This window comes from Virgibacillus indicus (assembly GCF_002266285.1).
GTDB lineage: Bacteria > Bacillota > Bacilli > Bacillales > Amphibacillaceae > Virgibacillus_K > Virgibacillus_K indicus.
In genome coordinates, this window is record NZ_NPMS01000009.1 from 1 (window position 1) to 56,334 (window position 56,334).

The window sequence follows — 56,334 nt, forward strand, 5'->3', positions numbered from 1 at the left end:
TTCATATTTTTGATTCAGCAGCATCAGCTTCACCTCTTACTTCCAGTATAGAACAAACGTTTGTGTTCGTCAAGCGTTTTGCTGCCGCAAATCGAAATTCATCTCCCCCTTACCACTGGGTTACACCCTTCACGTGCTTGAAGAGGAAGACTTCTTTCCAAAAGCTGTTAAACAGATCGATCATGGAATCATTGCCCTCTTGAATTTTATTGATTGCATCACTGTACTTTTTATAATCCTGTTCATTTGCTTTCACAGTTATCACCCATTAGTAGGATAACCAAAAATTTCTAATTCATTTCTTTTTGTTGCTGACACCTATTTCTCAACTATCAATCACCTTCTTTTTTACAACAGCCATCCGTTCCAGTTAATTCTAATAGGAAGGCTGAATCTCATTTCCAGTAAAGAATCCTTTCTTTATAGCCTAAGCGTTTCCCCTTTCCACCCAACTTTCCCTCGTTAATATCATATTGATTGAGTCGATCCACTCGCCTTCAAATTCTAAGTCCTTTTCATCAATACTATCTATAACGAAACCAACTTTTTCATAAACATGTCTGGCCCTTGGGTTGAAATCAAAAACACTTAAAGTCAGTTGGTGAATCATGGTGCTTTTAAATACAAAGTCTATGATCAGCCGGGTTGCTTCCGAGCCCAGTCCGCGATCCCTTCCCCTTGGTCCAATCAGTATCCTGAAATTCATGCTGTTATTTTTTTCATCGTATAAATTGATCACTGCTTCCCCTACTAAAATATCCTGGAACCTGTCCACAATAGCTAGATCCAGACGATCAGGTTGTTCATTTCTTGTCTTGTACCATTGGATTACCAAATCCCTGTCGAATTCCGAATCACTTCCAGTCAGTTTTATTACCTCAGGATCTGTCAAGCACTCTTCAATGGATGGAAAATCTTCAACTTTAAATGGCCTCAAGACAACTTTCTGTCCCTCTAATCGGGGTTTATTGCTTAAATCTGGCATCTCCGCTCACACTCCCGTATTTTTCCCCCGCCCAAAATTACCACTTTCATTTATTCTATTGCCTATTCAGAAAAACTTAGCAGCTTAAATTTCCCATCTTCTTCCATAGTTCATGAACAAGTAATACTTCGGCAAAGAATGATATTTTCCTGCATCTCACACAAAAAAAGAAGCTGCCTGCATGACAACGCCATATTCTTGTATTTTCTGGCCCGCACACATTTATTCCGGGATTTCTTCACTGCGGTATTCTAAAATATCCCCAGGCTGGCAATCCAAAGCTTTGCAAATCGCCTCTAATGTTGAGAATCGAACCGCTTTTGCCTTTCCATTTTTTAATATAGAGAGATTAGCCATCGTTATTCCGACCCTCTCCGAAAGTTCTGTTACGCTCATTTTCCTTTTCGCCAGCATTACATCAATATTGATTATAATCGCCATCTTACTCACCTCAGACCGTTAAATCATTTTCTGATTTTATATCGATTGCTTCTTGTAATAGTTTTTGAAGAACAGCAGCAAAGACTGCGATAACCACTGAAGCACCAGCAATGACCATTCCAATCAGGATTAGGCCCGGTGCGTCGTCCCACTCCGCTACGAGATAGACAAATGGCAGGGCAATCACATACAAGCCACTGATTGTGATTGCGCAGTTTCTTATAGTTCTAAGCGCACTTACAGAAATTAATGAGAAAGCCTGATTCTTATCAATATAACTTAAAAGCCTTAATGCCTGGTACAATGCATAGTAAAACGGGATTGTCGATACATACATTACAATTAAAATACCAATTACCACATAAGCCAGCTCGGAACCCCTGCCCACTTGCTCAATCGCCTCATTCGCTATCTGAGGCAGCAAAAATATGCACAAAGCAAGAATCGGAATTCCAATTAGAATAACCGCTATCTTTAAAAAAAGTGTTGTTCCACGTTTCATTAAAAGCACCTCACTTCCTTATTTTCATTTTGATTATAATACATTATTTATTGAATATCAATAAATTATTATCGAAATTAGTGTTATTGTTATTGTTTAATTTAATTTTATACATATTCAAAAACAGGACTTAACTTGAAATAATAGGGTGCCAATAAAGCTGACAATTTGAATAATCGTGAGAGAAAGTAGAATACTAAAAACAGCTTGAGACACTAATATTTTAAAAAAAGAATTGATTCAACAAACCGTGATGAGCGGTCTCGGCTTTGCTGTATTGCCTTATATAACGGTGAAAGAGGAAGTGGAAAGCGGCAAGCTGAAAATCCTCAATCACTCTGAAAAATTCGATCCAATTTATTCCCATATGCTGATAAAGAAGAAAAAATGGCTATCACCAGCTGTCGAGGCATTTGCGGAAATTGTATTAGATTCGGTTACTGAATCTGAAAGGAGTGTCCTGATTGAATAAAATAATGGTGATTTATGGAAGTTCCAGAAGAAATGGCAATACAGATTTTTTAGCGGATAAGATGACCGAGGGAATTGAAGTGACAAAAGTCTATCTGCAGGATTTGAATATCCAGCCGATTGCTGACCAGCGACACGATCCGAATGGATTTGACGAAGTAAATGATGATTATGAATCGCTGTTAGATCAATTTCTGGATCATGACATATACATTTTTGCAACACCGCTGTATTGGTTTGGCATGTCTGCTCAAATGAAGGCATTTTTTGACAGATGGTCGCAGTATAAGGATGAAAAGAATTGGAATTTCAAGGAAAGAATCCGTGGCAAAAAGCTTATTTCATAACTGCCGCTAACGATGAGCCGCTGGAAGAAGTAACGGCTCCGCTTATAAAGCAATTTGAATAGATATGTGCTTACATTGGGCTGGAATACGTTCGATCCCTAGTTGGCAAGGGAAGCAGGCCGGATGATGTAAAAAAAGACAGGCAAGCATTGAAGACGGCTGATGCTATACGAGATGAAATTCAATTTCTAAAAAATAATCTTTAATAATACAGCAAAATTTCAAGTTCAATCATTAAAAAATGACCAACAATTCTAGATGCAAATTGTTGGTCATTATCTAAGATTTAACATACACAATTGAATAAAATCTTCTGTTTTATTTAATGAATTAAGGTCCTTTTACTGAAGCAGCCAATTCTTCCAATTCCTCTCTTAACGGAATGACCTCTTCCTCAACTAAAATCTCTAATTCTTTTTCCCGCCCATTTTCAAGATACAATTGTCCTTGATGCAGACTGTTAAATAAGAATTCTGCAGTCATTAATAGTTGACTGTATTGGTTTTCTGTTCTCTCATCTTCTGGAACTAATGTATGCCGTAAAATATTAACTCTTCCATTCACTTTATCATATAACGATTTAGCAGAATGGCTATATTCCGGTCCTGACACACCACTCGCATATAGATTGATTAGTTCAGACGAATAATCAAGAATGCCCCCTGTCAGTGTGTTCACCTCACGTAAGAATGAATCTTTATCCGTTTTCGCATTTTTTTGTGGCTGCTCTTCTGATTCTCCAGTTCCGGTATCTTTCTTGATTTTCACTTCAGGAACGGCAAACGCTTTAAATTCAAAGGAATGTTCCGTATATATTTCACATACGCCAGCTTCACAGGAAGTGACCAGAACTTCGTTGCTGATGATTCGGTCCAAATCTACCCTGTTTTCGAGACCTTTTGCTATATTATTTAGTGTTGCTTCTTCTATATTTTCTTGATCGTTTTCTTCATAATATTGCTGCCATTCTTCTGCATCCTTTTTCGATAAGAATATCTCTGTAGTTATGTCATCCAAATAATAATAGTGCCCTTCGATTACCTCTGATTCTTCATTTTCCTGATTGGAATTCTCCAAATCTTCTTTAGATAATGTTCCGCTGACAATTGGAAGCAGGCGATACTCCCAGTTTGTTCTGCACTCATGTAATTTGTAATAGCCTTCCGCAGTATCTTTTGATATATTCGCACACTGCTGAGGTGCATTATTAAAAACGTCCTGCACTTCATCTTCCGCTGTATGATAGTAGCTTAAGTCTGGACTAACCCTGACCCAGCCTACACCCGCGTTCTCATCATATCTTGATTTTAAATCGTAAATAATAGCACCATGTTCTTCATACTTAACAACTCTGATTTGGCTTTCATTATTGTCACCAGCAGTTTTCACAAATTCATCAAGTCTTTCTTTATTACGCATTTTATTATTCTTAAAAATTACATCTTCTTCATTCGGTATATACGTTTCCTCTTGAATTTTTTCACCTTCTGAATCACCTGATCTATCTTTTGCTTGTTCCTGTCCGGAATATGTATTTTTTGGCGAATCAGTTCCTGAAGTATTGCAGCCATACAGCAATGATGTTAGCAAAACTAAACTTGACAAATAAAGCATCGTCTTCAAAAACTTCATTTTTCCTCCTCCCCGCTTATATATTTGCTCCTGCGTCAATTGAACCCCCATTTCTCCTGTGATGAAAAATTAATAATTAACTTTGGAATATTATTCCGCATCACTTGTATATTTTTCTGGCAGCAACTCCATCACATTACATTTTACCAGCCCATCATCATAGGAAATGATGACATCCGTACCTTTTCCATAATCACTGATCAGCTCTCGGCACATACCACACGGCGCAACAACCCAGCATTTCTCGATATCTTCATGTGGATGTGGATGAGCCACTGCCACAATTGTTTCAAATTCATGGTCTCCCTCAGAGATAGATTTGCCGATAGCCATTGCCTCCCCGCACACCGTAATTCTTCCTACATTCGCCTCTACATGCACTGCTGAATAAACATTGCCTGATGCTGTTCTGACTGCAGAACCAATGTGATGTCTTCCATACCTATAATTCTTTTCAATAACTTTTTCTGCTTCTTTAATCAGTTCGTAGTCTCTAATTTCTAAAGGTCTTACGTTTAACATGATTTCTCCTCCCTCTGTTCTCAAATAAATCTTTCCAATTATTAGCTGTAATGATTATCCTAAACCCAGACCACTAATAAAAAGATTAAAATTATAAATAAAGCTGATCCAAAACATAAGACTGCTGCCAGTTTTGACTGTTTGAGAATACGCCCATCGCCAATATGTAAATTTTCGATAAAAGTAAGCGTAAAATAAAAGCAAAAAATAAGGAGTACCATTGTAACAATTCCTGCCCAAATAACTATTTTCATTTGCAATATTGCCCTCCAAAAATCTAGGTTAAATCATTAATCTATTTCATTTAAATATATTCGATACTTTGGATGAAACACCCACGACTAAAGTCCTTGATTCTAATAACGTCTTCCAAGAATTCACAGCTTTTTTTCAAGCATAATTCTTGGCTCACCCTTGCTGTCGGTGAATGTACCAATTACATCAAACCCATTCTTTATATTTAAAACCAGCATGCTTCGCCATTTATTTTTGGTCTGGGTCTGAACCGTTCTGTATCCGCAATCCTTCGCATGCTTATGCTGATTCCCCATTAACGCAAATGCAATACCCCGGCTGCGATATCCGTCATGCACGCCACCTAGCCAGCTGTAGAACTGCTCCCGATTCAGGGCATATCCAATCTTATATCCGACCACCGCTGTATCATCCAGCGCAATATCGATTCGCAGCTTCGGTTTCCCCTTCATTCTGCCTTTGAGATCATCCGATTCTCCGAAGACATGAAAATGAAGCTTGATTATTTCATCCAGCACCTCAGGGCTGGGCATTTCATCAAAACTGGAATAAGTTATATCCATTTTCCAAATCCTTTCATTGTTGTAATTAAAAATACTGCATCCTTATTACTCCGCCGTTTGCCCATCCTCTTTTCCCTTATGTTCTTGACCATCCAAAACAAACCAAGACAAAATAACAAACCACTAGTGATCCAATACAACGCAGACATGCTGAAGAAGTCGCTTATCATATAGCCAAAGGATGGTCCAATTGCTGCACCAACGTCTACAACTATCGTGTAAGTGGTCATCAAAACCACTTTTCCCGATTTAGTGGAAACATCCGCAGCAAGTGAATCTGTTAAAGTCACAGTCATTGTCCAGGTTAGCTGGAGAAATAGCACAACAACAATCCAAAAGAGTGGACTGAGATCCAGGGGAAGTATGGCAAACCATCCCGCTCCCAGGAAGAGTGCTGTGATCAGGAATGGTGTTCTTCCTAATTTTCCATCTGAAAGTCTCCCGAATCGTGGTGCAATAAACGGTTCCCAGCCCCAGCGTATCGACTGGATGACACCTGCAAGCGTGGCAGCACCGATTGTCATTCCGAATAAAGTGAGAGAAGGATAATTTACCTCTGTTATTCTGCTTAACGTCGACATAAAGATGCCAAAAAACACCATGGCCATGATTAATCCGGTAATCATGACTGGGATTACATTTTTTCCTTTCCAAACTTGTTTCATAGATTCCCGGCCGGATTCTTCCTCATCATCACTGCTGACATTTGCGGGAACGAAGAAGAAAACAAAAGGTATACTAATGAGAGCCAACGTTGCAAAAATAACTGTCACAGCTTCTATCCCGATACTATCGGTCAGAAGTCCGCCTGCAAGCATTCCTGCAAGTCCTCCAAGTGCCCATAATCCGTTATATTTTCCAATGAGAAATCCACGATTCGACTGATCCGCAACATCCAGTACCGTGAGAAAGCCACCAAGACGCAGGAATGCCCATGCAACGCCCCATAAGCAGCGTGCAATAAACAATAGCCAAAACCCTTGGACGAATCCGTAAGCAAATGTTGAAATCACAGTTAAACTGACAGCTATCATTACGCCCATCCTTTTGCTAATGCGGTAATATAGCCAGCCGACCAATGGACTGAGCGGCAATCTTACAAAACGATTAACTGACAGCAGCACACCAACCTGCCAAAGGGACGTTAGCCCGAATTCGTGCCAGTAAACTGGAAGAACGATGTACAGCATCGTATCCCCAAGCAAACAAACTGCGGTAATCAAAGCTATGATAATGACCGGCTTTTCTGTTTCCTTCCTCATTATGAATCATCCACTCCACAAGGTTTACCGCCCAATTAATTCCTTTATCCAATTTATTCCTTCATTTACAAATTCCTCTGTTGGATTTGCATGTGGGGTATGTTCGAAAACAAAAAACACACCCGAGTTAGCTGCCAACTCGCTAATTATATCACTGACACTATAATGTAAATTGTCTGATTCATGGGACGGATGAACAGGTATCCATATGTATTTATTATTATGAAACTCCACATTATGCAAATGTACTACTTTTATATATTTTTTCCACTTTTCAATATAATCCAATACGTTATTTCGAGTTCCTATCAAGTAATCTCCTATATCAATACATAGGTTTATTCCATACTTATCCCAAATCTCAATTGGAAAATTATTTAATGCTTTTATTCCAAAAGGAGACAGATTTAGTCCCAGTTTAGGTTCACAAACAATTGAAATAGAATATTTTTCTTGTAATAAATGTAATTTTCTTAGCCCATTTTCAATGATTTCTATCGTATCTGCTTCTACTTCTTCTTTAAAGTAAGGGAAGTGCACTAAAACATACTCGGCCCCAATTCGAGCCATATATTCTACCTCTGATTCGAACTGTCTCCATGCTTGTTCTGGTGTATATTGCACTTTTTCCAGTAAATCATATTTACTTTGATTTCTATACAATGGGGAATGCAAACCAAACGATCTTTTACTTTCATTTAAAAGCTCTAAGAAATTATTGAAAGATTCCCTGCTGGAAAACTCGCCGATCTCAATATGTTCCACATCCTTATTAAATAATAAGGGAAATTTATCAGGATCAGTCATAATTGTACTTCCGGAAAGACCAATATAATGAACCATAGAAATACTCTTTCCTCCTTTTATAATTTCTTTTCTCATTATTTCAACAAAAAAAGGCAATTTCCTTCTTGAAAAGTGGCCCACAATTGCTACAAACATAAAAGTGCTACTTTTCACTTCAATAGTAAAACCAATCAATTACTGCTTACATTCCGCAAACCATATAAGCGCCCGCTTTTCCATCTCCTTAACAAACGCACTTTTTGCTGGACTGTATTCACTTGTACGATCGAAACGCTGCGCGAGCTTTTCTTTAAATCGACTGTATTTCTTAGCCTCTTCTTGATGGGAACGCAGATAATCCCGGAATATCAGGTGCCTCTCAATTTGTGGGTTATCCATTTGATAAAAATGAATATGATGTGTCCTGTTTTCTCCACCTTTTCGAAATAATCTTCTGCCTGCAATACCCCATTCCCCCGCAGCGTCATATCCGAGAGATTCCATTTTATGATTGAATTGGTCAATCTTCTCTATATCTCTAACGATGCACATCATATCGATTACAGGTTTTGCCTTCATCCCCTGAACTGCCGTACTTCCAAAATGTTCGAACCTAACGATCTTATCACCGAATATAGTCTTTAGAAATTGAGTTTCATTTAGAAACATACTAGTCCATTCTTCACTGAATACTGAAAGGCGTACTTTCATTTCAAAGCCTCCATAAGCATTTTTAACCTATTTTTCTTATCTTCTCCCATCCATAAATACCTGAAATTTCTAGATCTGCTTTCTATATTTTCCCTATAATCTTTGATCAGCTTGAGGCAAATGCCACACGGTACTACAATCAATTCAAAGTCTTATTTTCCAGGGATCTAGTATTTAGCATGATTTCCTCCAAATAATTCCATTTTAGCCTTTTTAACTTTGTCATCCCACAGCATTCAACTAAAAAATGTAAAAATCAAGCTAATCCGCTATCATGGTAGATTTCTTCTGCAACATCTAATTTAATACTGTTATTTTCGCTTGGATATCCGGGTTCTGCATTTATAATGAATAATGTGTCCTCATCCATCCATTCCATAGCAAAATTACTTTTCGCATCACTGTAATAGATCGTCTTCTTTTGACCAGTCTCATTATTGTACGTTATCTCAACCCATAAATTAACTCCACCTGCTGCTCCACCATAGGTTTGGTAGTAGGCATTTGCTATATAAGTTTCTGTTGGCGAAATTAAAGGTCCTTTATAAAATTCGCTATCATCCATATCGAATGTGAAAAAGTATTTATTATATCCAGCCTTTAAACAAACTGCAATGGTTCCCGCTAGAACCGCAATTAATAATTTTTTAGGAAAAGGCTTCTTTTTAATAAAGAAAATAAATAGTCTGACACAAAAAAATAAAAATAAAAGGACAGTGGTGAATAGAATTAGCAAAGCAAATAAATTTAAATAAGCAATGACTGCCCCCTCCAATAACTTTATTAAATTCCAATATTCTGAAATAATTATACAGAAAAGCAGTACTTTTATCCATCGTCCTCTGTTATACAAAGCATATCATAAACTGGAATTGTCATTAGTACTTATAAATTATCCACTCCATTTTCACCTGAATTATATGCTAATTCCAATTATAATGCTTTGGTATATCTACTGCAGAATTTATATTTCTATAAGATTGCTATAACATGATATAATTATTATAACAATTTAGTAAAAAGGGGTGGTATGTTGTTCGCATGATAAACTTTTTTATCTTTTCCATAATAACTGTAATTCTACTACTGGGAATAAGCCTATTCTTCAGCAAAAAGAAATCTCCACTGCGATATATTATTCCATTAACTGTGACTCTCATAAGCATCCTGTTCATTACCATTTCCTTTTTTGTTGGTGACTGGACTGGCATGGGTATGGGGCTTTATGGGTTTGCGGTTTTCATCGGATCTGCCTTAGCTTTAATTCTTACAGCATTTGTAACTAGCGCTGGAGACTTAAAAAATAGAATATACAACTCAAAAAGGGGAAAATAATAATTCCCCTTTTTTTGTTAACTGATTTCTTCGCCTGCACAGGCTCTCCCTCCCTTTAATATACTGCAATAAGTATGAAGGGAGGATGTTAATGGAGAAGTATGGAATTCATGTACTCATGGGAATAGTCATTATTGCCCTGCTGATTCCATTCTTATTTTATATATTTTCAAACGGAGAAGAACCTGCCCCATCTGATCCACCACCTGAGGAAGAGAATGAGAATGGAAACGGTTCCGAGAACGGAAATGGATCTGAAAACGGGAATGAAAATGGATCTGATTCTGAACTTCACTGGGGTGTTGACTCTGCCAGTTACACAGATGAAAGTTTATATCAGTGTGTAATTGATAATTTTGGTCAACCAGAAGTGTGGGGACGTTATTTAGGCGATAGAGAAGATATTTCTGCAGGATTGGATGCTGATGAAGTAAACTATCTGCATGAAAATGATATACAAATTCTAGTAATATATAATCATGTCAATGACGCTAGAGGGTATAATCATGGGGTTGACCATGCCAATCAGGCAATTGCCTATGCTGAGGATCTTGATATTCCAGAAGGTGTCGCTATTTTCGGTGATATTGAACCAAGTTATCCAGTAGATTCAGCATTTATGGAGGGCTGGTATGACGCCTTGACGGAATCAGTTTATGAACCCGGTATCTATGGTGTTTTCGATGCAGACAGTGACTTAATGGAAGCTTACAACGCTATGGAACCGGAAATCCAGGAAAATACAATTGTATGGACAGCCTACCCTCAAATAGAAATAACCACTAAAGAAAACGCCCCTGAATTCAACCCGCAAGGACCAGAAAATGCGCTTGTTTACGGCTGGCAATATGCAATTGACGCCAACACCTGTAATATTGATACAAATCTATTCAGCGGAGAAATGATGGATTATTTATGGTAAAGCCAATTCAATAATTTACTAATGAAGGGAAGCAATTGATTTTGTTTCCCTTTATTGTATACCTGAGTATACTTATGAAATATTCCATTTCATGGTAAGGTCTTTTTAACCATGAAAGGGGTTTATAGACATGAAAAAAATTGCATCCATTTTAGGTATTGGGTTTTTCCTCAGTATACTTATTACAGGGTGCGGGGAAATAACAATACCGAGTGAAGATGGATCAGAAACTAAAATTGATTTAAAAGGACTTGAAGATGGTAACCTGGATATTTCTGTGGAAGATAGTGAAGGTGAGACAGTAAGTATGGATGTTGAATCGGATGGGGAAAACACTACCCTTGTACAATCTGACGGTGAAACAGAGGTTGAGAGCAATATCGGCGAAAATGTTACATTGCCTGAAGACTTTCCATCTGAATTTCCTTTTCCTGAAGAAATCAAACTCACTGCTGTTCAAACCGTTACAGATGCTGAAACAAAGACCTATATGATTCATTATGAGTATGATCAAGACCTTGAAAGCATTTCAGCAATATACAAAGAATATGCGGAAAGCAAAGGATATACGATTTCATTGGAACAAAAAATGGAGAATAGCTATAACCTGAATGCTGGAGATGATGAAGGAAAAGGTTTTTCTGCCTACCTTGGATATTTAGAAGAAAATACTGCAATGATATCTGTCACGAGTCCTATGGAATAAGGTACGGTTGAGTCAATAAAGCGGGTAAATTTCAGTTCCCGTTTTATTGACTTTATTAATAATTCGACGATTGATTTAATACTTCAATGGATGCCAAACCACCTCCTATTCCACAAGCTTATTTTTCTGCAGGGATGGCGGACAAGCATAATTGTATTCTTTAATCTTTTTATTCGCCTGTTTTATTATCTTGCACTTTTCTTTGCCATCAAGTGTGGTGATTTCTTCTTTTAGTTGATCGATCTCATTGGCAAGCTCAACCCATCTTGGCAATATATGATTATCCTTCAACGTTTTATAGAGTTGTTTTTCTGGAGGATTGAAATAATCCCTTCCCAGGTTAAGCGGCTTTCCTTTTCCAGGAAGATTATCGAAGTGTCCATTTTTTTCTGCTTTTTTTATAATTGCAGACATATGGTCTGTATACTGTAGCCTTTCTTCTATCTCGAATTCTTCTTTACCATTCTCATTTTCTCGCTCTGTTCTCTGTTTCGGAGTTTTTTCCATCTATGTTATCCCCTTAAATTTATTGACTTGGATAATCTATTCTATTTTAAGTCCACAATTCCTGCTCAGTCTATGAAAAAATTAAACTTCACTAATATTGAAATTTCACCTTAACAGCTGCATTGATATTTATTTGTCCAGGTTGAATAGGTGTAGAGGAACTTTCTGCTGCTGCAAATGTTTTATACGCAACAGGAGGTTCGTTTATTTGTTCAATGATTTTAACAGGTGTTGGATTGAGGTTCAGCTGCATGCTATTTGCAATCGTTTGAGCTTTAGCCAGAGCATCCTCCAAGGCCTTACTTAAAGCCTGCTGATAATATTTTTGGGAGTCTTCTATAGAAAAATGAATGTTTGATACCCGGTTAACACCATTGCTGACAGCGGTATCAATAACATTTCCAGCTTGGTCAATATTTGTCACCTTAACTGTGATCGTATTCGTAACCTGATAGCCCCTGAATTCCTGCTCGCCATCAATATAATCATACATTGGAGTAATGTTGAATCCTGTTGTTTGTATATTTTCCGTGGGGATTCCTAAATTCTGGAGAGCTTGAAAAACCTGATTCATTGTATTGGCATTTTCCTGCTGAGCCTGGCTGAGCGATTCATTTTCGGTTTGAACCTCCAGCTGAATTCTGACTGTATCTGGTTCAACGAATACACTTCCATTTCCGGTAACTGTCATCATGTTCATTTCAACTTGCCTATATTGGGGCTGCTGAGGTAAAAAAGGATAATACATCTTCATTCCACCCTTCTTTGATTTCTATAGATAATATGCTGTTATTGGTGGAATGATTATGAAATTTTAGTTATGTGGAATGGAAAATCAAGCGGAGACTGTGTGCAGTTGCGAACTTCGGCAATTACAGCGTTTCCGACCACATCATACGCCGCGGCCTCACATCAATCCCAATACTCTGGATCCTGCATCCGTAATTCCTCCACCACATCATCCAAATCAGCTGGAGTAATCGTGAAAATCGGATAATCTCCTTCAGCATTTTTTGCTGCTTCATATAAAAAACGATTGCTGCCTGGAAATTCATCATCCATTAAGAGCATAAGTCCATCGCTCTTATCAACAAACCAGAGATTCTTTGCCTTAAATTGATAGGCTCCTTTATAATCTCCTTGATAAATAGGTTTATAAAAGTCGGCCACCATCGTCAGTTCCTGGTATTTTTCCTGAAGCTGCTCTGGCCAGCGGCTTTCCTGATTTTCAAACGGAGGGAAAATGCCAAGTTTAATATCATACATTTCCTGCAAATCAAGCACAACTTCAGCTGTCCAAAACTCTACACCCATTTGGCCAGAGATTAGAACCCATTCCAGTCCCTCTTCAATAAAACCAATCAGCCGTTTTTGAATTGCAGCTTTAATAAATTTTATTCTTTCGTCATCTTCTTTAAAAATTCCTAATTCCATTGATTTATATCCTGTTACTGCTAGAATTTTCATATGTACAGATCACCTCACTAAGAAATAGCTGGCAAACAATATGCCAGCCATTTACTCAAGTTAACACCATTTATTAGGTTTTTTCCAATGATTCGGTCCACAATGATTTGGTCCATGGTGTTGATTTCCTGGCCCCATACCCGGGTAATTAGCGCCAGCCACTTGATTTCCCGGTCCTGCTCCTGCAACATTTCCTGGTCCCATGCCTGGACTCATTGCGCCAGCCACCTGATTTCCCGGTCCTGCTGGTACATTAAATGATCCTCCATAATTATCCACACTGTTTGTTGTATTTTGAACAGATGTTGAATGTGGAAAAACATGATTATTCTTAACCGTATGATGGTTCATTACAGTGGTATGGGAAGGATGCACATGGTTGACTGTACTTTCAGAATACTGGTTTACACAATTATACTTGGTAGGATGAACAATCGTTTTACATGCATGACAGCCGCAGCCTGGTCTATGACGATGTCTCATAAATAATCCCCTTTCTTGTTATAGGTTCACTATTAACCTATGGCAAATGCCGGGAATATGTATAAGCCAAGTACCTACTTCTGGAAAATTTATTTAATAATGTGCCAGCAGCCCTTTATTCATCGCTACTCTTTCGCAATAGACGAATACCCCTAATCCAATAGAGAAATAGAATACTGCACTAAATCCTAGTATCATAAAATCTCCCAAAGTAAACTGACTTAAGGTAAGTCCATCAATCATAACCTCACGTACAAGATCTATTCCCTTTACAAACGGCAAATAGGCTATCACAGGAGAGAGCGATAATGGAACAAACGTCAGCCCCATCAAAATAAATTGCAAAATCTGCAGGAATGCCTGAACCTGTTTTAAAATGATAGATATACCGGCAATGATAAACCCAACTCCAAACATGCTGATCAATGTCAAAATGAGTATTGGCGTAATTGTTACCACATCAATATTCAGCCATTGGCCTGATGTAAGCATGGATACATAGAGCAGCACAACAACAATAATTAAATTGATGATCGTTGTAGAAATCAATCTTGCCGTCATAATCCGCCAAATTCCCATCGGCGACATCGAAAGCTGCTCCAATGTCCCCCGCATTCCTTCATTTATTACTTCATAGCCAATGCTATTGATGACGGTAATTGTTAAAAACCAGAAAATATAATTGACAATGACATATTGTATATTTGCATCCTGTGTACTTGGATCCCCAATAAAATGGATGGTTCCAAAAAGTCCAAGAAAAATAATATAAAATGTCAGCAGCATGGCAATTGTATTAGGTAAGTACCGTTTTAACTCAAGATACTCTTTTCTTGTATTTGCCTTAAGAAGATTGAGCCATCGCATTCTCTACTTCCCCCTTTACAATTTTCATGAAAATCTGTTCAAAATTAATCGTACTTCTGTCAATCGATTCAACTGGGGTACTTTCCAGTTTTAATACATCAAATAAATCATAAATTTCTTCACTTTTGGCCAGATCAATTTCAAGTGTGGATTGATAGGTATCTGGTGTATATTCCAAATGTGGGAACTTTTCTTTCAGTAAATGCAGCTGCTTGTCACTCAATAAATCACCAAGTGTAATTGTATATGCACGGACATCAAAGATACGCAGCAGATTTTCGACTTTATCATCTGTGACGATTTTTCCTTTATTGATGATTACGGTCCGTTCACATAAGTCCTGTACGACATCCATGTCGTGGGAACTGATGATAATTGTGCGATTATAATCTCGAACAATCCCCTTTAACAATTCTCGAACTTCATAGCCTGTTTCGACGTCCAGTCCAAGTGTCGGCTCATCGAGTAAAATCACATCACTTTCAGCAAGCATCGCAACTGCTATTGCCAGCTTTTGCTGCATTCCACGGGAAAGGCGATTGACCAGTTCTTTTTCCTTATCCTTCAGGCGGAATTTTTCCAAAAGGTCTTCAACACGTTTGGAAACTTCTTTGCGTGATAAACCACGGTTGCCGGCAAAGTACTCCAGATTTTCCCGTACTGTTAACCGCCAGTATAGGTTTCTATTTCCTTCGAGGACGGCACTGATATGACGCAATGCATGCAACCGTTTTTCCTGATTATTTATTCCTTTTACGGTAATCGTACCGGAATCAGGAGTTAGCAGCCCGCAAATCATTTTAATCGTCGTTGTTTTTCCAGCACCATTTGGTCCAAGAAGTCCGAGAATTTCACCTTGATTCACTGTAAAAGAGATATCACTTACAGCATGCACGAATTCTTTGGATTTCCTTTTTTTATAGGACTTCTTCAGATTACTAACCTCAATAATCGCAGTCATTTTTCTCATCCTTACTGTAAAAATATTTTGAAATTATTATCTAGAACTAATTCTATCCTCTTACATGATAATCCTCTACAATCTCCAGCATGAAAAAATCTCAGTCCAGGGTCTGAGATTTATTATTTAAATCCGCTGCAAATGTGTATCCTTGAAATCATTAGGATATTTTAATCCATATCCGACAATTCGATCCATACCTATATGTGCAGTCCAAATTAAACCAACTGCTAAAAAGATGTTGCTTGATAGAATAACTCCTAACGCAATCATAGCAATGGAAGCAGTATATGTATGAAAAACATTATAAATAATTGCACCAATTCGCTTATTATAAGCATATCCCAGCATTGCCAGATCAGGAGCAAACAATAATATAAAAAATAAAATCCAGCTAAAATCATTAACAGCATAAAAATAAATGCTAATTAAGAAGACAGCAAGGCCCTCAACATGCATCATTAATTTAGGCAAAAAACTCTCCTCCAATTATTATATTTTTAATTAAGTAAGCAGTAACCTTCACTGCCTACGAGCTATCTACCAATATAATACGACCAAATTTCATGAAATGTTTCAAAGTAATGAAAAAAGCTGCACAGTCTTCTTTTCAGAAGCAGTACAACTTTTTAGTCTAATTTTTATTATTCTGTTCCTTCAGCAAATCTCTAATTTCTGTAAGAAGCTGTTCCTGTGCGTCAGGTTCTTCTACTACTTCTTCCTCTTCTTCTTCCTTTTTACGTTTGAATTTCATAAGCAATCGAATAAATAAGAAGATGGAAAAAGCGATAATCAAAAAATCAAAAATTGATTGAATAAAATTACCATATAATAGCTCTGCAGAACCGACTTTGATCTTTAATCCCGTAAAATCAATTCCACCCGCAATCATTCCAACCAGTGGGGTAATAATATTATCGACCAATGATGTAACAATCGCACTGAAAGCTGCACCAATTACAACAGCAACAGCCAGATCCATTACGTTTCCCTTAAAAGCAAATTCCTTAAAATCATTCCACATCTGTTACAACTCCTTCCTATTCAATTATATTATCAAAAGATTATTTCTGTGGGAAATTGTAGTATGAGAGAAGTTGTAGAATTCCGGTTTACTGCTTTTAAGAGACTGTTTATAAAAGAGGCTAATCGGAAAATAGTGTGAAAAAAACCAGCCCTCTAGATTTCTTCATAGATCCATTCATAGCCTGTTTGTTCCCAATTTGGAAATTGATCTGATAACATTTTCCCAAAAGTAATTTCTACCCTTTTAATGCTTGATTAACAATGTTTACAAGTTCGCTGCTATACGTATTCAAGTCAACTTTTTTTGTTATATCAGTATTAAACATATACTCTCCAATTGCTCCTTGCATCATATTGGCCATGACTTCTATGTTAAACATCCCAAACTCCCCTTTTGCTTGTCCATCATGCAAAATTAACCGAAGCTCATTCATGATCGGGTCTTCATCTTCATCGTTACCTAACTTATAATACGGAATATTATCGGGTGTTCTGGCATTAAAGATAATTTCTATCAGAGCTGTATTACGTGCAGGGTGAGTACCTTGATAAGCCAGACTTGCCATAATAAAGGCCTTTATCTTCCCTTGATTCGTACTTTCCCGATGGACCCTCTCCAAAATATATGTTGTTGAGCTTTCTAGCAGATTTGTCAGCAGATGATTCATCAAATCACTTTTATCTGCAAAATGGTAAGAAATCAGTGCTGTGCTAATCCCTGCCTTTTTTGCGATTTGTGCAAGGCTTGCTTTTTGGTAACCAATTTCATCAAGTGTTTTGATCGCCGCCTTTATAATTTGTTCACGTCTTGCTTCAGCGATAAATGACTGTTTACCTGTCTTTTTTTGATCTTCTTTCATTTATCTTCACCTCTAACTATTCTTACATACTGACGTTTATCTTCATCACGAATAACAATTCCATTATCAACCAAATCTTTTCGAAGAGTCTTAGCTTCTTCTTTTTCTTCATTCTTTAAAGCTCGTTCCCTTGTTGACAGCAAGGCATTGACATGCGGAGAAAAGTCCGGATGGTCAGCTACCCAGCGCTGATATTGATTCTCAAAAGGGTCTTTTTCTTTCCACGGATACCTATGTTGTCTAAAAGCCTCCGATATTAATTCCTTTTTCGATTCAGGCTGTCCTCGGAACAGTTCATTTCCTTCGGTGCCTAAGAAGACAAGATCTTTTCCCTCCATGTAAATAGCTGAGGTTTCTGTTTTATAAATATTATTTACTTTCTCTTTGAAATTCAGCTTCACTTCTTCATCTGTAATTGTTATTCTAAGAGTTTCGCTAAAGGCATAAAATACAAAGAATATTCCAGCAATCACACCTAAAATGACTCCTATAACCGAAATCCATTGGCTTTCCAAGGCAGCAATCCATTCAAACACTCCTTCAAAAGGAATAAAAGGTATCTTTATTGCCCATCCGGCAATAGTAGGCATAAACCAACCGAATAATGCTCCAAGAATCGGTGGCACAATGATAAGTATAGCTTTTTCACCAGTTGATAAACCCAGGACTGTTTCGTAATTCATTACTCTTCTCCTCCATTTCAAATTAAATGATTCAACCTATTATCAAAAAAACGAAATATATTTTGACTGATTAATTATTTTATTGATTGATTGATCAATCAAATATTAGCATAAGAGAAATTTGCAGTCAATACAACAATTATTATTGTTTTGTTCTGTAGAAAGCTTCTTCTGGATTTTTTTACTGTCGTCAACTGCGAGTTTAAAAAAGGGCATCCCATGTTTCAGGATACCCAGCAACGAATTAAAGACCATGATGCGGATTGTTTTTTTGACGTGAATGATTTGCAGTTTTAACTTTCTTTGAGCCACTTAAGGGTTCCCCGTAAGGCTGCGCTGGACTTTGTGGCAATTTCGGACGTTCCTGCTGCTTCGGCCCTTTTGGTTTTCCTGCCATTTTAATTTCCCCCTTTCGTTTTGCATTTAGTTTTCGACAAAGCTGTTGTTTTATTCATAAACCCTTATTTATCAAGGTTTATATGGTATACTTGTAATAGGAAGTATTACTGAAAAATTAAATATTTTCCTATAAAATCATTTAGGAGAGATCAGCATCATTGTTTAAAGATAATCGCTTTAAGGGATTATCCCCCAATGATTTAAAGAAGGATTTAATTGCTGGAATCACAGTGGGGATTGTTGCAATGCCATTAGGGATGGCATTTGCAATCGCATCAGGTGTAAAACCGGAATATGGGCTTTATACAACTATTATTGCAGGTTTATTAGTAGCATTGCTAGGGGGATCGAGATTTCAAATTGCCGGTCCAACTGGGGCGTTCATACCGATACTGCTAGCAATCGTATTGCAATATGGCTACGAGAACCTTCTGATTGCAGGGTTTTTAGCAGGGATAATGCTCATAATCATGGGCATTTTTAAATTGGGTAATTTAATAAAGTACATCCCTCGCTCTGTCACAATCGGATTTACAGCTGGAATTGCAGTCATTATATTCAGTGGTCAAATAGGTGACTTTTTAGGTCTTGAAGGGCTTGAGAAAAAAGAATATTTTCATGAAAATATGATCCAGCTTATACAAAATATCGGAACTATTAATTGGTTTAGTGCATTGACTGCAGGTATTGGATTATTGATTATTATTTTAATTCCAAAGTTGTTTCCAAGGGTGCCAATACTATTAGTTGCTCTTGTTATACCAACAATCATAGCATTCTTATTCTATCCAGATAAAGTAGCGACAATTGGCACTGCATTTGGTGGTATTGCTCAATCGCTGCCAGACTTTCAAATACCAGAGCTAACCTGGGAGAAAATAATAATGCTCTTGCAGCCGGCCTTTGTTATTGCCATGCTTGGGGGTATCGAGTCATTACTATCAGCAGTTGTTGCCGATGGGATGACTGGAAAGCGCCACAATTCAAATCGTGAGCTTGTAGGCCAGGGAATTGCCAACGTTGTAACCCCATTATTTGGGGGAATTCCTGCAACAGGCGCGATTGCGAGAACTGCTACAAATATCAAGAGTGGGGCCATCAGTCCATTTTCAGGAATTTTTCAGGGATTTTTTGTATTACTGACTTTGCTGCTGTTTGCCCCATATGCTTCACATATTCCTCTCGCGAGTATGGCACCAATCTTAATGATTGTCGCTTTTAATATGAGTGAGTATAAATCTTTTCTTCATATGCTAAAACTTAAGTCCAGTGACTCTCTTGTCTTAATGACGACATTTTTATTAACTGTTTTCGTGAACTTAACCGTTGCTGTTCAAATTGGGTTATTACTCGCAATGGTCTCATTTATTAAACGGATGAGTGAGGTTCTGGAGGTCGAAAAGGTTATACCGGCTATGTCAAAAGAAAAAAGTGAGTTATCTGAATCAGAGGATTTCGGTGTTAAGTGTCCACAGCTTGCCTTTTTTACAGTAGAAGGTCCTTTATTTTTTGGAGCTGCAGATAAATTTGAGTCCATGATTACCCGTTCCATTAACAAACGCCCTTCTGTTCTTGTTCTGAAAATGAAACATGTTTCACTTATTGATGCAACCGGTGGAGCCAATTTAAGATCCCTCCTGAGAGACTTTAAAAAAATGGGTGGAATAACCTTAATCGCAGAGCTTAATGATGAAGTTAGCCGTATGTTTAAAACCAGCGGATTATATGATGAAATAGGCACAGAGAACTTTTTCAACAGCGCAGCAGATGCAGTCGACTACGGTTTACAACTAATTAATGTTGGAAAATGTCCAACATGCTCTCGAAGTGGTCAAATTAACTGTCAGGTCTTTAAAGAAAGCAAAGTAATCCAAAAATCGGGTTAAATTTTAAATAAAGGTATATATTTTCTTTTTTATGTGATATACTAGTATTAATTATTGATGTTCGTTAGCAATACAAGATATAAAAGTTAATTCTTTAATGATTATCGTCTTGAATTATTCAGAACAAAAATAGTAATAAATGTGCTAGAAAGCACTTGGAGGAATTTCACATGAACAAAGGTTCAGTAAAATGGTTTAACGCAGACAAAGGCTTCGGTTTTATCGAGGTTGAAGGTGGAGACGATGTATTCGTACATTTCTCAGCAATTCAAGGCGAAGGTTTCAAATCATTAGACGAAGGTCAAGTAGTTACTTTTGATATCGAAGAAGGTAACCGCGGACCACAAGCTGCTAACGTTGTTAAAGCGTAAGCAGACAATATCAAAGGACTTCTCACAATAGTGAGAGGTCCTTTTTTTGGTTAAGAAATTTTAATAATAAAAGAACCCCTAACGTTGAAGCTTCTACAGCATCAAAATTCAGGGCTCAGATTTTTCAAGAAAGTATTATTTAATAAATTCCTCTGTTAAAACTGGTACAATTTGTTTCTTGCGTGAAACGACACCTTTGAGAAGTGCTCTGTTATTATCCAGGGTAACACCAAATGCCGGTTCTACTTTATCTTTTCCGCTGCCTTGTGCAAGTACGTCCGAATCATTATTTAAAATATCGGTTACAACGAACAAGAAAAGATCAAGCTCTTTATCCTTGATAATTTGTGCGATTTCAGTCGTAATATCATCCTGGAATGCATAGATTTTGCTTGTATCTACAGCATTTACCTGGGCGATTTCCACTTTCGCTTCCCCCATTGAGAATTCTTTTGCATCCATTGTTAAAAGTTCAGTAACCGTCTTATCACTTAAATCTGCACCGGCCTGAAGCATTTCAAGTCCGTATGTTTCAAGATTTACACCGGCAATTTCTGCAAGTTCATATGCCGCATCCACATCTTCTTTGGTACATGTCGGTGATTTTAATAATAATGAATCCGATACAATTGCTGATACTAATAGGCCAGCGATTTCTTTGGTAACAGGAACCCCATTTTCCTTATACATTTTGTTTAAAATCGTTGCCGTGCAGCCAACAGGTTCAGCACGGAAATAGAGTGGCTCTTTTGTTTCAAAATTAGAAATACGATGATGATCAATTACTTCTGCTATACGAACATCTTTAATATTATCAGCACTTTGCTGGAATTCGTTATGGTCAACCAGAATAACATCCGTAACATCTGACTCCACTTTTTCGATGAACTGTGGAGCTTCCACGCCAAAATAGTTCAGCGCAAATTGCGTTTCTTTACTAACTTCTCCAAGTCTTGCAGGCTCTGCATTGACACCCAGTTTATTTTTCAAATCGGCATATGCCAGTGCGGAACAAATGGTATCTGTGTCAGGACTTTTATGTCCAAAAATTAATGTTTTGCTCATATTCATTCTCCTTCTAGTATGTTTTCCACTTACAAGATTATCATAATTTACTGCTTCATGAGTAGCAAATCACTTTGTTTTTACAGCCAATTTCAGTTTTCCACCAGGAAAGAATTCAGCTGCTTAAAATCATACCCTCTCATTATACCATTCGGTAACCTTCTTTTTAATATCTGAATTCTGTACCTCTTGTGCATGGAATCCGTTAACATCCACTACCTTTATAAATGCACCTTCATCCTTTTGCAGCTTTACTACACAATACCCTTCAAGCTGGGAAGGTAAAAGCTCAATGATTGCCGCATCGGAATATAGTTTATAAACTTTTTCGATGTCATCTTCAGAGAGTTTCCACACAGTTGGCAATTCAACTTCTTCATTTATGATCTCCGTTTTATGATTGGATTTTTCTTTACCATTAAAGAGTTTAAGTCCTGCGATTTTACCATTTGCATTTTGCAATAATTTAATTACTTCGGAAATCCCAATTAAAACCATCCCATCGACAGTTGACTGAACAGCCAATTGAAGGAAAAATCTCCATTCAAATCTGGTCTCCTGATTGCCAAAACTATCTTGATAGTACATCTGATTTGCATTGATAAAACCCTGAATAAATCCAATTATGATAACTGCAATCCCTAAGTAAAATAAAATTTTCCCTATGACGTTCTGCTTCATTTTCTCTCTTCCCCCTCCCATTATTACTTCTTTATTGTATCGGCAAAATCCTTTTAAAAGTTATTTAATTTTACAATTCCCTTCATTCTTCTTATGATTAATATGAGAAATAAAAACTGGAGGGATTTCGATGTCAAAACAATTTAATGTAACGAGAGGTGCTTTTCTGGCATTTGTAAAGGAACTTGATGAGAAAACGGCAGATATTCAAGCAGCTTATTTTAATAATACAATCAGATGGCATATTGGGCATGTGCTGGCAGCCTATGAAGGATTGCTTTTTGGTTATCCGGATCATTCTTCCAATATACCGGCAGATTATAATTCGCTGTTTGCAACAGGAACCAAACCAGCAGACTGGAACACAGAGCCTCCAAAGCTAGCTGATCTGACCAAACATCTAGAGGAACAGCAAAACCGGATAAATGATTTAACCGATGACTTCCTGGCAAAAGAGCTGCCATTTGAATTGCCATTTGGTAATTTCAAAACCTATGATGATATTTTTGAGTTTTTGCTTCAGCATGAAAATGAGCATCTGGGCAAAATGAAAGCAATGAAACAAGTAGTGAGTGAAAGTTAAATGGTAAAGAAATATATTATTATTGGTTCAGGAATATTAGGCGCCTCCACTGCCTATTATCTTTCAAAAGCTGGAGCAGATGTAACTGTGCTGGACCGGAAAGATAAAGGCCAGGCGACAGATGCTGCTGCAGGAATCGTTTGTCCCTGGCTGTCTCAGCGGCGCAACAAAGCCTGGTACACACTAGCAAAAGGCGGAGCACGTGTGTATCCGCAGCTGATTGAAGAGCTTTCTAAGGATGGCGAATCTGATACCGGGTATGCACAGGTTGGGGCCATTAGTCTGCATACAGATGAAGACAAGCTCATCGCTATGCGTGACCGCGCACTGAAACGTCGGGAGGATGCTCCTGAGATTGGTGAGATCACCCTGTTAAATCCGGAGCAGACTAAGGCTTTATTTCCACTTTTAAAAGATGGCTATGGGTCAGTTCATGTCAGTGGTGCTGCAAGAGTGGATGGCAGAAAGCTTCGGGAGGCACTAATACGGGGAGCAAAAAAACATGGTGCGACCTTTATCTCCTGGGATGCCAGTATTGTTCATGACGGAAATCAGGTTATTGGTGTCAAGGCCAATGGAACAACAATTAAAGCAAATACTGTGATTGCTGCAACTGGTGCCTGGATGAATGAACTATTTGAACCGCTTGAAATTAACTTTAATATTACCCCACAACGTGCACAGATCATGCATATCAATGTTGGGGATTTGGATACATCGGCTCTGCCTGTCGTAATGCCACCAAGCAATCAATATTTACTCGGCTTTGATGACAAACGAATCGTCGCAGGATCGACACATGAAGACGAAGCAGGTTTTGATTACCATACTACGATTGGTGGCCAGCATGAAATTCTATCAAAAGCTTTGGAGTTTGCTCCTGGCTTAGCCTCCGGCACACATTTGGAGACAAGAGTCGGCTTCCGTCCGGTTGCACCAGGATTTTTGCCTGTGATTGGGCAGCTTCCTGGTTTTAATAACCTATTGCTGGCAAATGGACTTGGAGCCTCTGGAATAACAATGGGACCGTATATAGGTAAGCAATTGGCTAATATCGCACTGGGCAATGAAATTGATATTGATTTAGCTGACTATGACGTTGCTGGTGCGATTAAATGAGTGTGTGAAGTTGAGAGATGAATGGCATCGTGTGACTTTAAAAGGATTCTCCGACCAAAAGTAGTGCGATAACCAATAAAAGTCGCGCAGCTCCGACCGAAAGTTGCGCGATACAGGCGAAAAGTTGTGCAATATCACAATAATGTAGTGATATCGCGCGAGTTTCCATTACTATTGCACAACTTTAAGAGGTAATCGCGCGAGTTTCTTCGGCTGTCGCACGACCTTAATAGAGAATATAAATTTGGATTTCATCTCAACTTCGGTCAAGTATCTCTCAACTTTCCTTATCATCCATCCTTTCACCCAGATAAAAAGGCTGCCTCATTCGAGACAGCCCCTAACTCTTTTATTTAACAATTAAAACTGGACAATCCGCACGCTTGGCGACCTTATGACTGACACTGCCCAGTAAGAATTCCTGTAAATTATTCAACCCGCGGCTGCCAATAACGACACAGTCAAAATTATTTTCATTTGCATAGGCAACAATTGTTGGGCCCGCTTCTCCATGTAAAATATGGGTTTTAAATGTAACCCCAGAGCCTTCCAATAATTCCCTCACTTTTTTTATCTTCTCCTTGCGCTTCAATTCAATTTCAAACTTATCTGCTGCATGAAGAACATCTGCTTTCGCTGTGTTTCCGTCAATCACGTAAATTGCTTCAATAGAACCATTAAATTTTTCCGCAAGTTCAATAGCATGGTTTGCTGAGCGTAAAGAATGCTCGGAGCCATCTGCTGCCAATAGGATTTTTTTGAACAAATTAGACACCTCTTTAGAGACTGACATACGATTATTATATCATCTAATCCCCTGAAGCTTTAGTCAAACCGCCAATTCTGTTTTTCAAGTGTTCACTGTCTGTATTTAATCCTGTATAGTGCACCTCAATATTATTCTGAGCAAATTTCACTTCAATTTTATCCAATGCGCCTATTGCTGAGTCGTCCCATAAATGAGCTCGTGTCAGATCTATTTCAACCTCTTTGACAGAATCTGCAAAATTAAACTTAGCAGTAAAATCACTTACTGATGCAAAGAACAACTGCCCTTCTACACGATAAATCCGCTTCTGCTCACGCATAACAAGCTCTTCTGTCACTTTCACTTTCGAGATTTTTGCTGCAAAGAAAATGGCACTTAATAAAACTCCTGCAAATACTCCTTTAGATAGATCATTTGTATATACAACAACAGCTACTGTCACCAGCATCACGATGGCATCCGTTCTCGGAAGCTTATGAAGGGTCTTAAGTGATGACCAGTCAAAGGTTCCAATTGATACCATGATCATGACACCAACTAGTGCTGCCATCGGAATCTGCACAACAAACCCGCCTAATACAACGATTAAAAACATCAAGAAGGTTCCGGCAACAAATGTAGATAAACGCCCTCTTCCACCAGACTTTACATTGATTCCAGACTGCCCTATCATCGCACAGCCTGCCATTCCGCCAAAGAAACCAGTTACCACGTTAGCAATTCCCTGTCCGCGGCTTTCTTTATTTTTATCACTTTCTGTATCTGTCATATCATCAACGATATTTGCTGTTAGTAAAGATTCCAGCAAGCCTACAATTGCTAATGCCAATGAATATGGGAAAATAATCATCAATGTTTCCAGTGTAAATGGAATAGAAGGGATTAAAAATACTGGCAACTGCTGTGTAAGATTGCCCATATCACCAACTGTTCCGACTTGAATATCACCAAAGATCACAATTGCCGTTACAGCAATAATTGCAACAAGTGCAGATGGAACAGCTTTTGTAATCCGCGGCAGCAAATAGATTATAGCCAAAGTTAACGCGACAAGTGCATACATAATCCAGCTTTCTCCTGCAAAATGCGGAAGCTGTGCTGCAAATATTAAAATAGCCAACGAGTTAACAAAACCGACCATCACCGAACGTGGTACGAATTTCATCGCTCTCGCCAATTTAAAAATACCAAATAAAAATTGAATAATACCAGTCAATATAGTTGCAGCAAGTAAATATTCAAGCCCATACTCTGCAACCAGATTCACCATCAGCAATGCCATTGCGCCAGTTGCCGCGGAAATCATGCCCGGCCGTCCACCGACAAAGGAAATAACAACTGCAATACAAAATGATGCATACAATCCTACCATTGGATCAACACCTGCGATAATCGAAAAAGCGATTGCTTCAGGAATTAAAGCCAAGGCTACAACTAGTCCAGACAGAATATCACCTTTTACATTGCCAAACCATTCTTGCCTTAATTGTTCTGTTCTCAATGCTCTACCTCTTTCTATAGTATAGTGTTTCCAAGCTTTCACTAAGCTCAGGACCGATTAAAACCTATACATCATACCATAGAAGCTATTTTTGGCAAAACACCAGGAAAGCGTGTTCATCTGTGTTTTCCTTTGAATTCCTCCGTTTATCTTATTTATAGTATAGCAGATCATGATTGCCATTGGAATATTTACAGTCATAAAGGAATCTGGTACTCTTAAAAGTGAAAGTGCAGGCACTGTGATAATGATATATGGACTAGCAAAGTAATGGTAATGGAATGCTTCTGCAGGAAATAACGTATCAGTCCCAGAATGCTGTCTGATGAAAAGCTGCATTCTGTTTGTCAAAGCTGAACGTAGCTGTGTTACAAGCATATGAATTATCTGCTGCTATGGATGATACTTTCAGTACTTGCAAGGGAAGCTGAGGAGGATATATATGAAAGGAAAACTGGCTGTTTTTGCTGTGATTTTATTTACAATTGCTGTTCTCATTTTGTGCTGGTTTTGGCTTCAGAATGTTATAGAAGATTATGATTTAGACAGAGCGATGGCTGAAACGATTGAAACTCATATATTGTAAAAACTATTTTTGAAGGGTCAGCTTCTCATTAGAATACTGAGTGAGGCCGGCTCTTTATTTATTTGCTGGTGATTTTTCTGAAGCATTTGTTTCCCTGCATTTTACGCGGATTATACTTCTAAGGAAAACGATCTTAATTTTGCGATTGGATAATTCATGAATAATACCTTTCAACTTATGATCCATTAGGCATTCTTCTTTCCACCTTTTCCAGTGCTAACTTAATCATAGAAGGAAACAGCTGCGGATTGAGATGATAATTTGGAGAAATAGAATGTTTTTGATAATATGGGATAACTTCACGGACAATTTTTTGCGTATAAGGCTCAGGAATATGAAATAGTCCACCTTGTGTCGTATAGATCCCCTTCCCCATAGGTAAAAGCAATCCAATAATCAATTCGCCCTCCTGAGGTGCCTGAAATGTTTTATTGTAAATGCCGACAATTTTAATTTCGTCTTCAAAAATATCTCTGAAAATAAAAACGCGTCCACTCTCACTATTGGTATCCTCTACATAGTGAAAACCGGGATTTAAAGAAAGCCAGCTAACCAATATTTCCTGTATTGCGAGACTTTTCTCCTGCCACCGGTGTTTATTTTTATGTAAAAACTGCTGATAAATGGAGGGCTTGTCCTGTGCTGATGGTGAACAAAATATTACCCACCAAACCAATTGCGGAAATATCCTTTCAGACAGCTCATCGGAAACATTGATATCTTTAATAAGCTCCTCAGTCTTTTCAGTTATAGTATGATTAAAACGATGAACTGCAAAGTTAAAAATCTCATCAAGTATCCCAAATAATTCTTCTTGTATTTTATCCGGAAAATAAATAACATTATTTTTTTGCATTTTCATTGCACCCAAATCCCCTTTCAAATTTCTATTATTCTAGCATGGTTTCAGAATTGCTGCATAAGACAAAATAGCATTATGACAGGGAAATAACTCCTGAAAAAGCAATTTTCGCTGAGATAAAATTGGAATTTGTTAAGGGGTTATAAGTATATTCTTAAATTTTAAGTAAGTTTTAAAAAGTTAAGTAAGTACTGGGACAAGTTGAGAGGCACAGAACCGGAGCTGAGAGACAGGAGTTCGAACTTGAGAGAGTAACCAAAAAAGTTGAGAGAAAAGGAAAAAAACTCCTTTATCTCTCAACTCCAAATCAAATTAAATCAAAAAGCAATTAAGCACTGGTTTTAGAATATTGCCTTTTCAGATACTGTTCCTGTATAAAAGCAATAATCTTTTTAAATTTTTCAAAAGAAAAAGCAAATATTGGGCTTTGGATAAAGGTAAAAACAAACGTAATGATAAATACCGGTCCGCCTAAAACAAGCCCGAGCAGCAATACCAGTGTTTCAGTTATGATGCGCACTTTACCAACCGATGCACCAAGTTTATCTGAAATGGACAGCATAAATCCGTCTCTTGGCCCTGCTCCAACTTCAGCCGAATTATACAGGCCGCCGCCAATTCCCATGATAATGATGCCAACAATAATGATCATGACATCTGTCCAGGTATGACTTGCCGTTGGCAGAAAGTCCAGCCATAAGAAGAGATCTACAAATGCTCCCACAAGAATGGCATTTAAGAAAGTTCCTATTTTTATATAACTCTTATCAAGTATCCATGAAATAATGATTAATAAAATTGAAATAATAATTGCCCAGGATCCAATAGATAAGCCTGCTTTTTCATACATGGCAACATTTAAAACATCCCATGGGTGTACCCCCAGATGCTGCATTTTCAGCGTAACGGTAATGCCAAAACTAAACACGATTAGTCCAGCCATGTAAAACACCCAGCGAATTGCACGTATCATATTTTCCCTTCTTTCTGTATTATCTATAATAGTATGGATTTGGGAAATTTGAAAGGCTATTGCTCGATAAAAAGAACGAAATGGGGAAATGCTGAGTTCACAAATAAAATGCCGAGGTTCAAAATTAATTGTTAAAAATCTAACTCCAAGCAAGACGGCTCAGCCAACTGAGCGCTGGATCTAGGCACCGCTCTTGCTAAAACACGTTTATTAACCAGGTATTAAAAAAATTGGCTGCAGCAACAGCCAATCTCCCCTTATACTTCACTAACTTTCGTATGAGCGTAGCGATCGTGTGGCATTGTCTCTCCTTCACCTTCATCAAAGCCCTTAGGATTTCCGAAGTACTTGAAGCCGCCAATGGAGTCACGGTAAGCCATACGCTTGATAATTTGCTCTGTGGCTGGTTTCTGGCCATTTTCGTTTTCCAATAAAAGTCCCTGTTGCTTATAACCAATTGTCTGGCCGGTTCTTTTCAGCTGTGTATATTCAAGTGTCCACATTACCAGTGTAGGTGTAACCAATGCATGAAATGCTTCATTTTTTATTCTTTTTCGCAGAACGCACTCAACTCCCGCGGTTATTGCCGTTGCGATTGCCGTATCAATCAGATACGCTTTAAAACGCTTTTTTGTGATTGGCTTCATCAATTATCCTCCTTCATTATGCTTGTTTAACAATACGTTTGGATGATGAATTGGTTTCAGATATCTATTATTTTAGCATAAAAAGAGAAAAGTTGAGCGACCTCTAAACATTCTAAAGGGCACTCAACTCAGGCTATCAGTTAGTTCCAAACTCCAGGCTTCCTACTCCTCATCACTTCCACGATAGCGCCTGTATGGGAGCGGGTTCCATGTCCGGTATTCCAGATCTTCAGGGCGGAGTGCTGATGGGATGTCATCGAAGATTTTCCGTGCTACTTCCAATTCACGCTCTGCTTCTCCTTTATCCTGGTACATAAATTCATCTGATGCCTTATCTGGTGCTTTGTTTACCTTTTCCTCCAGATACTCAACAACCATTTCCTGCTGTTTATGGATGGATTCCCGAGCGTCTGCTACCCAGTCCGGTTGAGCAGTACGAAGTGTATCTGTAACATAACTGAATTCATCAAAGATTTCTTTATAGACCCGATCTGCATTTGCACGAACATCCCGAATAGCTGTTTCGAGGTCCTCAATCGTCAGTTTTTCCACATCCAGCGGGTTATTTCGCTTTGAGCCGCCCAGTCCGGACGTTTCTAAGTAATATGGGAAAAGACTTTTTATCGTTTTTCCAACAGGTGAGACAGCCTGGTTATTTGCATCAATCCCTTTTGGCTGAACACCCTGCATCGCGATACGAGCTGATTCCGGGCGGACAATTTCTTTCGGTGGCAGAACACCATAACGCAGCAGTTCCCTGATACCAGTACCGGAAATATTTATTCTATATCTCTCGTCATGCGGGCAGGTTTGATCTGTAGCCGGATTATCACAGCGTGTGCAGTAAAATACTTCATGGAAGAGACGAATATCAATTCCTAATTCATCTTCCGTATACTCATCAAAAATGGTATGGCTGGCATATTTATCATAAAAATCACCAATTCCTGCATGATCCCGGCCAATTAACGCATGAGTACAGCCATAGTTTTTCATAATTAAAGCATGAAGAACTGCTTCACGGGGACCGGCAAAAATATACGTAACCCTCAGTGGCGCAAGAACTGTTCTTTCTTTTGGATAGTACGTATCCAGCACACTGCGGTAGGATAGCATCCGGAACTCATGTCTTGTATATTCCCGTTTAGCCATCTCAACCAGTGGCTGAACAAACAAGCCATCCAGCTCCTCCAAGGCATTCCGATGAATATATTCATGCCCTCTATGCAAAGGATTGGCCCCGGTAATAAATCCGCCAACCGATTTAAACTTTTTTTCTTCAAAAAACAGCTTCCAGGTATCTTTTGGCTCCAATCGAATACTTTCAAATGGCCCCCAATGCATCCTCTGAAGCAATTGTATAGGACCACCTAGAGCGACATCACCCATTCTTCGGTAAATGGAATCGACACCGGGATGATTGCGGTCCTTTGTTCCAAAAAGATGTGACGCGCGAAAATCTCTGTCATAGTGAAAAATATCATCCAGTTTAAGAATTGCGACTGGCTTTTTCGCTTCATCCACAAGTGCTACTTCATCACCAACGGATAATGTTTGAATAATCTCCTTGTTCCGGTCGCCAGTTGGAGCAAAACTCAAGGGCACTGGCCAGACTGTACCATTCTTTAAGCGACCATCTGTCAAAACTGACTTATAATCGGCTTCACCCATAAATCCTTCGTTAGGAGATAGAACACCTGTAGCAATCATTTCCAGCGTAATAACAGCCTCCATGTCTACCATAATCGCTGGCAGCTGATTTGCTCTCTCCATTGCCTCCTCTTGCTCCTTACCTGTAAGTACACGATTCACTAACTTCCCGCCATGTGGCTTATGCGGGTAGCTTGCTAATTTTGCCTCATCCAATACCCCTGTATCCTGACTCATCATAATTCCTCCCCATTCCCTTATAATCTATTAATCTTCATTTATAACAAATATATTTTTGACAGTTAAACTTTAGAAGTCTTTATCCAGATACATGGAAAAGCAGCTGTTCATTAAAAAGCAACAGCCCCTCCCCATGTCCTCCTGTAAGCTTAACTTGATTTTCTGTAGCCTGTATTTGCTTTTACTTTTACTTCGGCATAGCGTTTGAGATCATTTTCTTTAGAGAATATGGTTCCAAGGTAACCACCAAGAAAACCTAATGGCACACTTACAATTGCTGGATTTTCTAATGGGAAGATTGGATTCCCGACGAATAACGCTGCACCCTCTACCGGCGAGAATACGCTTGGACTTATAGAAACAAGCACCAATGCAGAGATTAATCCGAACAATATTGCCATAATAGCTCCTTGTGAATTAAATCGCTTCCAATAAACGGTATACAGAATAACCGGCAGATTGGCACTTGCTGCGATACAGAATGCAAGTGATACAAGGAATGCCACATTCAAATTTTGGGCTCCCAATGCCAGAAGAATCGAAACAACAGAAACTGCTAATGCTGCATAGCGAGCTGCCAGCATTTGTTCCCGATCCGTTACATTTCCTTTTTTAATAATTTGCCCGTAAATATCATGTGCAAACGCAGATGCGCCTGATAAGACGAGCCCGGCAACAACTGCCAGAATCGTAGCAAATGCTACGGCAGATATGAAAGCAAATAGAATATTTCCACCGATTGCTTCTGCCAATAACGGTGCAGCCATATTTCCTCCCGGGTTTGCTCCGAGTATTTGGCTTTCACCTACAAATATCGCTGCTCCAAATCCAAGGAATAACGTTAAAATATAGAAAATACCAATGGTCCAGGTAGCTGTTATTACAGAGCTTCTAGCTGTTCTTGCATCCTTAACGGTAAAAAAGCGCATTAGAATGTGCGGCAGACCGGATGTACCCAGAACCAACGCAATCATTAACGAAATTGTTCCCAATCCATCATCATACTTTAAACCAGGTTTTAAATAATCAGCACCATGGCTTGTTGCTGTTTTCACTTCTGTAAACATGGCAGAAATATTAAAGTTGAACTTCATTAGTACAAGGAATGAAATAATAACCATCCCGGCCATTAAAAGCACTGCTTTCGTAATTTGAACCCAGCTTGTTGCAATCATTCCACCAAATAAGACATAGATGGTCATCATGACACCAACAATTAACACAGCGATCCAATAGTCAATTTCAAATAATAATTGAATAAGTGCACCTGCTCCGACAAGCTGTGCAATCATATAAAACAAAACGATGGTAATTGTGCTGAGTGCTGCTGCTCCCCTTATTTTCTTCTTATCAAAGCGAGAATTAATCATATCGGCAAGGGTATATTTACCAAGGTTACGTAATGGCTCAGCCACTAAAAACAAAACAACTAGGTAAGCGATTAAAAAACCGATACTGTAGAAGAACCCATCGAATCCATTTAACGCAATTGCACCAGCAATCCCGAGAAATGATGCTGCCGATAAATAGTCACCCGCTATCGCCAGACCATTTTGCCAGCCGGTAAGTCCCCCGCCAGCGGTATAAAAATCACCAGTCGATTTCGTTTGTTTGGCTGCAAAAAAGGTAATTACAAGTGTCAATAAAACTATAGCGAGAAATAGAATAACAACCGTTGTATCCATCAGGAATTACCTCCCTGTTTTATCTGATCTTCAATAATCTGATCAGCTTCATCATCAAAGGAGGCCGCCCTTTTTACATATATCGTACTTAAAACCCAAACCATCACAAATTGGGCAAATGCAAATACCCAGACCCATGTTATATCCCCAAATACAGGTGTATTGAGAAACGTCGTGTACGATGTAAATAAAGGCAGTAAAAAGTAAAAAACCAGAAAGAATATAGACATTGGAATAATAAATTTTCTCTTACCTTCCATAAAACTTTTGAATTGACTGCTTTTTTCCACCTCCACAAAATCAATTTCATCTTCTCTATGTTCTTCAATTCGTTCGTGTTCACCATTCATAAAAACCATCCTCCTCGTTTCTTTCATTCGCGAGATTGAGTAACCTTTCGAAAAAGCACTGGCATCCTTTACGATCATGAATACTTTTTAACAAATTACCTCCCTTATCTGAAAGCGCTTACTAATCATTATAATTTGTTAAGCCATTCATAATAGGAAGACAGTGCCAACGGTTGATTTTTATGTGTGAACGGTTTTAATTTAAAGTTAAATGGTCATATTTTGAATGTTTTTAATATTACCTTGCTTGCTGAACGGCTGACTGGAATTTTTGATCTGTGCTCGTCTTTAAGCGTCACATTGCTTGTCCCATTAAACCATGGTGTAATTTCCAGCACATGATTTAAGTTAACTAAATAGCTTCGGTGGGTACGGAAGAAAGAATGCCCTGACAGCTTATCCTCAAGCTCCTGCAACGTCATTCGGCTCATCAGCATGTAATCCTCCGTATGAATTTCCAGCATCCTTTTATTCGGAACAGCATAATAAATGGAATCAGGAGACAAAACTACCAGCCGCTCCCCATCATCCACGAGCAGCTTGGATGCCGCCTGCTGTTCTTTATCTGGTTTATCAGCCTGCTCGGTATCACTTTCAGCTTGCTGAATATGTTTGCGGATTCGGGTCATTGCCTTTTGAAAACGGATTTCATCATATGGCTTTAGTAAATAATCAACTGCCTCAATTTCAAATGCATCCAGTGCATACTCATCATAAGCTGTGGTGAAAACAAACATTGGTGCCCCGCCTTCAGATTGCTCAACAATATAATTTGCAGCTTCAATCCCTGTTAGACCGGGCATCTCTACATCAAGAAAAATAAGATCCGGCTGATGCTCAGAATATAATTCAATTAATTGTTCTCCAGTTTCAGCATGCGGAGACAGCACAACATCTTTTTCCTCCTTAAGCAGGTACAGCAGCTCTTTTCTCGCCATTAATTCATCCTCCGCAATCATTGCGCGAATTTTCATGTTACCACCTGCCTTTCCATTTGAATACGTTCAGGAATTGTGAAAAACACTTCACTGCCCTCATCAGGCAAATTGCGAATCGTCAGCCTCGCTGGTTCCCCGAGTAGGCTAATCAGCCGCTTATTGACATTATATATTCCGGTACCGCCATTTTTAATTCCTGCTAAAGGCTGATGACTTACCAGATCCAAAATCGAATCCGGAAATCCGCGGCCGTTATCACGAACTGAAATTTGGATTTCCTCCTTCATCCTTTCTATCACGATTTCCACCCTGCCATTATCCGTTACATTCTTCAGCCCATGCTGAATACAATTTTCAACCAATGGCTGAATGGTTGATGGTGGAATATAAATATCTTCAACATCATCCGGCCGGCTAAAATCAATTTGCAATCGACCGGAAAACCGTGCCTGGATAATTGAAGCGTATGACTCTACATGCTCACATTCTTTCTCAAGCTCAACCAGTGATCTTGAAACGAGCCGCAGATTAAACCGCATATAGCTTGCCAATTGGAGCGTTATACGTCTCGCTGTTTTCGGGTTTTCCCGAAATAAGGATGCAATCAGCTGAAGTGTATTAAAAAGAAAGTGCGGATTAATCTGTGCTTGAAGATTTCTCAGTTCCGCATCACGTATATGTGTTTTCAGTTTTTCCGCTGTCACAACATTCAGCTGATTAGAGATAAATTGACCCAGCCCTTCAGCCATCATTAGCTCTACAAGTGAAATATGCTGGGCCCTGCGGAAATAAAATGTAATCAGACCGGAAAAATCATTTACTTCGGCGATTGGAATCATAATAGCAGCTTCCAATCGGCAATTTTCATGATTACAACCGAGTTCTGCCTTGTTATAGGCCACTTTCATTTTATTTGTTTGTATTGCCTCAAGAGAAAGTGGTCTAGTAATAAGATCACCCGGCTGATGATGCTCTTCTTCCAGCCCTTTATGTGCCAGAACCTCCTGATGATTTGTAACGGAAACCGCTGCAAGCTCCAGCCGGTCGTAAAATAAATTTGCAATCCCCTTTGCCATATCAACCGGAGAGTCCTTTTTCAAATACGGGATTGCTTCTTCTGCAATCGTCAGTGCCTGTCTCGTGGCCAAAGCTGCTTCATTTTCCTGTTCACGCAATACAATCCCAATCATTGCAGTAAAAATAGCGATTGCAATACTATTGGATAACACAAGCGGCAACCCAATTGTGTCAACAATCGCTACCATATTCACTGAATCCGTATAGATGATCAGCAGCAATTGCATTTGTAAAACAGGGGGAAACACCCCAATAAATAATGCCTTAAAAGGTGAAATAACCCGCTCATTTGAAAAAAAACGTGCTGTCATCCCTGCTAATAGCCCTGTCAATGGATTAACCAGACCATTAGCAACCCAGCCAATCCCTCCAAGAAACAACAGATGCCCACCAGCAATGAGTCCTGCACCTAAGCCTACTATTGGTCCGCCAAGCAAACCTGCAATAACGATTGCAACAAGGCTTGAACTGACGATCATTTGATCAGCCTCAACAGGATAAATAACAAAATCACGCAAAATTTCCGATTCTCCAGTGATAACAATGCCATTGACTGTACTTGCAATCGCAAATATCCCAAAGACCAATGCATGGACAAGCGACATTTTTAAACTGAACTCCCGATACAGCAAGGTCTTAAAGCCAGGTGTCCGGGTCATCACAAAGGCAATAACGAGCAGCAAACCTAATCGCTCAAACAGAATGATTGTTAAGTCCTTCACGCGCTATCTCCCCTTGACTCAATTCCAGTCTGTGATTTTTTGAAGAACCTTCTGAATTCCGCTTCCGTCTGTGATTGCTTTGGAGAAAAAACAGTGCCGAGATATGCACCCAAAAAGCCAATAGGAATGGCAATAATTCCTGGATTATGCAAGGAAATAACTGCCTCCCTGGCAATCCATCCTCCGTCCGGATTCATAATATGCGGTCCCAAAACTACAAGTATCAGTGATGCTGCAAGCCCACTGGCCATCCCCGAAATTGCACCAATCTGATTAAACCTCCTCCAATAAATCGTAAGGAGCAGAACAGGAAAATTACTTGCTGCTGCTACAATAAATGTCATGGATACAAGGAACGTAACATTGATCGTTTCCAGCCTTAGTGCAAACAGTGTTGAAATGAGGCCAATCCCTAAGGCTGTCCAGCGTGCCGCTCTTAATTGCTCTTTTTCCGTTGACTTTCCCTTTTTTATAATATGATGGTAAATATCATGAGAAAAGGCAGTTGTAGCTGAAATAACAAGGCCTGCGACTACTGCAACAATAGTTGTAAAAGCAATGGCTGAAATAAATGCCAAGAGGAAATCTCCTCCTACCTCTTTCGCCAGCAAAGGAGCGGCCAGATTGCCAGTCGGATCTGCTTCAATCATCGTGTGATAACCTAACAGCGCAACCGTTCCAAGTCCCAGAATAAGTGTCATCAAATAAAAAAGGCCAATAATCCATGTGGAACTAATTAAGGAACGACGGACTTCCAATGTATTGCGAACTGTGAACAGCCGGATTAAAATATGCGGCAAACCTGCTGTACCAAATATTAAAGCAAGCTGCAATGAGAGAAATTCAACCGGATTTTCGAATAGATGACCTGGAAGGAAAAATTCACCGCCTAAAGGTGTCCCCTCTTTTACCCGCTCAATCAAATCAGCAGTATTCCAGTTGAAATTCGAAAAAACAATAAGCGAGAGCATAAACGTTCCTGACATGAGTACAACCGTTTTAACAATCTGTACCCATGAAGTGGCAACCATTCCGCCAAAAACAACGTATATCGTCATTAACCCGCCAATGATAACAACAGAAATGGAATAATCAATATCCAGTAATAAACGCAGCAGAAAACCAGATGCCACGAGCTGTGGAATCATATACAAAATAGAAATCGTGAAAGCACCGATTGCCATCAGCCATCGCATATTGTCACCCGGAAAACGGGAACAGATTACATCCCCAAGTGAATAGGTGCCAAGGCGATGTACAGGTTCAGCAATCAGAAATAAGACAATTAAATAGGAAACTAAAAACCCAATAGAGTATAGAAATCCATCATAGCCATTGATGGCAATTGTCCCAACAATCCCAAGAAATGACGCTGCACTGATAAAATCACCAGCAATCGCCATCCCATTCTGAAAGCCTGTTAAACTGCCTGCAGCGGTATAGAATCGATTCGTTGTTTTACTGCGTTTTGCTGCCCAGTACGTGATAATCAGTGTACAAACAATAATACAAATAAAAAATAGAAAGTATGTAAGGTTCAACTCAACTCCTCCTGTTTGATTTCTTCCACCAACCGGTCAAAGCGTTTTGACTTTATATGATAGGCCCAGACCATAATCCATGTCATAGGCAATTGCAGGAAGGCATACAGCCAGCCCCAGGTTATACCAGCAACAAAGCTTGTACCATTCATAGCTTCGGGTAAGAAAATCAGGGACAATGGGAGCATAAAATAAAAGACAAGCAGGAAAATCAAAGCAGGAATCAGAAACCGCTTCTTCTCCTGCATAAGTTTTTGAAACTTATCATCCATCTCGATTCCCCCAAAATGAATTCTTTTTCTATATGAGGATACATAAAAGTCTGTAAATTCGTTTTATTCTAATATAGATGAATGTTGAGTGGTTGTAAAGAGGAAACATGGGGACGGTTCTCATACTTCTTTTGATACGGATGACAACCTGCAGCAGTACAAATATTTATATTCCCCCCTTCATTCAGATTTGCCCCCATCTGTTTTCCAATCCTATTACAACTGAAGTCAGTGGACGATTCTCAACTTTCCTGCAATAAAATACAACTGCTGGAAAGTGTTTCAAACAAAATGATAATGGGGAAATTAATAGAAACATTCTTTCGAAAGCAGGTGGCACTATTTTGAGTAAACTATATGATTTTATCGGAATTGGAATTGGTCCATATAATTTAAGCCTTGCAGCATTAACAGAGGACATGCATGACATTGACTGCATATTTTTCGATGAATCTTCCAGAATGCAATGGCATCCTGGAATGCTGATAGAAGGAACTGATTTGCAGGTTCCCTTTCTCGCAGATCTTGTGACGTTTGCGGATCCGACAAGCCGTTTTAGCTTTTTAAACTACCTGAAGCAGCATAATCGGCTGTACAAGTTTTTCTTTTTCCATACTATGGAAGTGCCAAGGCAAGAGTATAGCGATTATTTGAAATGGGCAGCAAATCAGATAAGCGGTCTTTATTTCGGAAAGAAAGTTGTTGATGTAATCGATCAGGATGATCATTATGAAATAGTTACACAGGATTCGGAAACTGGAACCAGGGAAAGTTGTCTTGCAAACCATATTGTGATGGCCACAGGCAGTGAACCTTTAATTTTAGAAAATATGCAAGGTTTTCCTGACAAAGATGTGATACATACGAGTCAGTATTTGTATGAAAAAGAAGCGCTTATGGAATCAGATCACATTACGGTTGTCGGCTCGGGACAGAGTGCAGCTGAAGTATTCTATGATTTATTGGAAGAACGGGAGGACAAAGAATTCCAGTTAACCTGGCTGACACGCTCAAAAGGGATTTTCCAGCTTGAAGCAGCGAAGCTCGGTCAGGAATTTTTCTCTCCCGACTACGTGGATTACTTTCACAAGCTTCCATTAAACAAACGCAAAGAAGCACTGGATACGCTGGAGCCTTTGCGCAATGGCGTCGCTCACCAAACATTGAATGGTATTTACGAAATGCTTTATCATTATTCCATCGGCGGTGAAAATCCGAAAGTAAACATTCAGCTGATGACAGAGGTGCAGGACATTCAAGAGGTAAATGATCAGTATATTCTAAACTGTCATCAATGGCAGACAGAAAATGATTTTCAGCATAAAACAGAAAAAGTCATACTGGCAACAGGGTATAAACCAAATATTCCAGACTGGTTCATTGAAAGATTTAAGGAGAAGGTAGTCTGGGAGGATGATATGATGTTCGAAATATCTAGGAATTATGAGCTTAAATTTAAAAAGTACCGGAAGCATCGCTTTTATGCGGTCACCAATTTGGAGCACTCCCATGGTACCGCAGCAACCAATCTGGTCTTAGCTGTTCAGCGGAACATGGAAATTATTAATCATATGACTGGTGAAGCCCGGTTTGATTTGGATGGTGTTTCTGTTTTTCAGCAGTTTAATCAGCTATAGGAAAATACATGAATAAGACCTGCCTTTTTGATGAGACAGGTCTTTTAACGCTTCATCTATCCTATTTATTTTCATTCTTTCCAGCTTCATCAGCCAGCTCCTCAAATGACTTCACTTTACCATGAGGATTTTTGGCATTTTTGCGGGCTCTCCACTGTCGCTCTTTCTGTCCTTTTGACCGAGTCATCCATATTACTCCTTTATATTATATTGATTTTAATTCTACAGATCCCAATTGTCAGCCCTTCTCTGTTTCGCTTTTTCCTTCTGTTTCTTATTGGCATTTGCACTGCCAATTTCCTTTGAAAACTCAGAATCCTGTTTACTGGAATCAAATCCATGCTTATTTTTCTGCTGTGGATCATTCTTCTTTGTTCTTTTTGTCATGATGCCCCTCCTTTTTCCTTATTATTCGGAATGAAATTTGAAATATGCGCAAAACTTCCAACGACATTTTTCTTTCAAAAAGTATAGTTTAGCGTTAAACTAAATACGATAGTTTAATGCTAAACCATTTTTAAAGGAGATGAAGCCAGTGGCTAAATTAAAGAATAAAGTAGTCATTATTACTGGCGGTGCCGGTGGAATTGGCAGCGGCATGGCTAAAGCAATGGTTAAAGAAGGTGCAATTGTTGCTATTGTTGATGTGAATGAAGATACAGGGAAAGCAATGGAAGAGAAACTGCATGCTATTTCTCCAAAATCAATGTTCCTTCAAGCTGATTTAATGGATCGGGAAAACCTTGGACAGATCATTACAACAGTGGTTGAGAAATACGGAAAACTAGATGTGTTGGTAAATAATGCACATGCCTCCAGGCAAGTAACAATCGCAGAAACTACACAAGCTGATTTAGACTTATCTTTTGACACTGGGTTTTATCCAACCTTCTATTTAATGCAAGCCGCACTTCCCTTTTTAAAAGAATCAAAAGGAAACGTAATTAATTTTGCATCCGGCGCAGGCTTGAATGGTCATGAAACACAAGCTGCATATGCTGCTGCAAAAGAAGCTATTCGCGGCATCTCCCGTGTTGCTGCCAATGAATGGGGCAGATTTGGCATTAATGTTAATATTATCAGCCCAATTGCAAATTCACCTGGTGTGGAGGCATGGGCAAAAGCACAGCCTGAATATTATGAGGCTGTTAAGAACAAAATTCCAATGGGACGTTTTGGTGATGTTGAAAAGGATATCGGCCGGGTTGCAGTATTCCTTGCATCTGAGGATTCAAACTATATTACAGGACAGACAATTATGGTTGATGGCGGCTCAATTATGCTTCATTAATTCTTATTGGAGAGGATTTTTTGCGGAATACAAATATTTTTAAACTTATTCATGCAATCGAGCAAATGAATAATGAAAACATTATTAGATTCACCAAGGCATTTCATTATCCGCTCGGAATTTCGCCGATTCTTGTATTGGCAGAATTAAGATGGCAAGGCGCTAAAAAGCAGGTCGAATTAGCTGAAACACTTGGCTATACAAAGGGAGCAATCACTAATATTGCGACAAAACTTACGAATTTAGGCCTTGCCGAGCGATTACATGATGAAAATGATCGCAGGACAGGCAAGTTAAAAATTACTCCTGCCGGTGAAGAGGCGTTGACAGATGCCCAGACAATTGGACAGGAAATATTTATGGAGCATTTTGAGGTTCTTACAGAAAAAGAGATCCAAAACTATTTGACAATCCAGCAGAAATTAATAAAAGGCATCCAGGATAGAAAGGGATAAAAAATACGAGGAGGAATTTAAATGAAAAGATTAAACGGTAAAGTTGCAATTATTACAGGGGCAGCACGTGGAATGGGAGCTTCCCATGCTCGCTTATTCGTTAAGGAAGGGGCCAAAGTAATCATTGCAGATATTCTTGAACAGGATGGACAAGCATTAGCAGAGGAACTTGGAGAAAATGCAAAATTCATCAAGCTTGATGTAACAAAAGCTGAAAACTGGGAGGAAGCAGTTACCGCAGCCGAAGAGGCATTTGGTCCAGTTAATGTATTAGTCAACAATGCTGGCATCAGTATGAATAAGTCCATTGAAGAAACAACGGAAGAAGAATATAGAAAAATCATTGACATTAACCAGGTATCTGTATTTCTTGGCGTAAAGGCTGTTATACCTTCGATGAAAAATAGTGATGGTGGTTCGATCGTAAATATTTCATCCATCAACGGCCTTGTTGGCGGCGCCATCGGATACACCGATTCCAAATTCGCAGTCAGAGGTATGACAAAAGCAGCTGCCCTTGGCTTAGCGCATTATGGAATCCGTGCTAATTCTGTTCACCCAGGTGTAATTGAAACCCCTATGATTGCACAAGAAGATTCAAAAGATGCAATTCAGGAATTTGCAAAATACATCCCAAATAAACGTGTTGCCAAGCCTGAAGAAGTTTCAAATCTTGTTTTATATCTTGCATCAGACGAATCCAGTTATAGTACTGGTGCTGAGTTTGTGGTTGATGGCGGGCTGACTGCACAGTAACTAATTAAGAGTGCTGCCCCTCTAACATGTTCAGTGTTTTAAGGGGCGTGCACTTTTCTTTTGTAACTTCATAAAGCATTAATATACCCAGAAATTATTTAAATAAAAACGTTTAGATGGATTATCCAAGAAATATATGCTAAAGATAAAAATAGGCAAAATTTAATTTGCTTTTCAACAATTGTAGAGGAAAATTGAAGGTTCCAAAATCTGGAGGCTGAAAAATGCTAGAAACTGTCGCACTAAATGCTTTAAAAGCTTTAACAGAAAAGAAAACCAAGAAAAAAGTATTTATCAAAATAATCTGGAATGACAATGAAAAAATAACACTGTTCATTACGCCAAATATGAAAATCAACTCCTTTATCTATGATGAAAAAGAAGGATATTTATTTTATGATCATGAGGGAAAACCCGTTGAGAAGACCATCCCATGCATTCTGCCAGAAGAGGAATTAGAAAATGGACAGGTTAAATTGGAAGGGTTCAAAACCGGAAAATTATTAGTTAACAATGAACGTTTAGCAAAGGATGATCTAGTTTTTTTAAGCGATTATCATTTGCAGTAAAATGCTAAAAAAATAAAGCCCTTCTATATAGAAGAGCTTCAAGATTCCATCTTAATTTTATCCAAAATAATACCGGCTGCATCTGACTTTTCACTTGTTTCCTGAAAATTCCTCGCCAGTTTCTCCGCATTTTCAAGATATGTCCGATTCCCAAGTATATCATCTGCTGCATTCATTAGATATTTTGGCTTGTTACCTTTCAGCTTCACTCCCGCTCCAAGTTCAGCAACCCGATCTGCCACAACCCCTTCTTCGCTATGCTGTGGAAACAAAACCATCGGAACACCATAATAGAGGCTTTCATTCACACTATTCATGCCGCAATGTGTGATGAAAGCATCCGCATTCTGCAATACCGCAATTTGATCCACATAATTTTCTATTTTGAAATTAGCTGGTAAAGGGGCAAATGAAGCAGGATCCGTTTCTTTGCCAATCGACATAACAATATCAAAATAACTATCTTTAAATGCTTTGATGCAGTTATGGTAAAAATCCTGATTCTGATTGAGCACTGTCCCTAGTGAAATATAGATGACTTTTCTTTCCTTTTTATAATCAGCCAACTCAGTAGACTTGCTAATGGAAGGACCAACAAAGGAATATTTATCCGAGAATGTTTCTGCCATTGGCTGGAATTCCCTCGTCGTATATACAATCGTATCCGTCTCGTTATCATTTTGGATAATCGATACAAAACCGTCCACTTCATATCCATGGTCCTTCAGCTGCTGCATTTTTTTATTAATGCGCGGCATACCCACTAACATTCGCAGCATTTCTTTAATCCCGCGTTTCATCAATTTTGCTGTATGCTTATTAAATGCGAAAGTTGTTGTGGAGCAGATATACTGTACCCCTAATTTTTTTGCAAATAATTTACCCCAGAAACATAGGGAATCAGAAACAATACAATCCGGCTGAAATTCTTTTAATTCTGCACATACCTTTTCGTCCAAGGCGATGGTTGTATCTGCAATCATCTCAATCAATGCAGCAAAATCTTTTCCTGCCTTGCGATCTAGTTCCTCCTGTGAAATTGGCGGCAGGAACTTATCACAAGGGATAAACTTTGCCCCGGCGCTCTCGATTTTTTCCTGAAATTCCAAAAAGGAATAATACCATACCTCGTGCCCCCTGCTCACCAATTCAGTCACAACTGGAATTGTCGGATTTGTATGACCATGTGCAGGGATGGAGAAGAATACAATTTTACTCATACTGATCCCCTTCTTCCGGTTCTGCTCTGCGTATCATGTCAGCAAATTCCAAGAACTTATCACTTTTTAAAATTGCGATTCCGTTTGTACTATCTTCTCCAAGTACAATCAACCTGTCCCCTGCTTGAATTTCATACTTTTCACGTGCCTGCTTTGGAATTACAATCTGACCCCGTTCGCCTACTTTTACAACGCCAAAGAAATGTTTCCCTTTTGGTCCCATCCGCGTTGCCTCATTCTCACTCATTTCCTCGGATAATTGTTCCAATGTTACCTGAAAGATATCGGCTATTAGTTTACATTTATTAATATCAGGAATCACTTCATCATTTTCCCATTTTGCTACAGTCTGCCGTGACACGTCTACCTTTTCAGCCAGAGTTTCCTGGCTCATTTTATTCTTCTTGCGCAACACACGAATATTCATACCGATCATATTAACAACTCCTTATATAACTAAATATATATAAGGGAAAAGTGAAAGTCTATCAATTATCTGATGCATTTAATGTTAAAGATTGTGGCAAAGGTTCTTATAATAATCGGTATTCTGAAATATCGCTGTTTACCGCGGGACTCAGTTTCAGCCAAGTGCTGTTCTTTTTGAAAATGCGATTGCCTGTGTAAATGAAAAATTCCTGGTATATTATTTACCTGTAAACGGACTATTGATCGATACAATTTTGATAAGCTGCTCATTCAGCTCATCCATGGAGGTCTTAAAACCCTGCCGGTGCCATTCGATTAAAATTCCGAGTATGGCATTTGTCTGATAGCTTATGAGATAGTCTATGTTTATGTCAGGTTCTGCTTCCAGATATTTTACATCCAGAGATTCTTTCATAAATGAACGTACTGTATCGAAAAGCAAATAATAGTACATCATTGGCATTTTCTCATCAAAAATAATTTGATAAAAATCCTGATATTTTTTAACATGATGAAATATTTTAATCATGTCTGCTTCGATATTCTGAATGATGAAATTTGTCTTGTAATATGGCTCCTCATAGGATAGCCGCAAATCTTCCACGATGACTTCCAGGTAATGTTTAAAAACTCCATGAACATCTCTGTAATGCAGATAAAATGTTCCACGGTTAATTTTTGCGAGACGGCATAATTCTGCAATTGTAATAGATTCTAAAGGCTTTGATTTCAGTAAGGTTAATAAAGCTTGACGCAAACTTTCCTGTGTTTTGATAATCCGCAGATCCTGTTTCAATTTTTTCACTCCATTATTGAACACGTTAATAAAATTGTGTTTATTAATGAACACAAATCGTTTTTTCGTTGTTTGTGGTTATTACGTCTATCTATTATAATTTTTATTAGACAGATGTTCAATAACTTTAAAATAATGGGAGGCAAAGGAATTGAAATTAAAAGACAAAGTTGCTGTTGTTACTGGTGCTGCTTCTGGAATGGGGAAAGCGATTGCAAAATTGTATGCGGATGAAGGCGCAAAAGTAATTGTTGCTGACCTTAACTTGGAAGGTGCTGAAGCTGTAGTTAAAGAAATCACAGAAAACAATGGTTTGGCCAAGGCAGTTCAGGTAAATGTTGCAAAACAGGAAGACATTGATAACATGATTGACACAGCAGTAAATGAGTTTGGAACTTTGGATATTCTGGTAAATAATGCAGGTATTATGGATGGATTCGAACCTGTGGGCGAGGTCCTCGACGAACGCTGGGACTTGATTTTTGATGTAAATACAAAAGGCGTCATGAGAGCGATGCGCAAAGCACTGCCAATTTTTCTGGAAAAAGAAAGTGGAGTAATCGTCAATACAGCTTCAACAGGTGGATTGAATGGGGCTCATGCAGGTGCAGCATATGGTGCTTCAAAACATGCAGTCATCGGTATTACGAAAAATACTGGCTATATGTATGCACAGAAAGGCATTCGCTGTAATGCCATTGCTCCAGGTGGTGTAGCAACAAACATTGCATCCTCCATGAAAAATGTCAGTGAATTGGGAATGGAACGCACCAAAGCAGTTCAGGGAGTGATGCCTAGAGTCGGTGAGCCAGAGGAAATCGCACAGGTTGCATTGTTCCTGGCATCGGATGACGCAAGCTTTGTAAACGGAACAGTCTTCACTGCTGACGGTGGATGGACAGCTGCTTTCTAAAATAATATTGAGCACAAAAACCTCGTGGACGCTATTGCATCTGCGAGGTTTTTTAAATAGCATATTCAATTTCACAAGCAATAATATTAAACCTAACAGTTTAGAATGTTACTATTAAATTATATTGAAGATTAGATGCATACTAAATCTGAAAGGAGTTTTGAACATGTCCACATTTTATTCAAAAGAACATACGCATGATTTACCCAAAAAATTAAAAGAACAGGCACCGGAACAATTGAAAGGATTCAATGATTTTAATTTAGCCGTATTTAAGGATGGTGCATTAACAAAAAAGGAAAAAGAGATCATTGCAGTAGCTATTACACATGTCACCCAGTGTCCATACTGTATAGAAACTCATACGAAAAATGCTAAAAAGGCTGGTGCAACATTGGAAGAGTTAGCAGAAGCTGCGTTTGTTACTGCAGCAGTGGAAGCTGGTGGAGCGGTAACCCATAGCACACACGTTCATAATGCCAAAGATAAAGAATCATCTGATTCCCTCTATGAGCGATCGAATTTGAAAAATCTGGGACAACTGGGGAAATTCGCGTCAGAAGGGTTTAAAGGCTATCAGGCGTTTAATACCGCTGCAACAAAAGCGGGAAAACTGAGCACAAAATTCAAAGAAATCATTGCCGTGGCTGTAGGAACCGCTACGCAATGCCCTTATTGCATTGACGTTCATACGAAAAACGCTGAGCAAGAAGGAGCAACAAATGAAGAGATTGCAGAAGCTATTATGGTAACTGCTGCATTACGTGCAGGTGGAGCATATGCGCATATGAGAATTATGTTTGATAGCTATCAGGATTAAGTGAAGTTAATAAGAAGACAGGAATTGCCTCCTGTCTTCTTGTTATTTAATAGTTGGTGACAATTACTCTCCTAAAACTCTATCAGAAATCCTTCTAATTAACTTCAGCTTTTTCCACTGACCCGCCCCAGCAAATTTATTTCCCTCTTCGATCAATCTTGTATTTCACTACTCCATTTTTTCCAGTTCCTGCACCATCAGATCATAATTCATTGAACCCAATCTTAGAAATTGAATACGTCCATTGGAATCAATCATATAAGAGGTTGGATATGCCTGGACTTGATAGGTCTCCATAACATCAGAGTCAATATCCATCGGCACTGGAAATGTCATTTCAAAATCTTCCACAAATTCAGCAACCGTATCCTTTGATTCCGCCATATTAACTGCCAATATTTCAACATCCTTATTATCGTACAGTTTTTGCATGTCAGGGATTTCTGCCCTGCATGGGGGACACCAGGTAGCCCAGAAGTTAAGCATCACACGTTTACCTCTATAATCAGATAAACTCACAATTTCACCCTCAAATGTTTTCAATTCGAAATCGGGAGCTATATCCCCAATGCCAAGTCCAACTTCCTCATCTGAATCGGAAGCATCTTTATTTCCTTCCTCAGATGAATTTACAAAATCAAAAATGGCCCAGCCCAGCATACCTGTGATAATTATTATGAGAATTCCTTTTTTCATATATCCTCAGTCCCCTGCCTATCCAGTTTCATTTTAAAAATAATAATGGAAATATTTATGATAAAAAATACAATAAGAAACCATGGCTCCATGATATACCCAAATACCGTCACAAAAGGCTGAATTAATGTTAATACGAGCACTCCTGCAGACCATCCAATTAGCATTACCATTATTGTTAAGCTGGCTGCAAGACGCTCGCGTGTGAGAAAGAATAGAACAAGCAGTACAGCCAGTAAAATCAGGTATCCAAAGGCATATGTATTATCATTCCAGACTAGCTGGATAAATTCATATAAAAAGGATGCTATTAAAAATACATGAAGAAAAGACTCCATAAAAGCAGGTACCTTCATTTTTTTGCGGATGGATTTATAAGCAAGTATGATTGCGGTAAATAATACAGCTATATAAAATGAATCCGAATCACTCGGATAGGCCAAAATTGCCAATGGATCTTTTATGAAGATGGAAAAGTTCAATATGATTTTCCCAATCCAGATAAAGATAACAAAATTAACAAGCTTTGAAGTCAACTCGTCAATCTGCCTTTTCTTTTGTTTCTTTGATAAATCACTCAATATATAGAAGGAAATAAATCCGGCAGCTAAGCTTAAAACAATAATGCTGATTTCTATTAATTTGCCTGCAATAACCACAGCGTATTTCCTCCGTCTCAAGGTCTTTTTAAAAATAGTATACAAGTTCATTATGAAGAATTGAGAAAGATAATGCTAATATGGAGCACTTTTTCTTTTAAGGAACTACGGATTAGCATTTGGAGCTATTCTATGTGACGTTTCAATCGTGATTCCTGCTTGTTTTGATGTATAGAACTGTTTTATATGACATGTCAATCATATTTCCTGCTTGTTTTATGACGTGGCTCTGTTCTATGTAAGATTTCCATTAAATTTTCTGGGTCCATTGGGTTCATAGGGCAGCTTATATATGCTAAAAATATCACCTGCCTATTATAATAGAAAGAAAGACAGGTGAGAGTTTCCCTGCCTTGTCTTTTTGATAAGTATTAATATGTTATTTTGGATTTTGGACAATCGCATAAACATCTGGAGCAGTTTTATTAATTCGTACGGGTTTCCACTCCCGATTTACCCACATATGCATTGTCGTTCCTTTTGCAAGCAATTCTCCAAATGGTTCAGCTTTTTCTTTCCCTGTGCTGTGTTTGAAATCTTCCTCACTTATTTTTCTCGCCTCATAGGTAAACTCCAGTCGCACAGGAGAATAGTTGGCTGCTTTCGTAAAAATCGCGACACAATCGTCAAATTGGGCAGATTTTTTATAGTTAACATTCACATCAACTACCGGGAGAAGAAGACCTAACTCTTCCATCTTGTTATAAGCAATCCCGTAATGACGCATCCACTCCGTACGGCCAACCTCAAACCAAGTTATATAATTTCCATGATGCACGACGTCCATTCGATCCGTGTCCTTATACTGAACACGCATATTGTGCTGATGCCAGGCTTCTGTCATTTTTAATCCCCCTGTCATGAAATTTCACTCACTTTTCCTGGAAAGCTTTTCTTCCGCTATTTTCTGTAATCGGAATTTCTGCACTTTTCCTGTGCTCGTCATTGGCCACTCGGAAGAATCTACAAACCAAATATGACGTGGAATTTTAAAACGGGCAAGGCGGGAAGAACACCAGTCAATGATATCCCTTCGTGTACAAGTCTCTCCTGAGTTTAATTCGATAAAGCCAGCACCTATTTCAGTTGTTAAAGCATCTGGGACGCCAATAACATTTACCTGACTGACCGCCGGATGCTCAGAAATAACTATTTCTACCTCACGAGGAGATACCAATTCTCCCGATACCTTGTACATTTCTTTGCTTCTGCCAAGTACCTGGACATATCCGATTTCATCAATTCTTCCAACATCCCCTGTACGCAGCCAGCCATCTTTATCAATCGCCTTAGCAGTTTCTTCTTGCTTTTTGTAGTATCCATGGGTTACCGTTACACCTCTTACTGCAAGTTCACCGACAGAACCAGCTGGCAAGTCTTTTCCCGTATCCCGGTCAATCGTTTTATACTGAACGGCACTGCCATTAAATTCCGGCAGGCCACTGATTCCATTAAGTTTCGGACGGCCAACCCTTGAGGAAATGCGCTCCAGCGGATCACCAATTTCCGTTGTAACTCCAGATGATGCTACCTCTGTTTGTCCATAGCCAGTAATAATTTCCGTTAACCCAAGCACATCCACGGCCTTTTTCCATACAGGAATTGGGGCTGGTGCCGCTCCACACCACATGGCAAAAAGATTGGATAAATCAAATTCAGCAACACGCGGATGGTTCAATAATGGTACCAATGTTGAAGGAACACATAGATAATCATTTGCTTTATATTTCTCCATTAATTGCAGCGATTGAAGCGGAGACGCCCCAAGTGCTGATATGAACGAGCCGCCGATAAAGGACATCGCAAAAATGGCTTCAATAATCGCAAAGCAATGATAAAATGGCAGTGGTGCAAACGTAACTCGTCCATCCTCAATAGCTCTGCTCATACAAGTACCATATCCACTGCGCAGAAGCATATCATCTGTAAGCATCACACCCTTTGGACTTCCTGTAGAACCAGATGTGTACATAATTATCGCAACTTCATCTGGATAACGTGATTCGCGTAAGCGCTGTTCCAATTCTTCATAAGTAACGGAATTTGCTCCTTTCATAAAATCAGTCCATGTTAGAAAGCGATTATCGTTAGAAGTTCCCTCTTCGTTTTCGATACAGATAACCTGCTCTAATTGACTATTTTCTTGAAAATCAGTTTCATCCAGTAATTCCGATATCGCCACTCCATGATGTTTATCCTTTACCTTTTGCTGCAAAATCAAAAACTGTGTATCTGACTGGGAAATGATATACTCCAGTTCACCTTTCGCAAGCATGGCATTGATCGGAATAAATACTGCTCCAATCATGGACGAGGCAATCATCAATGATGGGTAAGCGGCATCATTATTCATTAAAATCGCGATATGATCTCTTCGTTTCACCCCAAGTTTTATTAATGCTTTTGCATATTGTACCGCCTGATCCCACACCTGCCCATAGGTAAATTTTTCATCGTTTATGTAAAGGTATGGTCTCTCTTTATATTGACTGCATGCCTTTGAAAAGTGTTTGGCAATCGTATCACGCGGCCATACTGGAAAACGATCTTCCAGCGCCTTTCTTCTTTCAAGCACACTTTGGCTTAGAGTAGTTTGATTTGTAGATGTAGTCATGTTTACTCCTCCTTGAATACTTAAAATCAGTCCTTTTTAAAGGCAATGACAGCATTATGACCGCCAAATCCAAATCCATTCGATAAAGCGATATTTATGCTACCTTCTACAGCTTTATTTGCTGCATAATCCAGGTCACATTCCGGATCTGGATTATCCAGGTTCATCGTTGGCGGAAAAATATTATCTGCCATGCTTTTTAGTGTAATAATGGCTTCCACAGCTCCTGCTGCGCCAAACATATGACCTGTCATCGATTTTGTCGAGCTGACTTTAAGACCGTATGCATGTTCACCGAAAACCTCTTTAATCGCTTTCGTCTCAGATATGTCACCAGCTGGAGTGCTTGTCCCATGTGCATTGATATAATCTACGTTTTCTGGTTCAATTTCTCCTCGCTCGATTGCCAGTTTCATTGCTTTTGCAGCTCCCTGGTAATCTGGAGCAGTAATATGATATGCATCCGTTGTGCTTCCATAACCGATAATTTCCCCGAGTATCGTGGCACCACGCTTTTTCGCATGTTCATATTCCTCCAAAAATAGCACTCCGGCACCTTCTGACATGACAAACCCGTCCCGGCCAGAGTCAAATGGTCGGGAGGCTGCTTCAGGTGAATCATTCCTCGTTGACATTGCACGCATTTTTGAAAAACCGGCAAAGAAAAGTGGAGTAATAGTAGCCTCTGTTCCACCAGCTAAAATTGTGTCTGCGTAACCATGGGCAATATTTAAATAAGCTTCGCCAATAGCGTGATTACTTGTGGCACAAGCGGATACAGGAGCAAAACTTGGTCCGCGGAACCCCGTTTTAATTGCTACCAATCCAGATGCCATATTATTAATCATCGTGGGAATTAAGAATGGCGACACCCGCTTCGGTCCTTTTTCCAGCATCGTTTCATGATTATTTAATAGAGTTTGCAGTCCCCCGGTACCAGAACCAATATAAACACCAGCACGATCCTTATCCACCGTTTCCAAATCTATTTTTGACTGCTCCAATGCCTGAATTGCAGCAGCATAACCATATTGAGTAAATAAGTCATACTTTTTTATTTCCTTTGATTCCAGGTATTTTTCTCCGGGGAAATTATCTATATAACCAGCAATTTTTGTGCTGATATCCTCATATTCTTCTGATTTCAGCAGCTTAATGCCGGACTTTCCCAGATTTATGTTATCCCACAGGGTTTCCACATCATTGCCGAGTGGCGAAACAACACCTGCACCCGTTACAACAACTCTGCGTTTCAAGCTTATTCCCCCTTTTTAAATTTTGCGATTTTTATAGATAAATTCGTCCTTCTTTCTACATCCTGTATTTTATCATAACGGGGATAATTTTTTGTCTATTTGGATTTTGTGGTTGGGTGCAGTAAAAAATTATGCTGGGTTATCTTTTCCAATAATAATACGGCAGAAGTTAAAACATTGATGGTTTTCGCAACTGAAAATATTAGGATTTATTATTCAAACAAACTAAATAGTTGCAAGGCAGCCTTGAAAAGAGTAAGTTCAAGAAAAGAATTGTTTTTCTATCATAGGAGGAGAAAATGATGATTGAATATAAAGAACTCCATGCAAACGAAGAGTGGGAACAAGCTTGGGAGGGAAGTACTGAAAAACCAGTCCTTTTATTCAAACACAGTACAACATGCCCAATCAGTGCTAAGGCTTACGGTCAATATCAAACCTTTTTGGAATCAGCTGATCAGGAGATTGATAGTTATTTGGTGAAAGTAATCGAGGACAGGCCGGTATCTAATCAAATTGCAGAAATAACGGAAGTGAAGCATGAATCCCCGCAAATTTTTCTAATCCGGGATAAAGAAGTGCTCTGGCATACATCGCATTCGAAGATAACGGTTGAAAGTATTGGTGAAGCTGTTCGTGGTGCAGCGGAATAATAGAATTACATTTTAAAAAGCTCAGATAATGCTGGTTCACAGCACTGTCTGAGCTTTTATAAATTAACCCAAAATCTTATCCGCAATCTCAATCCGCTGCATTTCCACGGTACCTGTATAAATCTGTGTTATTTTCGCATCACGCATCATTCGTTCGACAGGATAGTCACGTGTGTAACCGTAGCCGCCGAATAATTGAACGGCATCGGTCGTCAATTTCATGGCCATTTCGGACACAAATGCTTTACACATAGCTGATTCTGTACTGAAATCCATTCCCTTTGTTTGCAGCATTGCTGCCTGATACACTAACAGCCGGGATGCTTCGATTTGCATTGCCATATCGGCGAGTTTAAACCGGATTGTTTGAAAATCACTTAGATGTTTGCCGAATTGTTCCCGTGATTTAACATATTCTAATCCTAGCTGATAGGCTCCTTCCGCAATTCCAAGGGCCTGTGCACTCATTGCCAGGCGGCCGCCATATAGCGTTTGCCTGGCAATTTTGTAACCCTGTCCTTCAGAACCAAGTAAATTTTCGGCAGGAATCCGGCAATCCTCAAAATGCAGTGATGCCACCGCATGCCCGCGGATGCCCATTTTTCTTTCCGGCTTTCCAATTGTGAAACCTTTTGTTCCTTTTTCAACAATAAATGCACTCAAGCCTTCCTTCTCTGAATCAGGATCTGACAGTGCAAAAACAATGTAAATGCCTGCTGGTCCAGCATTGCTTGTAAATACCTTATCCCCATTCAGCACATACTCTTCCCCGTCTTTTACAGCTCTGGTTGCTAACCGCTGGTAATTAGAACCGTGGCCAGGTTCTGTTAAACTGAATGAACCCAGTTTCCTACCTGTTGCGAGTTCACGCAAATAGGTCTGTTTTTGTTCTTCCGTTCCGAATTTATATATAGGAAAACTTGCTAGCGCAGTATGGATGGCAAGATCAGACCCAGTAGCACCGCAGACTTTCGAAAGTTCTTCAATCGCATTAATAAAAGCAACATAATCCATCCCGGTGCCGCCATACTCTTCAGGCCAGGGAATTCCCGTCAAGCCATTTCCAGCCATTTTCTGGAATGCACCCCAATCGAAGTATTCTTCCTCATCACGCTTGCCCGCAAGTGGTGCGATTTCTTTTTGTGCAAACTTTTGCAGCATATATTGAACTTGTAATTGATCTTCATCAAATAACAACGTATCCATCTTGAATTCCTCCCATTATATTTTTGGTTTAAAACAATGAGATATAGGATGCAACAGCAAAAAGTGAATACCCATTCATTTATAACTAAAAAAATAGTCTCCTAACATCGGTATGGAGCTGAAATAGTAAACTACTTTTAATTAAATTTTAACACGGGGATACCTAAAAAGGACGCAGTAATCTTAGAAATTTTCAAACGTTTTGTGAACGTTTTCTATCCTCAAAACACTGTACTGAAAACTTTTTCTTTCACATATACATATTCTGTTGGCTTAATGTTTTATTATACGAGGGAGGGATTTACATTGAAAAAGGAACATAACCATACAAAACCAAACTTTCTCTTCATTATCGTTGACGAAGAGCGTTTTCCAATGGGGTATGAAAATGAAGAATTAAGTGAGTGGCGAAAAAAACATTTAAAAACACATAACCTATTGCAGGAAAACAGTATGAACTTTTTAAATCATTATGTCGGGAGTACAGCTTGTACACCCAGCAGAGCCACTCTATTTACAGGGCAATATCCATCACTCCATGGTGTGTCCCAAACACCAGGTGCTGCCAAGGATACATATGATCCTGACGTGTTCTGGCTGGACCCAAATACGGTTCCGACGCTTGGGGATTATTTCAGAGCTGCTGGTTATCGCACTTATTGGAAAGGCAAATGGCATATATCCAGCGAGGATATTTTAATTCCGGGTACACATGACGCACTGCCAAGCTATGACGTAGATACTGGTGAACCAAACAGCAAAAATGAACGAATTTATGAAGAAGCAAACCGCCTTGATGGCTATGGTTTTTCAGGATGGATTGGCCCAGAACCACATGGCTCTGATCCAAGGAATTCAGGTTCTTCTGCAGCAACGGGGGTAAATGGCAGGGATACAGTGTATGCAGATGAGGTAGTTAGTTTATTAGAAGATTTAGAGGAAGAACATTCAAATGAAAATGACCCATGGCTCATCGTATCTTCTTTCGTTAACCCTCATGATATAACTATATTTGGCCTGTTCACCCGTCTTCTGCCAGATTATAATTTTGACATTGATTCATCCATTCCTGATATTCCGCCGGCTCCTACAGCATCAGAATCTTTACGAACCAAACCGACTGCCCAGGCGTCCTATCGCGATACGTATCAAAAATCCCTGCAGCCAACCGTTGACAGTAATTTTATGAGACAGCTTTATTTTTCCCTGCAAAAAGAAGTTGATAATGAAATGTTCAAAGTTTATCAGGCGCTGCAAAAGTCTATTTTTTCCGATAACACCATTGTCGTGTTCACATCAGATCATGGGGATTTATTGGGAGCACATGGCAGATTGTTCCAAAAATGGCATAATGCCTATGAGGAGTCCATCCATGTTCCATTCATCATCCATAGTCCAAAGTTATTTTCTGGCAAAAAAGAAACATCCATGCTCACGAGCCATGTAGACGTCATTCCAACATTGTTAGGTCTTGCTGATATATCTGTCGGAGATGTTCAGAAAAAACTGAGTAAGGATCATTCGGAAGTACACCCGCTTGTTGGGCGGGACCTGACACCACTTCTATATGAAAATGAGGAATTTCATCGTGCGGATGAAGCTTTGTATTTTATGACAGATGATGAATTTTCAAGAGGAATGCATCAAGAGACGCTTTTAGGAGAGCCGTATGAGTCTGTATCACAGCCAAATCATATGGAGACCGTGATTACTAAATTAAAGACTGGAGAAAATCATAGTGAAGAAATATGGAAGCTTTCCCGATATTTCGATAACCCGCAGTTTTGGAGTGACCCTGGTGTAGAGGACCAAGTTTTGACAGCAAAAAGTTCAATTCCTATCTCAGATAATAGTGAAGCTGTAATTAATGTAAAAACCACGAAAACAGAGCCTGTTCCAGAGGAGTACGAATTATATAATCTAACAAAAGACCCGTATGAAGAAAAAAACTTAGCCCATTCTCAGCATGAGACTAAGGAAACAAAGTTTATTAAAAAGACGCTGATTAACATGCTTGAAAAGCAATCAGGGAAAAAACGGTTAGTGCCTAAAAATAAGAATAATAATTAAATAAACGTCCCAGCCGTCGCAGGAATTAAAGTTGCGCGACATGGGCTCAAACTTGTGCGACAGACCCTTAAAGTCGCGCAATA

Annotated in this window: 67 protein-coding genes and 1 pseudogene; 19 read left to right on the top strand and 49 right to left on the bottom strand. The window is 39.0% G+C overall.

Annotated elements, in window-relative coordinates:
* Window positions 1-109: 109 nt before the first annotated feature.
* From CIL03_RS19885 to CIL03_RS15605, 4 genes are all read right to left on the bottom strand, one after another.
* Window positions 110-256: a hypothetical protein gene (locus CIL03_RS19885; protein ID WP_165767979.1), complete on the bottom strand. Its 147-nt coding sequence runs from the start codon at window positions 254-256 to the stop codon at window positions 110-112.
* A gap of 171 nt (window positions 257-427) precedes the next feature.
* Window positions 428-985 carry a GNAT family N-acetyltransferase gene (locus tag CIL03_RS15595; protein WP_094886817.1) on the bottom strand — a complete coding sequence of 186 codons (558 nt, stop codon included), beginning with the start codon at window positions 983-985 and terminating at the stop codon, window positions 428-430.
* Between the two features lie 222 nt (window positions 986-1,207).
* Entirely contained in the window at window positions 1,208-1,426 is a 219-nt protein-coding gene (locus tag CIL03_RS15600; RefSeq protein WP_094886818.1) for a helix-turn-helix domain-containing protein, read from the bottom strand.
* A gap of 10 nt (window positions 1,427-1,436) precedes the next feature.
* A complete protein-coding gene (locus CIL03_RS15605; RefSeq protein ID WP_094886819.1) occupies window positions 1,437-1,928 on the bottom strand; it encodes a DUF2975 domain-containing protein in 492 nt (163 codons plus the stop codon).
* A 232-nt stretch (window positions 1,929-2,160) separates the two neighbouring features.
* Between CIL03_RS15605 and CIL03_RS15610 the strand changes: the two are divergent.
* Window positions 2,161-2,400 (top strand): annotated as a pseudogene (locus CIL03_RS15610) (LysR substrate-binding domain-containing protein); the annotation flags it as partial.
* Window positions 2,393-2,746 (top strand): flavodoxin family protein, encoded by a 354-nt coding sequence (locus CIL03_RS15615; RefSeq protein WP_094886821.1) that lies wholly within the window; start codon window positions 2,393-2,395, stop codon window positions 2,744-2,746. The pseudogene CIL03_RS15610 and the gene CIL03_RS15615, both read left to right, overlap by 8 nt.
* Before the next feature lie 330 nt (window positions 2,747-3,076).
* Here CIL03_RS15615 and CIL03_RS15620 read toward each other — a convergent pair whose 3' ends face one another.
* The 8 genes from CIL03_RS15620 to CIL03_RS15655 all read right to left on the bottom strand — a co-directional run bounded on the left by CIL03_RS15620 (window position 3,077) and on the right by CIL03_RS15655 (window position 9,252).
* Window positions 3,077-4,378: a DUF4362 domain-containing protein gene (locus CIL03_RS15620; protein WP_094886822.1), complete on the bottom strand. Its 1,302-nt coding sequence runs from the start codon at window positions 4,376-4,378 to the stop codon at window positions 3,077-3,079.
* A gap of 90 nt (window positions 4,379-4,468) precedes the next feature.
* The gene (locus CIL03_RS15625) at window positions 4,469-4,900 is read right to left on the bottom strand and encodes a cytidine deaminase (protein ID WP_094886823.1); all 432 of its coding nucleotides are present in this window, start codon (window positions 4,898-4,900) and stop codon (window positions 4,469-4,471) included.
* 59 nt (window positions 4,901-4,959) lie between these two features.
* Entirely contained in the window at window positions 4,960-5,160 is a 201-nt protein-coding gene (locus CIL03_RS15630; RefSeq protein WP_094886824.1) for a hypothetical protein, read from the bottom strand.
* A gap of 117 nt (window positions 5,161-5,277) precedes the next feature.
* The gene (locus CIL03_RS15635) at window positions 5,278-5,718 is read right to left on the bottom strand and encodes a GNAT family N-acetyltransferase (RefSeq protein ID WP_094886825.1); all 441 of its coding nucleotides are present in this window, start codon (window positions 5,716-5,718) and stop codon (window positions 5,278-5,280) included.
* Complete coding sequence (locus CIL03_RS15640; protein ID WP_094886826.1) at window positions 5,709-6,980, bottom strand: MFS transporter; 1,272 nt, start codon at window positions 6,978-6,980, stop codon at window positions 5,709-5,711. The genes CIL03_RS15635 and CIL03_RS15640 overlap by 10 nt, the downstream gene beginning before the upstream one ends.
* A 24-nt stretch (window positions 6,981-7,004) precedes the next feature.
* Window positions 7,005-7,823 carry a TIM barrel protein gene (locus CIL03_RS15645; RefSeq protein WP_094886955.1) on the bottom strand — a complete coding sequence of 273 codons (819 nt, stop codon included), beginning with the start codon at window positions 7,821-7,823 and terminating at the stop codon, window positions 7,005-7,007.
* A 138-nt stretch (window positions 7,824-7,961) separates the two neighbouring features.
* On the bottom strand, window positions 7,962-8,477 hold the full coding sequence (locus CIL03_RS15650) for a GrpB family protein (RefSeq protein ID WP_094886827.1): 516 nt from the start codon (window positions 8,475-8,477) through the stop codon (window positions 7,962-7,964).
* Between the two features lie 256 nt (window positions 8,478-8,733).
* Window positions 8,734-9,252 carry a DUF5412 family protein gene (locus tag CIL03_RS15655; RefSeq protein ID WP_240508096.1) on the bottom strand — a complete coding sequence of 173 codons (519 nt, stop codon included), beginning with the start codon at window positions 9,250-9,252 and terminating at the stop codon, window positions 8,734-8,736.
* Window positions 9,253-9,518: 266 nt separating this feature from the next.
* Between CIL03_RS15655 and CIL03_RS15660 the strand changes: the two genes are divergently transcribed.
* From CIL03_RS15660 to CIL03_RS15670, 3 genes are all read left to right on the top strand, one after another.
* Window positions 9,519-9,812, top strand: a complete 294-nt coding sequence (locus tag CIL03_RS15660) for a YesK family protein (protein ID WP_094886828.1) — start codon at window positions 9,519-9,521, stop codon at window positions 9,810-9,812.
* 91 nt (window positions 9,813-9,903) lie between these two features.
* A complete protein-coding gene (locus tag CIL03_RS15665; RefSeq protein ID WP_094886829.1) occupies window positions 9,904-10,734 on the top strand; it encodes a glycoside hydrolase domain-containing protein in 831 nt (276 codons plus the stop codon).
* A 130-nt stretch (window positions 10,735-10,864) separates the two neighbouring features.
* Window positions 10,865-11,440, top strand: a complete 576-nt coding sequence (locus CIL03_RS15670; protein ID WP_094886830.1) for a hypothetical protein — start codon at window positions 10,865-10,867, stop codon at window positions 11,438-11,440.
* Window positions 11,441-11,545: 105 nt separating this feature from the next.
* Here the strand turns inward: CIL03_RS15670 and CIL03_RS15675 are convergent, their stop codons facing one another.
* From CIL03_RS15675 to CIL03_RS15725, 11 genes are all read right to left on the bottom strand, one after another.
* The gene (locus CIL03_RS15675; RefSeq protein WP_094886831.1) at window positions 11,546-11,947 is read right to left on the bottom strand and encodes a DnaJ family domain-containing protein; all 402 of its coding nucleotides are present in this window, start codon (window positions 11,945-11,947) and stop codon (window positions 11,546-11,548) included.
* Between the two features lie 91 nt (window positions 11,948-12,038).
* Window positions 12,039-12,695: an SIMPL domain-containing protein gene (locus CIL03_RS15680; protein WP_165767980.1), complete on the bottom strand. Its 657-nt coding sequence runs from the start codon at window positions 12,693-12,695 to the stop codon at window positions 12,039-12,041.
* Window positions 12,696-12,859: 164 nt separating this feature from the next.
* Window positions 12,860-13,414, bottom strand: coding sequence for an SLOG family protein (locus CIL03_RS15685; RefSeq protein ID WP_094886833.1), 555 nt, complete (start codon window positions 13,412-13,414; stop codon window positions 12,860-12,862).
* A gap of 60 nt (window positions 13,415-13,474) precedes the next feature.
* Window positions 13,475-13,897, bottom strand: a complete 423-nt coding sequence (locus CIL03_RS15690; RefSeq protein ID WP_094886834.1) for a spore coat protein — start codon at window positions 13,895-13,897, stop codon at window positions 13,475-13,477.
* Between the two features lie 93 nt (window positions 13,898-13,990).
* Entirely contained in the window at window positions 13,991-14,764 is a 774-nt protein-coding gene (locus CIL03_RS15695; protein ID WP_094886835.1) for an ABC transporter permease, read from the bottom strand.
* Window positions 14,742-15,725 carry an ABC transporter ATP-binding protein gene (locus tag CIL03_RS15700; RefSeq protein WP_094886836.1) on the bottom strand — a complete coding sequence of 328 codons (984 nt, stop codon included), beginning with the start codon at window positions 15,723-15,725 and terminating at the stop codon, window positions 14,742-14,744. Before CIL03_RS15700 ends, CIL03_RS15695 begins: the two co-directional genes overlap by 23 nt.
* 126 nt (window positions 15,726-15,851) lie before the next feature.
* Window positions 15,852-16,199: a DUF4260 domain-containing protein gene (locus tag CIL03_RS15705; protein WP_094886837.1), complete on the bottom strand. Its 348-nt coding sequence runs from the start codon at window positions 16,197-16,199 to the stop codon at window positions 15,852-15,854.
* A 160-nt stretch (window positions 16,200-16,359) separates the two neighbouring features.
* Window positions 16,360-16,749, bottom strand: a complete 390-nt coding sequence (mscL, locus tag CIL03_RS15710) for a large conductance mechanosensitive channel protein MscL (RefSeq protein WP_094886838.1) — start codon at window positions 16,747-16,749, stop codon at window positions 16,360-16,362.
* Window positions 16,750-16,987: 238 nt separating this feature from the next.
* On the bottom strand, window positions 16,988-17,611 hold the full coding sequence (locus tag CIL03_RS15715; RefSeq protein ID WP_094886839.1) for a TetR/AcrR family transcriptional regulator: 624 nt from the start codon (window positions 17,609-17,611) through the stop codon (window positions 16,988-16,990).
* On the bottom strand, window positions 17,608-18,294 hold the full coding sequence (locus CIL03_RS15720) for a YqeB family protein (protein ID WP_094886840.1): 687 nt from the start codon (window positions 18,292-18,294) through the stop codon (window positions 17,608-17,610). The genes CIL03_RS15715 and CIL03_RS15720 overlap by 4 nt, the downstream gene beginning before the upstream one ends.
* 244 nt (window positions 18,295-18,538) lie before the next feature.
* Window positions 18,539-18,691, bottom strand: a complete 153-nt coding sequence (locus CIL03_RS15725; protein WP_094886841.1) for a small acid-soluble spore protein P — start codon at window positions 18,689-18,691, stop codon at window positions 18,539-18,541.
* A gap of 160 nt (window positions 18,692-18,851) precedes the next feature.
* Between CIL03_RS15725 and CIL03_RS15730 the strand changes: the two genes are divergently transcribed.
* Window positions 18,852-20,579 carry a SulP family inorganic anion transporter gene (locus CIL03_RS15730; RefSeq protein WP_108721257.1) on the top strand — a complete coding sequence of 576 codons (1,728 nt, stop codon included), beginning with the start codon at window positions 18,852-18,854 and terminating at the stop codon, window positions 20,577-20,579.
* Window positions 20,580-20,749: 170 nt separating this feature from the next.
* Complete coding sequence (locus CIL03_RS15735) at window positions 20,750-20,950, top strand: cold-shock protein (RefSeq protein ID WP_094886842.1); 201 nt, start codon at window positions 20,750-20,752, stop codon at window positions 20,948-20,950.
* Between the two features lie 135 nt (window positions 20,951-21,085).
* Here CIL03_RS15735 and CIL03_RS15740 read toward each other — a convergent pair whose 3' ends face one another.
* A complete protein-coding gene (locus tag CIL03_RS15740) occupies window positions 21,086-22,015 on the bottom strand; it encodes a manganese-dependent inorganic pyrophosphatase (protein WP_094886843.1) in 930 nt (309 codons plus the stop codon).
* Between the two features lie 129 nt (window positions 22,016-22,144).
* Window positions 22,145-22,696, bottom strand: a complete 552-nt coding sequence (locus tag CIL03_RS15745; protein ID WP_094886844.1) for a hypothetical protein — start codon at window positions 22,694-22,696, stop codon at window positions 22,145-22,147.
* Between the two features lie 130 nt (window positions 22,697-22,826).
* Between CIL03_RS15745 and CIL03_RS15750 the strand changes: the two genes are divergently transcribed.
* Together CIL03_RS15750 and CIL03_RS15755 are read left to right on the top strand one after the other, a co-directional pair.
* Window positions 22,827-23,279, top strand: coding sequence for a DinB family protein (locus CIL03_RS15750; RefSeq protein WP_094886845.1), 453 nt, complete (start codon window positions 22,827-22,829; stop codon window positions 23,277-23,279).
* Window positions 23,280-24,398, top strand: a complete 1,119-nt coding sequence (locus CIL03_RS15755) for an NAD(P)/FAD-dependent oxidoreductase (RefSeq protein ID WP_094886846.1) — start codon at window positions 23,280-23,282, stop codon at window positions 24,396-24,398.
* Window positions 24,399-24,747: 349 nt separating this feature from the next.
* Here the strand turns inward: CIL03_RS15755 and CIL03_RS15760 are convergent, their stop codons facing one another.
* From CIL03_RS15760 to CIL03_RS15770, 3 genes are read right to left on the bottom strand one after another with little or no spacing between them, the layout of a single operon-like run.
* The gene (locus CIL03_RS15760) at window positions 24,748-25,164 is read right to left on the bottom strand and encodes a universal stress protein (RefSeq protein ID WP_094886847.1); all 417 of its coding nucleotides are present in this window, start codon (window positions 25,162-25,164) and stop codon (window positions 24,748-24,750) included.
* 43 nt (window positions 25,165-25,207) lie between these two features.
* Window positions 25,208-26,668 (bottom strand): SulP family inorganic anion transporter, encoded by a 1,461-nt coding sequence (locus tag CIL03_RS15765; protein ID WP_094886848.1) that lies wholly within the window; start codon window positions 26,666-26,668, stop codon window positions 25,208-25,210.
* A 57-nt stretch (window positions 26,669-26,725) separates the two neighbouring features.
* Window positions 26,726-27,046: a hypothetical protein gene (locus CIL03_RS15770; protein WP_094886849.1), complete on the bottom strand. Its 321-nt coding sequence runs from the start codon at window positions 27,044-27,046 to the stop codon at window positions 26,726-26,728.
* A 64-nt stretch (window positions 27,047-27,110) separates the two neighbouring features.
* Between CIL03_RS15770 and CIL03_RS19890 the strand changes: the two genes are divergently transcribed.
* Window positions 27,111-27,254: a hypothetical protein gene (locus CIL03_RS19890; protein ID WP_165767981.1), complete on the top strand. Its 144-nt coding sequence runs from the start codon at window positions 27,111-27,113 to the stop codon at window positions 27,252-27,254.
* A gap of 175 nt (window positions 27,255-27,429) precedes the next feature.
* On the opposite strand, the gene CIL03_RS15775 is transcribed toward CIL03_RS19890, so the two are convergent.
* From CIL03_RS15775 to CIL03_RS15820, 10 genes are all read right to left on the bottom strand, one after another.
* A complete protein-coding gene (locus CIL03_RS15775; protein WP_094886850.1) occupies window positions 27,430-28,116 on the bottom strand; it encodes a hypothetical protein in 687 nt (228 codons plus the stop codon).
* Between the two features lie 328 nt (window positions 28,117-28,444).
* On the bottom strand, window positions 28,445-29,089 hold the full coding sequence (locus CIL03_RS15780; RefSeq protein WP_094886851.1) for a YczE/YyaS/YitT family protein: 645 nt from the start codon (window positions 29,087-29,089) through the stop codon (window positions 28,445-28,447).
* A 257-nt stretch (window positions 29,090-29,346) separates the two neighbouring features.
* The gene (locus tag CIL03_RS15785) at window positions 29,347-29,736 is read right to left on the bottom strand and encodes an RDD family protein (RefSeq protein WP_094886852.1); all 390 of its coding nucleotides are present in this window, start codon (window positions 29,734-29,736) and stop codon (window positions 29,347-29,349) included.
* A gap of 162 nt (window positions 29,737-29,898) precedes the next feature.
* Window positions 29,899-31,623, bottom strand: a complete 1,725-nt coding sequence (locus CIL03_RS15790; protein WP_094886853.1) for a sulfate adenylyltransferase — start codon at window positions 31,621-31,623, stop codon at window positions 29,899-29,901.
* A gap of 152 nt (window positions 31,624-31,775) precedes the next feature.
* On the bottom strand, window positions 31,776-33,311 hold the full coding sequence (locus tag CIL03_RS15795) for a solute symporter family protein (RefSeq protein ID WP_094886854.1): 1,536 nt from the start codon (window positions 33,309-33,311) through the stop codon (window positions 31,776-31,778).
* Window positions 33,311-33,661 (bottom strand): DUF485 domain-containing protein, encoded by a 351-nt coding sequence (locus CIL03_RS15800; protein WP_094886855.1) that lies wholly within the window; start codon window positions 33,659-33,661, stop codon window positions 33,311-33,313. Before CIL03_RS15800 ends, CIL03_RS15795 begins: the two co-directional genes overlap by 1 nt.
* 215 nt (window positions 33,662-33,876) lie before the next feature.
* Complete coding sequence (locus CIL03_RS15805) at window positions 33,877-34,635, bottom strand: LytR/AlgR family response regulator transcription factor (protein WP_094886856.1); 759 nt, start codon at window positions 34,633-34,635, stop codon at window positions 33,877-33,879.
* Complete coding sequence (locus CIL03_RS15810; protein ID WP_094886857.1) at window positions 34,632-36,398, bottom strand: LytS/YhcK type 5TM receptor domain-containing protein; 1,767 nt, start codon at window positions 36,396-36,398, stop codon at window positions 34,632-34,634. Before CIL03_RS15810 ends, CIL03_RS15805 begins: the two co-directional genes overlap by 4 nt.
* Window positions 36,395-37,939, bottom strand: coding sequence for a solute symporter family protein (locus CIL03_RS15815; protein ID WP_094886858.1), 1,545 nt, complete (start codon window positions 37,937-37,939; stop codon window positions 36,395-36,397). Before CIL03_RS15815 ends, CIL03_RS15810 begins: the two co-directional genes overlap by 4 nt.
* Window positions 37,936-38,211, bottom strand: coding sequence for a DUF485 domain-containing protein (locus CIL03_RS15820; protein ID WP_094886859.1), 276 nt, complete (start codon window positions 38,209-38,211; stop codon window positions 37,936-37,938). Before CIL03_RS15820 ends, CIL03_RS15815 begins: the two co-directional genes overlap by 4 nt.
* A gap of 344 nt (window positions 38,212-38,555) precedes the next feature.
* Here CIL03_RS15820 and CIL03_RS15825 point away from each other — a divergent pair, with 344 nt between their 5' ends.
* Window positions 38,556-39,848, top strand: coding sequence for a lysine N(6)-hydroxylase/L-ornithine N(5)-oxygenase family protein (locus CIL03_RS15825; RefSeq protein ID WP_338061893.1), 1,293 nt, complete (start codon window positions 38,556-38,558; stop codon window positions 39,846-39,848).
* 61 nt (window positions 39,849-39,909) lie between these two features.
* Here the strand turns inward: CIL03_RS15825 and CIL03_RS20165 are convergent, their stop codons facing one another.
* Window positions 39,910-40,035, bottom strand: a complete 126-nt coding sequence (locus CIL03_RS20165; RefSeq protein ID WP_240508097.1) for a DUF6254 family protein — start codon at window positions 40,033-40,035, stop codon at window positions 39,910-39,912.
* Between the two features lie 35 nt (window positions 40,036-40,070).
* The gene (locus tag CIL03_RS19895) at window positions 40,071-40,235 is read right to left on the bottom strand and encodes a hypothetical protein (protein WP_165767982.1); all 165 of its coding nucleotides are present in this window, start codon (window positions 40,233-40,235) and stop codon (window positions 40,071-40,073) included.
* Between the two features lie 148 nt (window positions 40,236-40,383).
* On the opposite strand from CIL03_RS19895, the gene CIL03_RS15830 reads away from it, so the two are divergent.
* The 4 genes from CIL03_RS15830 (at window position 40,384) to CIL03_RS15845 (ending at window position 42,919) form a co-directional block, all read left to right on the top strand.
* Window positions 40,384-41,139 (top strand): SDR family NAD(P)-dependent oxidoreductase, encoded by a 756-nt coding sequence (locus CIL03_RS15830; RefSeq protein ID WP_094886861.1) that lies wholly within the window; start codon window positions 40,384-40,386, stop codon window positions 41,137-41,139.
* 20 nt (window positions 41,140-41,159) lie between these two features.
* A complete protein-coding gene (locus CIL03_RS15835) occupies window positions 41,160-41,594 on the top strand; it encodes a MarR family winged helix-turn-helix transcriptional regulator (RefSeq protein WP_094886862.1) in 435 nt (144 codons plus the stop codon).
* Between the two features lie 21 nt (window positions 41,595-41,615).
* On the top strand, window positions 41,616-42,350 hold the full coding sequence (locus CIL03_RS15840) for a glucose 1-dehydrogenase (protein WP_094886863.1): 735 nt from the start codon (window positions 41,616-41,618) through the stop codon (window positions 42,348-42,350).
* 224 nt (window positions 42,351-42,574) lie between these two features.
* A complete protein-coding gene (locus tag CIL03_RS15845; RefSeq protein ID WP_094886864.1) occupies window positions 42,575-42,919 on the top strand; it encodes a hypothetical protein in 345 nt (114 codons plus the stop codon).
* A 38-nt stretch (window positions 42,920-42,957) separates the two neighbouring features.
* On the opposite strand, the gene CIL03_RS15850 is transcribed toward CIL03_RS15845, so the two are convergent.
* From CIL03_RS15850 to CIL03_RS15860, 3 genes are all read right to left on the bottom strand, one after another.
* Entirely contained in the window at window positions 42,958-44,139 is a 1,182-nt protein-coding gene (locus CIL03_RS15850) for a macrolide family glycosyltransferase (RefSeq protein WP_094886865.1), read from the bottom strand.
* The gene (locus CIL03_RS15855) at window positions 44,132-44,575 is read right to left on the bottom strand and encodes a helix-turn-helix domain-containing protein (RefSeq protein WP_094886866.1); all 444 of its coding nucleotides are present in this window, start codon (window positions 44,573-44,575) and stop codon (window positions 44,132-44,134) included. The genes CIL03_RS15850 and CIL03_RS15855 overlap by 8 nt, the downstream gene beginning before the upstream one ends.
* A 210-nt stretch (window positions 44,576-44,785) precedes the next feature.
* Window positions 44,786-45,364: a TetR/AcrR family transcriptional regulator gene (locus CIL03_RS15860; RefSeq protein ID WP_094886867.1), complete on the bottom strand. Its 579-nt coding sequence runs from the start codon at window positions 45,362-45,364 to the stop codon at window positions 44,786-44,788.
* 151 nt (window positions 45,365-45,515) lie between these two features.
* On the opposite strand from CIL03_RS15860, the gene CIL03_RS15865 reads away from it, so the two are divergent.
* Complete coding sequence (locus CIL03_RS15865) at window positions 45,516-46,277, top strand: SDR family oxidoreductase (RefSeq protein ID WP_094886868.1); 762 nt, start codon at window positions 45,516-45,518, stop codon at window positions 46,275-46,277.
* Window positions 46,278-46,443: 166 nt separating this feature from the next.
* Complete coding sequence (locus CIL03_RS15870; protein WP_094886869.1) at window positions 46,444-47,097, top strand: carboxymuconolactone decarboxylase family protein; 654 nt, start codon at window positions 46,444-46,446, stop codon at window positions 47,095-47,097.
* 168 nt (window positions 47,098-47,265) lie between these two features.
* On the opposite strand, the gene CIL03_RS15875 is transcribed toward CIL03_RS15870, so the two are convergent.
* The 5 genes from CIL03_RS15875 to fabF form a co-directional block, all read right to left on the bottom strand.
* Window positions 47,266-47,793, bottom strand: a complete 528-nt coding sequence (locus CIL03_RS15875; protein ID WP_094886870.1) for a peroxiredoxin family protein — start codon at window positions 47,791-47,793, stop codon at window positions 47,266-47,268.
* Window positions 47,790-48,452 (bottom strand): hypothetical protein, encoded by a 663-nt coding sequence (locus CIL03_RS15880; RefSeq protein WP_094886871.1) that lies wholly within the window; start codon window positions 48,450-48,452, stop codon window positions 47,790-47,792. The genes CIL03_RS15875 and CIL03_RS15880 overlap by 4 nt, the downstream gene beginning before the upstream one ends.
* 379 nt (window positions 48,453-48,831) lie before the next feature.
* Window positions 48,832-49,296: an acyl-CoA thioesterase gene (locus CIL03_RS15885; protein ID WP_094886872.1), complete on the bottom strand. Its 465-nt coding sequence runs from the start codon at window positions 49,294-49,296 to the stop codon at window positions 48,832-48,834.
* A 24-nt stretch (window positions 49,297-49,320) separates the two neighbouring features.
* Window positions 49,321-51,066, bottom strand: a complete 1,746-nt coding sequence (locus CIL03_RS15890) for a class I adenylate-forming enzyme family protein (RefSeq protein ID WP_094886873.1) — start codon at window positions 51,064-51,066, stop codon at window positions 49,321-49,323.
* 26 nt (window positions 51,067-51,092) lie between these two features.
* Complete coding sequence (gene fabF / locus CIL03_RS15895) at window positions 51,093-52,322, bottom strand: beta-ketoacyl-ACP synthase II (protein WP_094886874.1); 1,230 nt, start codon at window positions 52,320-52,322, stop codon at window positions 51,093-51,095.
* A gap of 302 nt (window positions 52,323-52,624) precedes the next feature.
* Between fabF and ytxJ the strand changes: the two genes are divergently transcribed.
* Window positions 52,625-52,975 (top strand): bacillithiol system redox-active protein YtxJ, encoded by a 351-nt coding sequence (gene ytxJ, locus CIL03_RS15900; RefSeq protein ID WP_094886875.1) that lies wholly within the window; start codon window positions 52,625-52,627, stop codon window positions 52,973-52,975.
* A gap of 63 nt (window positions 52,976-53,038) precedes the next feature.
* Here the strand turns inward: ytxJ and CIL03_RS15905 are convergent, their stop codons facing one another.
* Entirely contained in the window at window positions 53,039-54,181 is a 1,143-nt protein-coding gene (locus CIL03_RS15905) for an acyl-CoA dehydrogenase family protein (protein ID WP_094886876.1), read from the bottom strand.
* Between the two features lie 306 nt (window positions 54,182-54,487).
* Between CIL03_RS15905 and CIL03_RS15910 the strand changes: the two genes are divergently transcribed.
* The gene (locus CIL03_RS15910; protein ID WP_276282960.1) at window positions 54,488-56,251 is read left to right on the top strand and encodes a sulfatase family protein; all 1,764 of its coding nucleotides are present in this window, start codon (window positions 54,488-54,490) and stop codon (window positions 56,249-56,251) included.
* The last annotated feature ends 83 nt before the right edge of the window (window positions 56,252-56,334 follow it).

Coding starts and splice junctions, on each gene's coding strand:
- CIL03_RS15595 (WP_094886817.1), bottom strand. CDS start 985: ATGCCAGATTTAAGCAATAAACCCCGATTAGAGGGACAGAAAGTTGTC.
- CIL03_RS15600 (WP_094886818.1), bottom strand. CDS start 1,426: ATGGCGATTATAATCAATATTGATGTAATGCTGGCGAAAAGGAAAATG.
- CIL03_RS15605 (WP_094886819.1), bottom strand. CDS start 1,928: ATGAAACGTGGAACAACACTTTTTTTAAAGATAGCGGTTATTCTAATT.
- CIL03_RS15620 (WP_094886822.1), bottom strand. CDS start 4,378: ATGAAGTTTTTGAAGACGATGCTTTATTTGTCAAGTTTAGTTTTGCTA.
- CIL03_RS15625 (WP_094886823.1), bottom strand. CDS start 4,900: ATGTTAAACGTAAGACCTTTAGAAATTAGAGACTACGAACTGATTAAA.
- CIL03_RS15635 (WP_094886825.1), bottom strand. CDS start 5,718: ATGGATATAACTTATTCCAGTTTTGATGAAATGCCCAGCCCTGAGGTG.
- CIL03_RS15640 (WP_094886826.1), bottom strand. CDS start 6,980: ATGAGGAAGGAAACAGAAAAGCCGGTCATTATCATAGCTTTGATTACC.
- CIL03_RS15645 (WP_094886955.1), bottom strand. CDS start 7,823: ATGGTTCATTATATTGGTCTTTCCGGAAGTACAATTATGACTGATCCT.
- CIL03_RS15650 (WP_094886827.1), bottom strand. CDS start 8,477: ATGAAAGTACGCCTTTCAGTATTCAGTGAAGAATGGACTAGTATGTTT.
- CIL03_RS15660 (WP_094886828.1), top strand. CDS start 9,519: ATGATAAACTTTTTTATCTTTTCCATAATAACTGTAATTCTACTACTG.
- CIL03_RS15665 (WP_094886829.1), top strand. CDS start 9,904: ATGGAGAAGTATGGAATTCATGTACTCATGGGAATAGTCATTATTGCC.
- CIL03_RS15670 (WP_094886830.1), top strand. CDS start 10,865: ATGAAAAAAATTGCATCCATTTTAGGTATTGGGTTTTTCCTCAGTATA.
- CIL03_RS15675 (WP_094886831.1), bottom strand. CDS start 11,947: ATGGAAAAAACTCCGAAACAGAGAACAGAGCGAGAAAATGAGAATGGT.
- CIL03_RS15680 (WP_165767980.1), bottom strand. CDS start 12,695: ATGTATTATCCTTTTTTACCTCAGCAGCCCCAATATAGGCAAGTTGAA.
- CIL03_RS15685 (WP_094886833.1), bottom strand. CDS start 13,414: ATGAAAATTCTAGCAGTAACAGGATATAAATCAATGGAATTAGGAATT.
- CIL03_RS15690 (WP_094886834.1), bottom strand. CDS start 13,897: ATGAGACATCGTCATAGACCAGGCTGCGGCTGTCATGCATGTAAAACG.
- CIL03_RS15695 (WP_094886835.1), bottom strand. CDS start 14,764: ATGCGATGGCTCAATCTTCTTAAGGCAAATACAAGAAAAGAGTATCTT.
- CIL03_RS15700 (WP_094886836.1), bottom strand. CDS start 15,725: ATGACTGCGATTATTGAGGTTAGTAATCTGAAGAAGTCCTATAAAAAA.
- mscL (WP_094886838.1), bottom strand. CDS start 16,749: ATGTGGAATGATTTTAAGGAATTTGCTTTTAAGGGAAACGTAATGGAT.
- CIL03_RS15715 (WP_094886839.1), bottom strand. CDS start 17,611: ATGAAAGAAGATCAAAAAAAGACAGGTAAACAGTCATTTATCGCTGAA.
- CIL03_RS15720 (WP_094886840.1), bottom strand. CDS start 18,294: ATGAATTACGAAACAGTCCTGGGTTTATCAACTGGTGAAAAAGCTATA.
- CIL03_RS15725 (WP_094886841.1), bottom strand. CDS start 18,691: ATGGCAGGAAAACCAAAAGGGCCGAAGCAGCAGGAACGTCCGAAATTG.
- CIL03_RS15735 (WP_094886842.1), top strand. CDS start 20,750: ATGAACAAAGGTTCAGTAAAATGGTTTAACGCAGACAAAGGCTTCGGT.
- CIL03_RS15740 (WP_094886843.1), bottom strand. CDS start 22,015: ATGAGCAAAACATTAATTTTTGGACATAAAAGTCCTGACACAGATACC.
- CIL03_RS15745 (WP_094886844.1), bottom strand. CDS start 22,696: ATGAAGCAGAACGTCATAGGGAAAATTTTATTTTACTTAGGGATTGCA.
- CIL03_RS15750 (WP_094886845.1), top strand. CDS start 22,827: ATGTCAAAACAATTTAATGTAACGAGAGGTGCTTTTCTGGCATTTGTA.
- CIL03_RS15755 (WP_094886846.1), top strand. CDS start 23,280: ATGGTAAAGAAATATATTATTATTGGTTCAGGAATATTAGGCGCCTCC.
- CIL03_RS15770 (WP_094886849.1), bottom strand. CDS start 27,046: ATGCTTGTAACACAGCTACGTTCAGCTTTGACAAACAGAATGCAGCTT.
- CIL03_RS19890 (WP_165767981.1), top strand. CDS start 27,111: ATGAAAGGAAAACTGGCTGTTTTTGCTGTGATTTTATTTACAATTGCT.
- CIL03_RS15775 (WP_094886850.1), bottom strand. CDS start 28,116: ATGAAAATGCAAAAAAATAATGTTATTTATTTTCCGGATAAAATACAA.
- CIL03_RS15780 (WP_094886851.1), bottom strand. CDS start 29,089: ATGATACGTGCAATTCGCTGGGTGTTTTACATGGCTGGACTAATCGTG.
- CIL03_RS15785 (WP_094886852.1), bottom strand. CDS start 29,736: ATGAAGCCAATCACAAAAAAGCGTTTTAAAGCGTATCTGATTGATACG.
- CIL03_RS15790 (WP_094886853.1), bottom strand. CDS start 31,623: ATGAGTCAGGATACAGGGGTATTGGATGAGGCAAAATTAGCAAGCTAC.
- CIL03_RS15795 (WP_094886854.1), bottom strand. CDS start 33,311: ATGGATACAACGGTTGTTATTCTATTTCTCGCTATAGTTTTATTGACA.
- CIL03_RS15800 (WP_094886855.1), bottom strand. CDS start 33,661: ATGAATGGTGAACACGAACGAATTGAAGAACATAGAGAAGATGAAATT.
- CIL03_RS15805 (WP_094886856.1), bottom strand. CDS start 34,635: ATGAAAATTCGCGCAATGATTGCGGAGGATGAATTAATGGCGAGAAAA.
- CIL03_RS15820 (WP_094886859.1), bottom strand. CDS start 38,211: ATGGATGATAAGTTTCAAAAACTTATGCAGGAGAAGAAGCGGTTTCTG.
- CIL03_RS20165 (WP_240508097.1), bottom strand. CDS start 40,035: ATGACTCGGTCAAAAGGACAGAAAGAGCGACAGTGGAGAGCCCGCAAA.
- CIL03_RS19895 (WP_165767982.1), bottom strand. CDS start 40,235: ATGACAAAAAGAACAAAGAAGAATGATCCACAGCAGAAAAATAAGCAT.
- CIL03_RS15840 (WP_094886863.1), top strand. CDS start 41,616: ATGAAAAGATTAAACGGTAAAGTTGCAATTATTACAGGGGCAGCACGT.
- CIL03_RS15845 (WP_094886864.1), top strand. CDS start 42,575: ATGCTAGAAACTGTCGCACTAAATGCTTTAAAAGCTTTAACAGAAAAG.
- CIL03_RS15850 (WP_094886865.1), bottom strand. CDS start 44,139: ATGAGTAAAATTGTATTCTTCTCCATCCCTGCACATGGTCATACAAAT.
- CIL03_RS15855 (WP_094886866.1), bottom strand. CDS start 44,575: ATGATCGGTATGAATATTCGTGTGTTGCGCAAGAAGAATAAAATGAGC.
- CIL03_RS15870 (WP_094886869.1), top strand. CDS start 46,444: ATGTCCACATTTTATTCAAAAGAACATACGCATGATTTACCCAAAAAA.
- CIL03_RS15875 (WP_094886870.1), bottom strand. CDS start 47,793: ATGAAAAAAGGAATTCTCATAATAATTATCACAGGTATGCTGGGCTGG.
- CIL03_RS15885 (WP_094886872.1), bottom strand. CDS start 49,296: ATGACAGAAGCCTGGCATCAGCACAATATGCGTGTTCAGTATAAGGAC.
- CIL03_RS15890 (WP_094886873.1), bottom strand. CDS start 51,066: ATGACTACATCTACAAATCAAACTACTCTAAGCCAAAGTGTGCTTGAA.
- ytxJ (WP_094886875.1), top strand. CDS start 52,625: ATGATTGAATATAAAGAACTCCATGCAAACGAAGAGTGGGAACAAGCT.
- CIL03_RS15905 (WP_094886876.1), bottom strand. CDS start 54,181: ATGGATACGTTGTTATTTGATGAAGATCAATTACAAGTTCAATATATG.